Source organism: Micromonospora sp. DSM 43699, assembly GCF_055517075.1.
Genome location: NZ_JBTMMT010000001.1, coordinates 112,735 through 168,376, shown reverse-complemented (window position 1 = coordinate 168,376; position 55,642 = coordinate 112,735). Strand labels below are relative to the sequence as shown.

The following is a 55,642-nucleotide window of genomic DNA, read 5'->3' as shown; positions in this document are numbered from 1 at the left end:
CGACGGTTGGCAGCCGGAGAACGTGCCGGTCAAGTTGAACCGGGACGACTTCCTCTACGAGATCCGGCAGGGCTTCCCGTACGACGTCGAGGGCGGCCCGGAACGGGTGGCGCAGGTGGTGCTGGACACCCTGCGTCGGCACGTCACCCAGGGCGAGTGGCAGGACGTGAAGTCCGGCATGCCCCGGGACCTGCAACAACTGATTCCCTGACCCGGGCGGGCGGGACCTCCCGGCCTCAGACCCGACGATCCGTTCCCGCACCTCGGGCGGGCCGGATACGGTGTGGTTAGAGAAGATCGTATGGGGGGTACCACCCGCCTGACAGACCCCGCCCCGCGGCGGGGCGGCACACCCGAGGGAGCACCCATGGCACTGAACGACGACGACATCCAGACCACCAGCGGCGGCGGCCTCGAGGGACCGGCCGACGGTGGCGCGACCCCGGGGCAGCACGACGGTGGTGCCGACGGCGGTGCGGAGGGTCCGGCCGACGGCGGGGCCACGCCCGGTCAGCACGACGGTGGCGCTGACGGCGGTGCGGAGGGTCCGGCCGACGGCGGGGCCACGCCCGGTCAGCACGACGGTGGCGCCGACGGCGGTGCCGAGGGTCCGGCCGACGGCGGCGCGACCCCGGGTCAGCACGACGGTGGCGCCGACGGCAGCGCCCGCTGACCGACACCGTGACGACCATCGACCCGCCGGGCGGCCACCGCCGCCCGGCGGTCCCGTCGGCCCCGACCCGGGCGCTGGCCCGTTGCGTCAGCGTCGAGCCGGCCAAGTTCGCCGCCGCCCACTGGGGCCGCGCGCCGCTGCTGTCGCGGGCCGCCGAGCTGCCCAACGCCGACGGCTTCGTCGACCTACTGAGCCCCGACGACGCCGACGAACTGCTCAGCCGGCGTGGTCTGCGTACCCCGTTCCTGCGGGTGGCGAAGGACGGCCAGCTGGTGCCGACGGCCCGGTTCACCGGCGGCGGCGGGGCGGGCGCGGAGATCGGCGACCAGGTCCGCGACGAGCGCATCCTGGAGCTGTACGCCGGCGGCGCGACCCTGGTGCTCCAGGGGCTGCACCGGCTCTGGCCCGCCCTGATCGACTTCGCCCGTGACCTGGGCACCGCGCTGACGCAACCGTTGCAGGTCAACGCCTACCTCACCCCGCCTGGCAGTCAGGGCTTCGCCACCCACTACGACACCCACGACGTCTTCGTGCTCCAGGTCGACGGTCGCAAGCACTGGCGGATCCACCCGCCGGTGCTCGCCGACCCGCTGGAGAAGCAGCCCTGGGGTGGCCGGGCCGACGAGGTGTCCGCCACCGCCGACGGGCCGCCCGCACTCGACGTGGTCCTCGACCCCGGCGATGCTCTCTACCTGCCGCGTGGCTGGCTGCACAGCGCCCAGGCGCAGGAGTCCCGCTCGCTGCACCTGACCGTCGGCATCCGCGCGCTGACCCGGTACGCCCTGGTCGAGGAGCTGCTGGCGCTGGCCGCCGAGGATCCCCGGCTGCGGGCCGGGTTGCCCTTCGGCACCGACGTCGCCGACCCCGACGCCATCGAGCCGGAGCTGACCGAGACGGTGGAGGCGCTGCGCGACTGGCTGCTCCGGGCCGACCCGGTCGCGGTCGCCGCCCGGCTGCGTGACCGGGTCTGGTCGGCGGCCCGCCCGGCCCCGATCCGCCCGCTCGCCCAGGCCGCCGCGCTCGCCGACCTCACCGCCGACAGCCGGATCGCCTCCCGGGACGGGCTGCGCTGGCAGCTCACCGCCGCCGCCGACCGGGTGGCGCTGCGGTTGGCCGACCGCACCATCACCCTGCCCGCGCAGTGTGCCCCGGCGCTGCGCGCCCTGCTCGGCTCCACCGGCCTGCGGGTGGGCGACCTGCCCGGTCTCGACGACGACACCGACCGGCTGGTGCTGGCCCGCCGCCTGCTGCGCGAGGCGGTCGCCGTCCCGGCCTGAGCGCCCGCGCGCGCTCAGCGGGCCGACACCAGCAGCAGCACCGTGGTAAGAAGCCCGGCGACCAGGACGATCGCCAGCGGGCGGGGACCGAGCAGCGCGTGCCGCCGATCCGCCAGCCGCTTCGCCGGCGCCAGCCCGGCCACCGGGCCGAGCAGCGTCACCACCAGCGCCAGCACCGGCATTCCCACCGCCAGGTCGCCGCCGTGCCGCTGGCCGACCGCGCGGGCGGCGGCCCCGAGGGCGTACGCGACGACTGCCCCGGCCACCCCGCAGAGGGCGAGCAGCGGGTTCACCGACCCCGGCAGCTCACCGCGCTGACCGGTGCGGTCCAGCAGCTCGCGTACCCCGTGCAGCAGCGGCACCGGGTCGCCTGTGACGTCCCGGGCCGGTCCCGGCGGGTCACCGAGTCGGCGGGTGCCGAGCCGGGAACGCAGCTCGGCCCAGAGGTGACCCACCTCGGCGTCGACCCGTTCCAGCAGCGACCGGGCGTCGGTCACCTCCTGCTCGGCGTCGTGGAGCTGGGCGACGGCCTGGTGCACGGCCCGTTCGGCGGCGGTGCACTGCTGGTCGTGCCAGGCCTGCGCCTCGGCCCGCTGGGCGGCCACCCGACCGGTCAGCTCGGCGAGCCGGCGGACGTGGGCGGCGTAGGTGTCACTGGCGACCGGTTCGTTCATCGGGACGGACCATAGGGGATGATCACCTGTCCGGTGCGGTGCACCGCCCGGTCGAAGAAGAGCCCGCGCCACGGACGCGGGTACCAGTCCGGCCCGCCGGAGCCCGGGTAGAGCGCCGAGCCCAGCTCGCCGCCCTGCACGTCCAGGGCCACCCAGGCGCCGATCTGGTCGGTCCGGGCCGCCGGCCCACCAAGGTCCGCCCGCATCCGGGCCACCCCGCGCCACCAGGCCAACACGTGGGTACGCCGTTCCGGCCCGTCGTGCAGGATCCGGCGCAGCCGGTCCAGGCCGGTCGATCCGGGCGAGCCGGTCGCCAACGCCCCGGCCGCCGCGTCGACGGCGAACAACAGCAGGTAGTGCGGGGTGCTCGGGGTGCCCGGTCGGGTCAGCGTGGTCGCCGTCTCGGCCATCAGCTCGGCGACGGTCTCCTCGTCGTACCAGGCGGCGTCGTCGGCGAGGTCCTCGTAGAGGGCGCGGGCCGCCGGGTCGGCGTCCGGGTCGAGGCAGGCGATGGAGAACCGGGCGCTGCCGGGGCGGTGCTGCCGGGCCAGCGAGCGGGCGGCGGCGTCGAGCACCGCGCACGCCTCGTCGACCCGGGTGCCGAGGACCGCGAGGTTGCGGCCGGGCGCCCGGGGCAACCGCAGCGCCGCCGACCGGGACTGCACGTCGATGATCTCCCCGAGGACGGCGACCGGGCCGCGCGGCCCGAGGTCGTTCTGCGGTGGGGTGAGGGCCCGGAAGTCGGGGGCCTCGGCGAGGCGGGGGATGGCGTCACCGTCGAAGAGCCGGGCCGGGGCGGCGTCGGCCGGGCGCATCCGCCACAGCCGGTGCTGCAGATCGCTCCAGGTCTCCCAGTCGCTGGCCGACGGGATCCTGGCCACCTGGTTGCCCTCGGTCATGCCCGACTCGGCGTTGACCACCGCGTGGTGCCGGGGCAGCGCCTGCGCGGCGTCGTTGCGCTCGGCGAGGATGCGCAGCGCCTTGGGCAGCGCGATCCGCAGGGTGAACTGGGCGACCAGGGCGGGCCGTCCCCACAGCGCCTCGATGCCCCGGACGTCCTGCGAGGCGAGCACCAGGTGGATGCCCTGCGAGCGGCCCCGCCGGGCCAGGTCCTCCAGCAGGTCGGCGGCCTCCCGGGCCACCACGTCCCGGCCGGCGAGCAGCGCCTGGAACTCGTCGACCACCGCGACGATCCGGGGCCAGTGCCCGGTCGGGTCCACCGCCCGCAGCTCGGCCAGCTTGGTCACCTCGTGCTTCTTGGCCGCGTCGGCCCGGCGGCGCAGCTCCTCGGCGAGGAACCGCAGCAGGGCCAGGCCGAACTCCCGGTCGGTGTTCACGTTGATCCCGACCAACCGCATGTGCGGCAGCCAGCTCGGGTCGCGGCGGCCCTGCGCGAACCGGGCGAAGGACACGCCCTCCTTGAAGTCGAGCAGATAGAACTCCAGCTCGGCGGGGGAGTAGCGGGCGGCCAGCGCACCGATCCAGGCGAAGATGAGGTTGGTCTTGCCGGTGCCGGACGGTCCGCCGATCAGCGCGTGCGGAGGATAGTCGCCGAGGGTCAGCAGCACCGGACGGCCGTGCGGTCCCTCGCCGATGGGCGCGGTCAGCCCGTGCGCCGAGTCGTCCTTCCACATCTGCTCCGGCGGGGGGAGCAGGTCGGTGAAGGGCGTCGGCGGCGGGCCGGCGTTGACCCGGGCGGCGACCTCCCGGCAGGTCTCGGTGACCAGGGTGGCCGGTGGGGGCGGGTCGAGGCGTACGGGTGGGCCGGGTGGTGCGCCGATGCGGGCCTCGCCCGGCCCGGTGCGGATCCGGGTGAGGCTCGGGTCGTCGGGCAGGTCGATGCCGCGTACCACCAGGTGCACCCCGCAGGCCGCGCCGGTGCGGACCACCCGGTCGAGCTGGCCGCGCTCGTGTCGGGACAGCTCGTCCCCGCCGAGCAGCACCGCCACCCGCCACGGTTCGGGTCGCCGGCCGGTCGCCACGGCCAGGGCGCGCAGCGAGCCGTACTCGCCGGCCAGCACCGTCTCGTTGATCCGGCGGATCTGCTCCACCAGGTCGTCGAGGAGCCGGGCCAGGCCACCCGGCCCGACGAAGGTGAGCAGCCCGGCGGTGCCGAGCGGAGCGAAGCCGGCCAGCCCGCCGCCGAGATGTTCGGGGTCGTAGCCGTAGAGCCGTACCGCGCCCGGGTCGGCCCGGCCGACGCCGCGCAGCAGCAGCGCCGACACCACCGCGTCGGCGCCCTCCCGGTCGTCACCGTGCAGCTGCACGTGACCGGCGTCGAGCAGGGGCACCAGCGCCGGGACCGGTTCCGCGCCGGGGATCCGTAGGGCGCCGACGCGCAGCGGCCCGGGGCTCTCGCCCCGTCCGGCCGGGGTGACCTGCCACCCCGACCAGGGCGCGGAGGCCGCGCCGGGGGCCTCCCGACGGGCGGCCTCGGTCGCCCGGTGGGCCAGTTCGGCGAGCCGCGCGGCATGTCGCCTGTCGATGTCGGCCAGCCGTCGGTCGCGTTCGGCGCCCACCCGCTCGGGCACCGTCGCGGCGGCCCGCCGGACCCGGGTCAGCCGGTCCCGGGCGGCGGTCAGCTCCGACTCGGCCGTGGCGAGCCGGCCACGGGTGACGCCGAGCGCCTCGGAGAGCATCCCCCGCACCCGCGCCGCCAACTGGGTACGCAGGTCAGCCATGGGGCCTACCGTCCGACCACGGACCCGTCCGGCGGGCAGCGGTGGGCTCGGCCCGGGGCGGTGGGCTCGGCTCGGGGCGGCGGCGCGGGGCCGGTTCGGGCCGACGCGGTGGGCGTGAGTCGGTGTGATGCTCGGCGGGCGGCCGTGGCGGGGACCGGTCGGGTTCCGGTGCCGGCTCCGGCGTCGGCTGTCGCTGCGGGTCGCGTTCCTCGCGGGGCAGGTCCCGGCCCAGCCGGTCCAACAGCACGCCGGTCAGCACGCCCGCGGTGACGGCGGGATCGGCGGCGTGGGGCTGCTCGCCCCCGCCCTCGTCCCGGCGCGGCGGGGGCATCCGGCAGACCCGGGTGAGCAGGGTCTCCAGCACCGGCGGCGGCAGGCCGGGCAGCAGGTCGCGGACCCGGCCGTCCAGTTCCCGGCGCAGCCGGGGCAGGTCGTCGGCGCGGGGCGGATGCCCGAGCAGTTCCCCGGCGAGGTCCCGCAGCAGCGGCGGGGCGATCGCGGCCAGACCGAGGCCGACGTCGGCGTGCGCGGCCCGCAGCTCCCGGTGCAACCGGTCCCGGTCGCCGGAACGGATGCCGGTGACCACCCGACGCAGCAGTTCCCGGGAGTCGGCGACCCGTTCGTCCGGCTGCTCCGGTGAACCCTCCCGGCCGCCGGTCAACTCGGCCACCCGCACCGCCCACCAGCGCTTGACCGTGGGGTCCTCCTCGGTGGCCGGTGGCGGGGCGGCCGGTGGTGGGTCGGCGTCGCCGCGTGGCCCGTCGTGCCGGGGGGCGGGGCCGGTGGCCCGGGGCGGGGGCGGGCCGTCGGGGGCCAGCCCGATCGCGGCCAGATAGCCGGTGAGCTGTTCCTGGGCGACCCGCAGGGCATGCCCGGCCGATTCGGCGTGCTCGGTGGCGGCGGCGAGCTCCGGCACCCCCATCGGGTTTGCCGATTCCTGGCGTACCCAGCGCAGCCGCTCGGTGGCCTGGCCGAACTTCTCAAGCGCCAGGGCGAGCTGGGCGAGGGGAAACTCCTCGGCGGCGGCCCGTACCTGCGCTCCGACGTCCTCGACGATGGACACGACGACCCGCTACAGCGACGACACGTAGAGCTGCGCCTGTTCCACCGCGACGAGCGTCGCGGCGAGACATTCCTCCAGCTCCTGGCCGGCCTGGGTGAGCGACGCCTGGGCCGCCTCGACGGTCTCGTGCCCGCTGCCCTCCAACGCCCCGGCGAGGGTCTGCTGCGCCTCGGAGAGCTTCTCCCCGGCGGCCTGCACGGCTGTCTGCCCGTCACCGATCTGTTGAAGGGCGATGTCGATCGCGGCCTTCAGTTCGGCGACGCTCGCCACGGTGACCTCCTGGGGGCGGGGAGATCTCCATTACAACGTATACCGCCGGGGGAGAGAACATCCGCCCTGGCAGTGTTGCCGCCCGGTTGTCCGGTTACCGCCCTGACGTGCGCGAAGTCGCCGGACTGGTCTCGCCGGAAAGACGCCTGGTCCCGTCGACGGGACTTCCGGCGGGCCCGCCGGAGCCTGATCCCGGCCGGGCCGGGGAGCCGACCGCCCGCGGTCAGGAGGGCAGCCAGCGGGGGCCGTACACCTCGGCGCCCAGTTCGCCCACCCGCCCGCGCAGCTCCCGGTCGGCCGTCACCACCAGCCGACGCCGGTCCGGCGCGTCGCGTACCAGGTCGACGATGGTGTCGTCGCCCGAGCCGGGTGCGGCGACGGTGCGTACCCCGGCGACTCCCGGCACGTCCCGGGCCGCGCCCTCCACCACCAGCACCACCTCGACGGGCGCGGGCAACTCCGGGGGTACGCCGACGGCGGCCACCGGGACCAGCCGGTCCCGTAGCCGGGCCGCCGCGCCGGCCCGGTCGTGCCACCAGCCGTCCGGTCGGGAACCGACCACGTTGGCACCGTCGACGATCAGCAGCGGGTGGATGTCCATGCCCCCACCCTGCCACCTCAGGGCGTTTGTCGGGGCGACCGTCGGGTAGCCACCGGCGATCGTGTCGCGCCTGCGTGTCGCCCTCGGCGACCCTGCCGGGCCCAAGGAGCGGAGGACAGCCATGATGGGACCCGGTGACTTCGGCTCCGACCCGTGGGACGAGTTCCTGGCCCGGTACTTCGGCCGGGGCGAGGGCGGACGCCGCCCGGCGCACCGGGTCGACATCACCCGGCTGATGACCGCCGACGCCCGGGAGATGCTGGCCGACGCCGCCCGCCGGGCCGCCCAGAAGCACAGCACCGACCTGGACACCGACCACCTGCTCTGGGCGGCGTTGCAGCGTGACCCGCTGCGGGACCTGGTCCGCCGGGCCGGTGCCGACCCGGACGCCCTGGTCAACGCGCTCGGCGGACGCGGCGACGGCGCCCCGCGCGGCGAGGTGCCGCCGAACCTGTCGCTCACCCCGGCGGCCAAGCGGGCGTTACTCGACGCCCACCAGTTGTCCCGGGCGATGGGGGCGAACTACATCGGACCCGAGCACATCCTGATGGCCCTGCCGCTCAACCCCGAGTCGCCGGCCGGCCGGATGCTCGCCGCCGGCCGGATCCAGCCCGAGTCGCTCCAGGCGGCCGGGGCCGAACGTGGCCCGATGGCCGGCCCGAAACCCGACCGGGGCACCCCCACCCTCGACCAGTACGGCCAGGACCTCACCGATCTGGCGGCCAACGACCAGATCGACCCGGTGATCGGCCGCGCCGACCAGATCGAGCAGGCGGTCGAGATCCTGTCCCGGCGGACCAAGAACAACCCGGTGCTCATCGGTGAGGCCGGCGTCGGCAAGACCGCCATCGTGGAGGGTCTGGCCGAACGGATCTGCGACGGTGACGTGCCGCAGACCCTGCTCGGCAAGCGGGTCGTCCAGCTCGACCTGGCCGGCCTGGTCGCCGGCACCCGCTACCGGGGCGACTTCGAGGAACGCCTCAAGAAGGTGATCGACGAGATCCGGGCCCACCGGGACGAGCTGATCATCTTTCTGGACGAGATCCACACCCTGGTCGGCGCGGGCGGCGCGGGCAGTGAGGGTGGCATGGACGCGTCCAACATGCTCAAGCCGGCGCTGGCCCGTGGCGAACTGCGGGTGATCGGGGCGACCACGTTGGACGAGTACCGGCGCAGCATCGAGAAGGACGCCGCCCTGGCCCGCCGGTTCCAGCCGGTGCTGGTGCCCGAGCCCGACGTCGAGGACACCGTGGCCATCCTGCGCGGGCTGCGGGACCGGTACGAGGCACACCACCAGGTCCGGTTCACCGACGAGGCGCTCGTCGCCGCCGCCGAACTCTCCGACCGGTACGTCACCGACCGGTTCCTGCCGGACAAGGCGATCGACCTGATCGACCAGTCCGGTGCCCGGGTACGGCTGCGGACCCGGACCCCCGCCTCGGACGTCCGGGAGCTGGAACAGCAACTGGAGGACGTCCGCCGGGACAAGGAACAGGCGGTCGCCGACGAACAGTACGAGAAGGCGTCCGCGCTGCGTGACCGGCTCGCCGAAGTGGAGGCGCAGATCGGCCGGGCCCGGGGCGACGGCGGGGACAGCCAGGTCCCCTCGGTCGGCACGAAGGAGATCGCCGAGGTGGTCTCCCGGTCCACCGGCATCCCGATCAGCCAGCTCACCGAGGAGGAGCGGGACCGGCTGCTGCGGCTGGAGGGGCACCTGCACCAGAAGGTGATCGGCCAGGACGACGCGGTCGCCGCCATCGCCGAGGCGGTCCGCCGGTCCCGCACCGGGCTGGCCGACCCGAACCGGCCGATGGGCAGCTTCCTCTTCCTCGGCCCGACCGGTGTCGGCAAGACCGAGCTGGCCCGCGCGCTGGCCGAGGCGCTCTTCGGCGAGGTGGACCGGATGGTCCGGGTCGACATGAGCGAGTTCCAGGAGCGGCACACCGTGGCCCGGCTGGTCGGTGCGCCCCCCGGTTACGTCGGCTACGAGGAGGCCGGCCAGCTCACCGAGGCGGTCCGTCGCCGCCCGTACGCGGTGGTGCTGCTCGACGAGATCGAGAAGGCCCACCCGGACGTGTTCAACATCCTGCTCCAGGTGCTCGACGACGGCCGGCTCACCGACAGCCAGGGCCGGACTGTCAACTTCAGGAACACCGTACTGATCATGACGAGCAACCTGGGCTCGGAGCTGATCACCGGCGCTCAGCGTACCGTCGGGTTCGGCGTCGGCGCGCAGGGCGACCAGCAGGAGGCCGACGAGCTGCGGGAGCGGTTGATGCGCCGGCTCCAGGAGAACTTCCGCCCGGAGTTCCTCAACCGGATCGACGAGACGATCATCTTCCAGCGGCTGGAGGCCGAGCAGCTGCGCCAGATCACCGGCCTGCTGCTGGAGGAGACCCGCCGCCGGCTGCACGCCCAGGACATCCAGGTCGACTTCGCCCCGGCCGGCACCGACTGGCTGGCCGAGCACGGCTACCAACCGGAGTTCGGGGCCCGCCCGCTGCGCCGGGTGATCCAGCGGGAGGTCGACAACCGGCTCTCCCGGATGCTGCTGGAGAACCGGCTCTCACCGGGGCAGAAGGTCACCGTCGACGCGCGGGACGGACACCTCACCTTCGACGTGTCCGCCGGCGACCGCGACCACACCGCCGCCAGCACCTCGCATCCCCGATGACCGGAGGGCGGAGATGACCGAACCCGAGGAGACCGGGGACGACGCCGAGCGGACCGCACCGATCCCGGCGCCTCCGACGGCGAACCCGGGCCGGGTCCAGGTGCCACCGGAGGGCCTGGACCAGTGGACCGACGACGGGGACCCGGCACCGCCCGGGCCACCGGAAGAGGAGGCGTGATGGCACGCGAACAGCGACTCGACCCCGAGGTCGAGGTGCTCTGGGAGGACTTCCACGCCGAGGTGAACGTCCCCTCCGAGCAGCTGCGGCAGTGGCTGCTGACCCGGGGGTCGGGGGAGGAGGCGTTCGGCCCCGGCCCGGACCTCGACCTGCCCGAGCCCGGCCGGCAGATCCTGGCCGTCCTGCGCAAGCGCAAGGTCGACCTCACCCCGGCCGACGTCGAGGTGATGCGGGCCGCGGTCGACCGGATCCGGGCCCTGGTGGAGGAGAAACCCGGCGCCGGCAACGCCGACGACGAGTGGCGGCACGCCCTGCTCGACCTGGGCCACGACGTCCTCGTCGAACGCTGACCCGGACCGTCGCTCGCTGATCCGGTTCGGATGCTGGCCCGGTTCGGATGCTGGTCAGCCATGGCGGGGGCACCCGGGACGGTGTCCCGGGTGCCCGGTGTGCCCGGTCGTCGGTGGGGCTACCCGGACCCGAGGCTGGGCAGGTGCAGGCCGGCGGCATCGGCGGCGTCCTGCCGGTCGGCGCGGGTCTGCTCCTCCCGGGTGAGCAGCGTCGCGTACTCGGTGATGTCGGCCGGGTCGGGCACCTCGGGCAGGCGACGCAGGAACGTCTCGACGTCCCGGGCGGCGGCGGTGTGCGCGGCGGCCGCCCGGCGCAGCAGTTCCCGCTGGTCGGCGGCCGGATAGAGATCGGTCATGCAGGGCTGATACCCGTCGTCACGCCGTTCGCACCCGCCCGGCCGGTCGGGACGCACCGGTGTCCCGGGCCCCGAACTCGGGATGCCGCAGCAACCAGGCCAGGTATTCGGGGTGCGCGGCAAGCGAACCGGTGTACGCGGCCACCGCGTCCTCCAGCACCGCCTCGGCGACCCGGTCCGCCGGGGACTCGGGGTGCCAGCCGAGCAGCAGCCGCCACCGCAGCGGGGTGCCGGCCAGCCGGCGGGTCACCAGGCCGGCGACCGGGCGGAAGGTGGCCTGGCACAACGCCACCGCCTCGCCGGCGTCGACCAGATCCATGCAGCCGCGGACGTCGGTCTCGTACACCTTGCGGGGGGTGAACCCGGCGCGGGCGCACGCGGCGGCGAAGCAGTCGCCGAAGCAGCCGTCGCCGGGCGCGGCCACCCACTGCTCGTGCCGCAGCTCGGCCAGGCCGACCTCGTCGTGGTCGGCCATCGGGTGACCGGCAGGCAACAGCACCAGCACCGGGTCGACCGCCACCTCCCGCCAGGACAGGCCGAACTCCGCCGGCGGGGTGGCGTCGCCGCAGATGCCGGTCAGTGCGAAGTCGAGCCGGCCACCGGCGACCAGGGCGCCCAGCTCGTCGGCGGACCACGACGCGTAGGTGGTGATCTGCGCGTGTGGCTGCTCGGCGGCGAGCCGGTGCACCAGCCGGCCCAGGATCGGGCTGTTCACCCCGCCGAAGCGGTACCGGCCCAGGGCGTCCTCGGCCCCGGCCAGCCGGGCCGCCTCGTCCTGCAGACCCTTCATCGCCGGCAGCAGGACCCGGGCCCGGGACAGCACCAACTCACCCAGGGCGGTCGGCCGGGCTCCCCGACGATCCCGTTCGAACAGCGGACCGCCCAGCGTCCGCTCGATGCGCTGAAGCTGGGCGGTCAGGGCCGGCTGGGCCAGGCCGAGGGTGGACGCGGCCTTCGTCACGCTGCCCGTCTCGGCGATCGCGCAGACCACCCGCAGGTGACGCAGCTCCAGATTCATATGGTGACGGTATGGCCACACGTCGATAGACGGAAGGCCCTGGACGCAACCGGGCCGACAGACCTGACGGATCGGGGCCGATCGATCACCGTCCGGATCGGCGGGTGAGGTCGCTCAGTTGGGTACGGCGTCCGGTCACCGCGTCCCGCAGCTTGTCCACCACTCCGACGGCCGGTTCGACGATCCGGTTCCACGGCGGGGTGGCCGGGGTGCCCGGGTGCGGTCGGGTCGGGGCCGCCTCCTCGGCGATCTCCCACCGGTTGCCCAGTCGGATCAGCTCCGCGTCGGTGGCCACCTCGCGCAGCGGGGTGATCAGGTCGGCGACAGTGCTGACGTGCCGGCGGATCCGGGCCGCGACGTCGGCAAGCGTCGGATCGTCCGGGCCGCCGAGGGCCTTCAACGCGGTGAGCAGCGCCGCGTCCGCCTCCAACTCCCGGTCCACCCGGTCGGCGGCGGCGGGCAGCGCGGCGCGGGCGGCGGGCAGCAGGTACTGCTCCTCGGCCGACAGGTGCCGCGACACCATCGCGGTGAGCACGTGGAGCACCTCCCGCCGCCGCGCGACCGGCAGGCTCGGGTCGGTGACCTGGTCGACCAGGTCGAGCAGGTGCCGGTGTTCGGTGTCGGCGAGGTCGGCCATGCTCCGCCCGCCGGGACGGTAGGCGTCGTTGGCGGCCGGCGGCAGCGGGGGCAGGGGAACGGCGGACATGACGCCCTCCTCGACGGGGGCCGGCGCGGGTCGCCGGCCGGGTGCGACGGGCGGAACGGGGACGCCAGCGGCACTACCCGTACCCGATGGTCGGCAAACCCGGGACGGCCGTGGCGGGCGGTCCCGGCCGGGGTCGACGGCAGGTCGGCCGGGTGGTCAGCAGTGGGGACCGGCCGGGCCGTCGGCAGCGGGGCCGGTGACTGGTAGAAAGAGGCGATGACGAGCGACGCCGCCTCCGCCCCGCCCGACCCCACCGCCGAGGTCGTCGACCTCTGCCGTGACCTGCTGCGCATCGACACCACCAACACCGGTGACAACGCCACCAGCGCGGGTGAACGCCGGGCCGCCGAGTACGTCGCGGAGAAACTCGCCGAGGTCGGCGTGGCCGCCGAGATCCACGAGTCGGCGCCGGGCCGGGCCAACGTGGTCGCCCGTATCCCCGGTGTGGACCCGGGGCGCGACGCCCTGCTGGTGCACGGTCACCTGGACGTGGTGCCCGCCGACGCCGACGAGTGGTCGGTGCACCCGTTCTCCGGGGAGATCCGCGACGGCTACCTGTGGGGCCGGGGCGCGATCGACATGAAGGACTTCGACGCGATGGTGCTGGCGGTGGTGCGGCACTGGCAGCGCACCGGCGTCCGCCCACCCCGGGACATCGTGCTGGCCTACACCGCCGACGAGGAGGCGGGCAGCGACTACGGCGCGCACTTCCTCGTCCAACGCCACCGGGGCCTCTTCGACGGCTGCACCGAGGCGATCGGCGAGGTCGGCGGCTTCTCCTACTCGATCAGCGACGCCCAGCGGCTCTATCTGATCGAGACCGCCGAGAAGGGCCTGGACTGGCTGCGGCTGCACGCCAAGGGTCGCCCCGGGCACGGCTCGTTCATCCACGACGACAACGCGGTCACCGCGCTGGCCGAGGCGGTCGCCCGGATCGGCCGGCACCGCTTCCCGATCACCGTCACCCCGACCGTACGGGCCTTCCTGGCGGAGCTCTCCGACGTGCTCGGCGTCGAGCTGGACCCGGACGACCCGGAGACCGCGATCGCCAAGCTCGGCCCGATCGCCAACATCATCGGCGCGACCATCCGCAGCACCGCCAACCCGACCCGGCTGGCCGCCGGTTACAAGGACAACGTCATCCCCGGCCGCGCCACCGCCACCATCGACTGCCGCAGCCTGCCCGGCCAGTCGGAGATGCTGGAGCGGCAACTGCGCGAGCTGGTCGGCCCGGACATCGAGATCGAGTACATCCAGCGCCAGCCGGCCCTGGAGACCACCTTCGACGGCGACCTGGTCGAGGCGATGTCGGCGGCGCTGCGGGCCGAGGACCCGGGGGCCCGTCCGGTGCCCTACATGCTCTCCGGCGGCACCGACGCCAAGGCCTTCGCCCAGCTCGGCATCCGCTGCTTCGGCTTCGCCCCGCTGCGGCTGCCGGCGGACCTCAACTTCTCGGCGTTGTTCCACGGCATCGACGAGCGGGTACCGGTGGACGGACTACAGTTCGGCGTGCGGGTGCTCGACCGGTTCCTCCGCAACTGCTGAGCAGTACCGGTGCCGCACCCACCCCATTTGTCGAAGGGACCTCCTCATGACCGACCAGCACGGTGAGCTGGACGCCGCCCTGGAGCGCGTGATCGACGCGGCCCGCGCCCACCTGACGGCCGTCCGTGCCGCCCAGGGGCGGATCGACGACGACGACGTGTGGCAGGCGTACGTGGCGTTGAACAACGCCTCCTTCGCCTACGACGAGCAGCTGCTCGACGCGTTCGGCGAGGTCACCCCCTGGGACGTCGAGTCGATCGACCCGGACGAGGCGGACGAACGGTTCGGCGGTGCCGCCGAGGGCGCCGAGGCCACCGACCCGCACCCCCAGGTGATCTCGGTGCGGCAGCGCCGCGACTACCGGGTGCCCAGCGTCTCGGCGCTGCTGCGGGTCGCCGAGGTGGCCCGTCGGGAGGGTACGCCGGAGGGGGACGAGCCGGCGCCGGTCGAGGGGGTCGGCGAGGCGGTGCTGGAGCTGTTGCAGAGCGGCGACGGTTCGCTGAGCGCCCTGGACGTGCCGGAGCTGGAGCCGCTGGACGGCGTGGTGATGGTCAGCGAGGTCGGCACCCCTGTCGACCTGGAGTCGTTCGACGACGACGATCCGGTGGGCCCGTTCACCCCGGCCGCCGACGACCGGCTGGTGGGTCGGCTCGACGAGCACCCGTTCCTCGACGAGGACGAGCACGACCACGCCGGGCACCAGCACTAGCCGGGGCGCAGGCCCGCCCGGGGTCCGGCGTGTCCGGCCCCGGGCGCAGGCCGACGCCCGGCGACCGTTGCCCGCGCAGGTCGGGTGCGGATCGGCCGGTGACCGGCGCCGGGGCGGTCAGTAGGACAGGCCCGGTTGGGGTTGGTTGACCCGACGGCGACGCAGCATCACCTTGCGGGTGCCGTCCCGGAAGAGCTGCACCCGGGCCAACTCCCAGCCGGAGAACTCCGCCTGGATCGCCAGCTGCGCCGCGGCGGTCAACCGGTCGACGTTCGGCGGCAACCGCAACGGCGCGTATTCGTAGTCCATGACACCTATGCTGCCCAGCCCGGCGGCCCCGCGCCACCCTTTGCCCGGTGCGCCGCGCCACCGCCGGCGTCGTGCCGCGTGGTGGCCCGGGATCGGGCGGTCGCCCGGTCCCGTCGGTCAGCCCGACACACAGTCGGTCGCCCCGTGCTGCCAGGAATGGTCGTAACGGCCGGCGATCCGCTCGATGAACTCCTCGACCGCCCGCTCGTCGAGGGTGTCCAGGCGGCCCAGCCGCTGCCAGCCGGTCAACCCGATGCCGTGCCCCAGCGGTGGGTAGGGGGCCACCACCACGTCGCGGGGATGGCGGCGGCCGAGCCGTTCCAGCTTCTCGACGTCGCCGGGCGGGACGTCCGGGGCGTACTGCACCAGCACGTGGCCGTGTTCCAGGGCGTGCACCTGGAGTTCCTCCGGCACCGCGTCCCGGTAGATGCCCGGCACGACCACCCGGGGCGAGTGCGGCCCCGATGTCGGCGGCAGCGTCCGGTACGGCTCGTGCGGTGCCCCCTCGTACGCGATGTGCCGGTCGCCCTCGAACGGTTGGGCCGTGCCGGGCAGCCGGTCGCAGGGCAGCGCGGTGTCCCCGCCGACCAGGCCGACCAGCACCCCCACCCCGAGGCTGGACATGGTCGCCACACTGAGCACGGTGACCACCACGCTGACCACAGGGCCGAGCCATCTGCGGTTCACGTGGCCAACCTTCCCGCGCGGTAACGATTACGTACGACCACCCCGAGCGGAAGCAGGACGTTGAGCGACGCGAAAGCGGCCAACGCAATTCCTTCCCACCAGTAGGCGCTGCCGAACGGTGCGCCTATCAGCACCCCGGCGGCCCAGCCGAGTGTCACTTTCGCCCCCGGTAGCAGAAAATGGATGGCGAACCAGACCATCCAGATGACTCCGGCCACATACAACAATCGGTACCAGCGGGACACCCGCAGATCCCGGGCGTGCGCGTCCCGCAGGACGTTCCGTTCGGCGGGGGTCAGCCGGCGAACCCATTTCTTGAGGCTGAGCCGGGTCACCTCGTGCAGGTTGCGGCAGCCGGTCGCCGTCGCCATCACCAGGTACATGTCGGTACGCAGGTAGGCCAGGGTCTGGAAGGCCAACTTGACGGCCTGGCTGAAGACCACCATGGCGAGGAACCGGACCATTCCCGGCGGCAGCTCCAGCCAGCCCCGCGACCAGGCGAAGCGCGGGGCGACCGCGGCGAACAGCAGTATCCCGTCGATGGCCATGCCGGCGAGGAACGGGCCGTAGCGGCGTTCCGGCGGCAACGCCCACAGCCCGGTCAGGTCCGTCTCCAGGACCGGGAAGATCCCCCGGCGTTCCAGCCGCAGCTGCGACCGGACGCCGACGGCCGCGCCGGCGAAGGCGTGCCACGCCTCGTGCACCACAGTGAGCAGGGCCACCGTGACGTTGGTGATCAGGAGGCTGAGCACCACGTCGGGAAAGATGAAGGTGTCCTCGTAGGTGGGCAGCAGCGACGGCTCGGCGGCGAACATCGCCAGGGTGGCCAGCAGCGCGCCGACGTAGATCGTCCAGGCCACCCGGCCGAACAGCGGCCGGACCAGCCGGGCCGGGATGCGGGACACCGACCAGGGGCGGGCCTGCGCAGGCGGCGGGCCGTCGTCGGCCTGCGCCCTGATGATGCCCGCCTCGACCAGCACCTCGACGAAGTCCAGCGCGTCCACCGGCTCACCGGTCTCGCGCTCCACCTCGTCGGCGGCCTCGGCGACGGTCCGACCGGCCGCGAACAGTGCCACCAGCCGCGCCCCCACCTCGGGCACCACCACGAAGTTTCCGCTGGCCAGGTCACCGACGACGTACTCGTCGTCCTCCTCCTGGCGGACCACCAGGTGCGCCACCGGCGGTCGGCTGTCCAACCCGAGCGCGGTCACCGTTCCTCCTGCAACCAGCCGCAGGTGTCGCACTTCGTGCCGGGCCGGGGATTGACCACGTAGTGGTAGGTCAGGTCGGTCAGGCTCAGGTGGAACATCCGGCCCCGGGTGGTGGTCGGGATGCCGGCGAGGTGGTGGACGGCGTCGAGGGCGGCCAGGTGCCCGGTGAGGTTGGCGGTGGGGGCGATCACCGCGTGCCCGGTGAAGGCGAACAGCTCCTCCGGCTCGGCACCGTGCTCCTCGCGCAGCCGGTCGGTGACGCTCGGCAGGCACGCCTCGCAGCAGGTCTGACCGGGCACGAAGAGACCGATCACCGCCATCGGGCCGGCGTACTGGGCGAGCATCCAGGGCGTTCCGGTGGCCAGGGCGGCCCGGTTGGTCCACTCCCGGATGGCGTGCCGGGGCTGGTCGGCACAGAGCACCAGCAGGTCCCGGTCGCGCATCAACGCCGCCACGTCCTGCGTCGAGTCGACCCGCGCCTCCTCGCCGGTCACCGTGACGTGGGAGTTCATCCGGCGCAGCCGGGCCACCGCGGTCGCCACCTTGGCGGTGCCGATGTCGTCCTCGGTATAGAGCAGTTGCCGGGTCAGGTTGCCCGGCTCGACCACGTCGAAGTCGACGCAGTGCACCGTGCCCACCCCGGCGGCCACCAGGGAGGCGGCCACCGCCGTACCGGAGCCGCCGAGCCCCAGCACCACCACCCGGCCCGCCTTCAGCCGGGCCTGCACCTCGTAGCGGGAGGTGCGCGGGGTGAGATCCACCCAGGCGTGGTACGTGAACGCCCGGTCGTACCGGTCGATCTCCTCGGGGCTCAGCTCGGGCGGGGGCGGCGCGGCGGCGTCCTCCACGTACCCGGCGTCGATGATCGTCTCCAGCGCGTCGGTCGCCTCGTCGGCAGTCATCCCCGGGTGCCCGGCGCGCAGCGCCGCCACGATCTCGGCCCGGGTCCGGGTGCCGTCCATCAGCCCGAGCAGCGTCCAGAGGCTGCCGTCCTCGTCGTCGATCTCCGCGCCGATCCCCACCTGTCGGCCACCGATGTTGATCAGTGTCGGGTGCAGGCGTACCGGCTTGTGGATGCCCTTGATCCGGGGCCGCAGCATCGGGCGATGACCTCCTGGAGGATGGCCGGCCGGGGCGCGGCACGCCGCGCCCCGGCCGAAACGGGGTGGGTCAGCCGCAGACGTCGTTGCGGCAGCCCGGGTCGGTGATGATGGCGACGGTGGTCTCGAGCCGCTCGAGCTTGCGCACGACGACCTTGGCGGGCTTGCGCTTGACGTCGGTCTTACGGTCCACGGGTCCTCCAGCGAAATGGGAGAAACGACGCGGCGGGGGTCGCTCACGCCGCAATCATTAGAGCATCGTCATTGGTTCGCCACAATGTTTGCCGGGATCCGATCGGATTACCCGCGACGGCGGGAATCCCTTTTCGGACAGGACCACCGGAAACTGGACGGAGAAAGCTGGGCCAAAAGCGCGCCAGGGGAGTCGAAGCCGCCTATTCGGACGGAACATCCAAGGGCGGGTGGATCGAATTATGGGGGTGTGACAGTTGGTAAAGGATGATCGGCGAAATTGACGCGCTCCGGTGCGCTTTTGGGGCGTTCCGCCACCTTGTGTGAAGGGCAGTCGCGGGCACCGCCACCCGGCAACCGGGCGTGGGCGGGCGGCGCGGATCGACGCACCTGCCAGCGCCTGCGTCACGACGGCGTCCGTGCGGGCGGGGGGAGGAGCGGGTCAGCCTTCGCGTTCGGGGTAGCCGGCCGGGACCGCGGACACGTCGTCCAGCGCGGTGGTGATCTCCTCCGGTAGGACCATCCGTTCCACCTGCAACGCGCCGAGCAGTTGGCCGACCGTGCGGGCGCCCAGGATCGGCGCCGTCACCCCCGGCCGGTCCCGGATCCAGGCCAGCGCCACCTCCAGCGGCGACACGCCCAACCCGCCGGCGGCGATGCTCACCGCCTCCACGATGCTGGAGCAGCGCGGCTCCAGGTAGGTGGCGACGAACGGCTCGAAGTGCGCCGACGCGGCCCGGGAGTCGGCCGGGCGGCCGTTGCGGTACTTGCCGGTCAGCACCCCCCGCCCCAGGGGCGACCAGGGCAGCACGCCCAGGCCCAGCGCGGCGCAGGCCGGCAGCACCTCCCGTTCGACCCCCCGCTCCAGCAGCGAGTACTCCATCTGGGTGGCGACCACCGGGGCCCGCCCCGGCCAGGCCGCCTGCCAGGCGGCGGCGCGGGCGGTCTGCCAGCCGGAGAAGTTCGACACCCCGACGTACCGGACCCGACCCGACGCGACCGCGTGGTCCAGCGCGGCGAGGGTCTCGTCCAGTGGGGTCTCCGGGTCGTAGCCGTGCACCTGCCACAGGTCCACGTGGTCGGTGCCGAGCCGGCGCAGCGAGCCGTCCAGGGTACGCAGCAGATGCCCCCGCGAACCGTCCCGTCGCCGGCCGCTGCCCGGACGCAGGCCCGCCTTGGTGGCGATCAGCACGTCCTCGCGGGGGACCAGGGTGCCCAGCAACGACCCGAGCACCGACTCGGCGTCCCCGTCGGCGAACACGTCGGCGGTGTCGACCAGGTTTCCGCCCGCGTCGAGGAAACTCTTCAACTGGGCCGCCGCGTCGTCGGCGTCGGTGTCCCGGCCCCAGGTCATGGTGCCGAGCGCGAGCCGGGAAACCGCCAGCCCGCTTCGGCCGAGCGGTCGTTGCTGCATGGGTGAACCTTATTTCGAACCCGCCGCAACCGATATCCTCGCTCCCGGCATCTCTGCCTGTCGGGTCGCCGATCCGACCGTCACCACCGCCCCGGGTCGCTCGTTGGGCACTCCACGCGCCGATCCGGTCGCTCGTCGTCCACCCGCGCAGCCCGCCCAGTGTCCGGGGCCCGGTGGCCGGTGGGCGGCGGGGCCGACGGCATTGCGTAACCTGATGCGACCTGTGGTGCGGGATGGGGAGGATCAGTGCGACTCGGGCTCAGCCTCGGATATCAGACGGCGTGGAGTACGCCGGCGGACCACCTGGCGCTTGCCCAGGAAGCGGACCGCCTCGGTTACTCGGTGGTGTGGGCGGCGGAGGCGTACGGCTCGGACTCCCCGAGCATGCTCGCCTGGATGGCGGGCCAGACGCAGCGGATCGACCTGGGTAGCGCGGTGATGCAGATCCCCGCCCGTACCCCGGCGATGACCGCGATGACCGCGGCGACCATCGACGCGCTCTCCGGTGGCCGGTTCCGGCTCGGCCTCGGCGTCTCCGGCCCGCAGGTCTCCGAGGGCTGGCACGGCGTCCGGTTCGCCAAACCGCTCGCCCGCACCCGCGAGTACGTCGACATCGTGCGGTTGGCGGTGGCCCGCAAGGAGGTCGCCTACGACGGCGAGCACTACACCCTGCCGTTGCCCGACGGCCCCGGCAAGGCGCTGCGGTTGGGCTTCCATCCGCCGCGCGCGCACATCCCGCTCTACCTGGCCGCGGTCGGCCCGAAGAACCTGGAGCTGGCCGGCGAGATCGCCGACGGCTGGCTGGCCGTCTTCTACGCCCCGGAGTTCGCCGAGGAGCAGCTCGCCTCGGTGCGGGCCGGTCGGGCCAGGGCGGGCAAAGAACTGGCCGGTTTCGACGTGGTGCCGTCGGTGCCGGTGGTGGTCGGCGACGACGTGGCCTCCTGCGCCGAGCTGGTCCGCTGGTACGCCGCCCTGTACGTCGGCGGCATGGGCAGCCGGCAGCAGAACTTCTACAACCAGTTGGCCACCCGGATGGGCTACGGCGACGCCGCCCGCCAGGTGCAGGACCTCTACCTGGCCCGCCAGCAGCGCGACGCGGCGGCGGCGGTGCCGATGGAGTTCATCGACCGGACCTCGCTGCTCGGCCCGAAGGAACGCATCGCCGAGCGGATGCGGGAGTACGCGGCAGCCGGGGTGACCACCCTGTCGGTCACCCTGTTCGTGGCCGACCGGGACAGCGGCGTGCAGACCCTGCGCACCGTCGCCGAGGCCCTCGACCTCTCGGGAGTCGGCGAGTGACCTGGGTCGAGGCCATCGTCCTGGGCATCGTCCAGGGGCTCACCGAGTTTCTTCCGGTCAGTTCGTCGGGGCATCTGCGGATCACCTCGGCGATCTTCTTCGACCGGGACGCGGGCGCGTCGTTCACCGCGGTCACCCAGTTGGGCACCGAGGCGGCCGTCCTCATCTACTTCGCCAAGGACATCTGGCGGATCACCCGTACCTGGCTGGTCGGCATCAGGGACTCCTCGGTGCGCTCCAGCCTCGACTACCGGATGGGCTGGTACGTGATCGTCGGCTCGATCCCGATCGGGCTGCTCGGTTTCCTGTTCAAGGACCAGATCCGCACCGCCGGACGCAACCTGTGGGTGGTCTCCACCACGCTCATCGTCTTCGCCTTCGTGCTGGCCTTCGCCGAGTACTGGGGTCGGCAGACCCGTACCCTGGCGAACTTCCGGATGCGTGACGGTGTGGTGATGGGCTTCGCCCAGGCGATGGCGCTGGTCCCCGGGGTGTCCCGCTCCGGCGGCACGCTCACCGCGGGGCTGCTGCTCAACCTCACCCGGGAGGCCGCCGCCCGGTACTCGTTCCTGCTGGCCATCCCGGCGGTGGTGATGTCCGGCATCTTCAGCGTCGGGGACGTCTTCGAGCCGGCCGCGCCGGGCACCTCGGTGCCCTCGGTGGCGCAGATGGTGGTGGCCACCATCATCGCCTTCGGGGTCGGCTACGCGGCCATCGCCTGGCTGCTGCGGTACGTGGCACACCACACCCTGTACGTCTTCGTGCTCTACCGGGTGGCGCTCGGCACCTTGGTGCTGGCGTTGCTGCTCACCGGCACGATCAGCGCCACCTGACCCGACGCCGACCGATGGCCCCCGACGCCACCACAGGTGTCGGGGGCCGTCGCCGCCCCGGCTGCGCCTAGGGTGGGGGCGTGGCGACCCTTCTGCTTCTGCGACACGGCCGGACGACCGCGAACGCCGACGGCGGACTGGCCGGCCGGCAACCGGTCGAGCTGGACGACACCGGCCGGGCCCAGGCGGGCGCGGTCGGCCAGCGGCTGCGCGGCCTGCCGCTGGCGGCGGTGGTGACCAGCCCGCTGATCCGCTGCCGGCAGACCCTAGAGCTGGCGCTGCCGCAGGCCGAGCCGGTGGTCGAGGAGGGGCTGATCGAGTGCGGCTACGGCTCCTGGGAGGGGCAGTCGCTGAAGAAGCTGGCCAAGGAGCCGCTCTGGCCGGTGGTGCAGCAGCATCCCAGCGCCGCGGTCTTCCCCGACGGCGAGTCGATGGCGCAGATGTCGGCCCGCGCGGTCGCCGCGGTGCGTGCCTGGGACGCCCGGATCACCGCCACGCACGGGCCGGAGGCGGTCTGGCTGGCGTGCAGCCACGGCGATGTGATCAAAGCCATCGTGGCCGATGCCCTGGGGGTGCATCTCGACCTGTTCCAACGCATCGTGGCCGATCCGGCCTCGGTCACCGCGATCCGCTACACCCCGCTGCGGCCGTTCCTGGTCCGGCTCAACGACACCGGTGGTGACCTGGCCGCTCTGGTGCCCCCGCCGGCCAAGCGGCGGCGTCGTGCCACCCGGCCGGTCGACTCCGACGCGGCCGTCGGCGGGGGTGGGGGAAGCGCCGGGTGAGCCGGGCCGCCCGCCGCCGCGCGGGCCGGGCGGTTTCGCCCTCGGCTGATTCGGCGTCGGTGCCTTGCGCGACGGTTCCACGCTCCGGATAGGGTCGTGGGTATGACCCACCAGGTGCACGCCTTCGAGCCGCCGGAGCGGTTCGTCGCCGGGACGGTCGGGGCGCCCGGGGAGCGCGCGTTCTTCCTCCAGGCCCGCGGCGGCGGCCGGCTGGTCAGCGTCGCGCTGGAGAAGGTGCAGGTGTCCCTGCTCGCCGAGAAGCTGGAAGAGCTGCTCTCCGAGGCGCAGCGCAGGTTCGGTGTCGAGCTGCCCGAGGCGCCCGCAGCCGTCGGCGACAACGACCCGTTGGACAACCCGGTCGACGAGGAGTTCCGGGTCGGCACCCTCGGGCTCGCCTTCGACGTGGACTCCGTCACCGTGGTGATCGAGGCGATCGCCGCCGGCGAGGCGGAGGCCGAGGTCGAGCTGGACGACGACGACGACGAGGACGACGACGACGAGGAGCCGGACGAGGATCTCGACCGGTTGCGGGTGCGGTTGACGCCGGAGGCGACCCGCGAGTTCATCGAGCGGGCCCGTCGGGTGGTCAACGCCGGCCGCCCGCCCTGCCCCCTCTGCGGTCAGCCGCTCGACCCGGCCGGGCACCTCTGCCCCCGGCACAACGGCTACCACCGGTGACCTCGTCGGAGGTGCAGCGCCAGGACGCCAGCGCCGCGCTCCGGCTGCTGTGCGACGGTGAACTGGTGTTGGAGGGTCGGCTGGTCGACGCCTCCAACACCACTGTCCGCGCGATGCTGACCCTGGACGGCCGGACGGCCCGGTGCGTCTACAAGCCGGTGCGCGGTGAGCGCCCGCTCTGGGACTTCCCCGACGGCACCCTCGCCGGCCGGGAGGTCTCCGCCTACCTGGTCTCCCGGGCCACCGGCTGGGACCTGGTCCCGCCGACGGTGCTGCGGGACGGGCCGCTCGGGCCGGGGTCGTGCCAGCTCTGGATCGACGAGCCGGACGACGCCGAACCGCTCGTCGGGTTCGTGCCGGCAGAGGCGGTGCCGCCACGGTGGTTCCCGGTCGCCGCCGCCCGGGACGACGACGGTGCCGCGTACGCCCTGGCACACGCGGACGATCCCCGGTTGGCCCGGCTGGCGGTGCTGGACGCGGTGCTCAACAACGCCGACCGCAAGGGCGGTCACGTGCTTGTCGGCGCGGACGACCGGGTCTACGGGGTGGATCACGGGGTCTGCTTCCACGTCGAGGAGAAGCTGCGGACCGTGCTCTGGGGCTGGGCCGGTCGGGAGCTCCCCGCGGACGCGGTGCAGGTGCTCGACGCCCTCGCCGGGCAGCTCGCCGGTGAGCTGGGCGAGGAGCTGGGCGCGCACCTGACCCTCGGCGAGATCGCCGAACTGTGCGCCCGGGTGGAGCGGCTCAGGACAGCAGGCCGTTATCCGTTGCCGCCGCAGGAGTGGCCGGCGATGCCGTGGCCGCCCATCTGAGTCGCTGTCACGTTGATCACTCGGGCGCTCCCTCCGGGTGGCCGGACGGCTCGTTAGGCTGACGGTCATGGAGTCTTGGGCGGGACACGAGGTGCCACGGCTGCCGGGTGACGGCGGGCCACTGAGCTTGTACGACTCGGCGCGGCGCGGTGTCCACCCGAGCCGGCCCACCGGCCCCGCCACCATGTACGTCTGCGGCATCACCCCGTACGACGCCACCCACCTGGGGCACGCCGCCACCATGATCACGTTCGACCTGGTGCAGCGGATGTGGCGCGACGCCGGGCTGACCGTCCGGTACGTGCAGAACGTCACCGACATCGACGACCCGCTGCTGGAACGGGCCGAGCGTGACGGGGAGGACTGGAAGGTCCTGGCGATGCGGGAGACGGCGCTGTTCCGGGAGGACATGGAGGCGCTGCGGATCATCCCGCCCGCGCACTACGTCGGGGCGGTGGAGTCCATCCCGGACATCGCCGACCGGGTCCAGGAGCTACTCAAGGACGGTGCCGCGTACCGCCTGGACGACGGCACCGGCGACGTCTACTTCGACGTCGCCGCCGCCCCGGCGTTCGGCTACGAGTCGAATCTGACCCGGGAACAGATGCTGGAGATCTTCCCGGAGCGCGGCGGCGACCCGGACCGGGCCGGCAAGCGCGACCCGCTCGACCCGCTGCTGTGGCGCGGCGCCCGCGACGGCGAGCCGTCCTGGCCGGGCGGTGAGTTGGGGGCCGGTCGACCCGGCTGGCACATCGAGTGCACGGTGATCGCGCTGAACCTGCTCGGCGACCGGCTCGACGTGCAGGGCGGCGGCAACGACCTGATCTTCCCGCACCACGAGTGCTCCGCCGCGCACGCCGAGCGGCTCACCGGCGAGGCGCCCTTCGCCGACCACTACGTGCACGCCGGCATGATCGGCCTGGACGGCGAGAAGATGTCGAAGTCCAAGGGCAACCTGGTCTTCGTCTCCCGGCTGCGCGCCGACCGGGTCGATCCGATGGCCGTCCGGCTCGGCCTGATCTCCGGCCACTACCGCGCCGACCGCGCCTGGACCGACGACGTGCTGGACGCCGCCCACCAGCGGCTGGACCGGTGGCGGCGGGCCGCCACCGCCCCGTCCGGGCCGTCCGGCGCGGCCTTCCTCGCCGGGGTACGCGAGCGCCTCGGCGACGACCTCGACACCCCGGGCACCCTGGCCCTGGCCGACGACTGGGCGGACGCGGCCCTCGCCGGTACCGGTGACGACCCGCAGGCCCCCGCCCTCTTCGCCACCACCCTCGACGCCCTGCTCGGCATCAGCCTCTGACGGTGCCTGCCGCCCCGACCGGTCCGACCGGAGGCTGGCCTGTCCCCTGCGCAGGTGATGAGCTGTCGTCGGCGGCAGTGGTGGTGACTGCTGATCCGACCCTCCGCCGTTGACGGTGCGGACCGACGGGCGATCGGGGCGGTGGGCGTGCTTCACCGATCGGTCTGCGCGGGTGCCGGCGGGCCGGTCTGCCGCACCCCGAGGGGTGTTCACCGTTCCTTCCACCGTGGAGCGGGCTGGCGCAGCGCGACACGGGTCTGGGTCTGCACCACGCCACAGCTCTTCTTGAGCCGACGCAGGAGCGAATCCAGGGCGGCGGTGTCCCGGAGCCGGGCTCGCAGCAGGTAGTCGTACGGTCCGGTCATGTGCACCGCGTCGATGATCTGCTCGATCGGGGCGATGGCGGCGACGAACGTCTCGTAGTCGGTGCCGCCGTCGAGACGTACGTCGATGAAGACCTCCAGTCCACCCCGAAGCTCCGGCGCGTCCTGGCCGGTGACCACGGTGTAGCCGAGAATGATGCCGTCGTCTTCCAACCGACGGACCCGGGCGGCGGCGGCATTCGTGCTCAGGCCGATCTGTCGGCCGATCTCACTGAACGAACACCGCGCATTGTCCGTCAAGATGCCGAGAATCTGCTCGTCCAGCCGGTCCACACCGAGAATCCTAGCCTGACACCGCATTTTCCTCGGTCACCCTCGTTGTGGTCACCCAGACTCGGCTCATGCGTGATGACCTCGTGGTTCTTGCCGTTGCGGGATGCGCCGCCGGGCTGGGGGTGGCGATGCCCCTGGGAGCGATCGGGGTGCTGATCCTGCGGGAGGGAATGCTGCGTGGTTACCGCAGCGGGCTGGCCGCCGCCACCGGGGTCGCCACCGTCGACACCCTCTACTGCCTCGGCGCGCTCCTGGCCGGGGCCGCGCTCTCGCCGGTGATCGCCTCGTGGGGGGACACTCCCCGCTATCTGTCCGGGGCGGTGGTCATCGTGCTGGGCTGCTATCAACTGGTCGCTCTGCGGCGCTCGCCTGCCGCGGCGCGCCCGACGAAGGCCGGCTCCGCCCCGCCCGCCCCGCCTGCTGCTGGCCCTGCTGCGGCTGCTCCTGCTTCGACTGGTCCTGCTTCGGTGGAGCCTGCTTGGGTGGAGTTGGCCCCTGCCGGTTCTGGTTCAGGTGGTCCTGGGGTAGGTGGACCTGTCACCGCTGGTCCGGTTGCGGCCGATGCTGCGGCGGCTGGGCCCGGCGCGGTGAGCACCGACGTGGGTCGTCCGGGGGTGGGCAGTCCCCGATCGATGCCCCGGTATCGATCGGTCTACGCCCGGTTCGTGGTTCTCACCGCGATCAACCCGTTGACCCTGGTCTACTTCTTCGCGCTGGCCGGGGTGGTGACCACGTCGGCGGGCAGCTGGATCGGGCCCACCGTGTTCGTCGTCGCCACCGGCCTCGCCTCACTGCTCTGGCAGACCGCGCTCGCGGCGATCGGCGCGGCCCTGGGCGCCACCGTCCCCGTACGGGTCGCCGACGCGCTGGGGGTGGTCGCCTCGCTGGTCGTCGTCGCGCTCGGCGCGACCGTCATAGTGGCCACCGCGAGCACCTGACGTATGCGCTTCCACCCCGGTTGCTCCCGCTGGAGCACCCCGTTCGGTAGGTGCTCCCGTCCTCCCGCCGCCATGAACCATGATCCAATAGCCGTTCTAACGACGACACGCCGTCCACACTGCGCGAAACGGCAATTGGATCATGAGGGCATCCGGTTGCTGGGGTGGGCAGTCAGCCGAGGACCAGGCCGGGGTCGGGGTCGGGGTCCGGCGTGGGGGCGGGCACCTGGTACTCCTCGGTGAGCGTGGTCATCGGGCCGGGCCAGGTGGCCTGGGCGACCTCGATCGGCTTGCGGTGGGCGTCGTAGGCGACGTGCAGCAGGTGCAGCACCGGCGTGTCCGGGCGGATCTGGAGGGTCTCCGCCTCCTCCCGGCTGGGTTGGCGGGCGCTGATGGTGTCGGCGGCGGTGGCGTACCGCCGGCCGGTGGCCTCCTCGGCCTCCTGGTAGAGCGGTCGGCCGAACGCCTCGGCCCGTTCCAGCGAGGTGCCGGCGGTGTCCCTGGGCAGGAACCAGGAGGCACCCACCTCCACCGGTGACTCGTCGGTGCGCACCAGGTGCCGACGGCAGAGCAGCTCGGTGCCGTCGGCGACGCCGAACGCGTCGGCCACCTCGGGTGGGGCGGGCGCCCTACCGACCGATACGAGCTGCTGACGGTACCGGGCGGCGAGGTCGGCGTGGTAGCCCCGGAAGCCGCCGTACCGGCCCCTGGAGAGCCGGTTGAGTCGCCGCCGGGTGCCCCGGACGTACGTACCGGAGCCGGGTTTGGTGATCAGGACGCCCTCGACCCGCAGCTGGTCGACGGCGCGCTGCACGGTCTGTTTCGCCACGCCGAACATCTCGGCGATGGCCGGGATGGACGGCAGCCGCTCGCCCGGCCCCCAGTCGCCCCGACGCACCTGGGCCTTGAGCTGCGCAGCGATCTGCCGGTGCGGGAACTCGGCGGCTCCCGGGTTGATCTGCACGCCCGCCTCCTCCTGACAGCTAGGTTCCTAGGATGCCCTAGAGGCCGTGACCGCGCCACCCCGGACACGCGAACGGCCCGCACGAATCACTGGCGGTCGCCGGCCGGACGCGACCGTCGAGCCGACAGAGCATCGCTGTCGGCTCGACGGTGACGGGTCGGGTGTGCGGGGCTGCTACCAGGAGCCGGCGGTGGGGCCGGCCGAGCCACCCCGACGGCGCAGGTACTTCTCGAACTCCTGGGCGATCTCGTCACCGGTCAGCGGGGTGATGCCCGCGTCGCCGACCCGTTCCTCCAGCTCGCGGACGTACTCACCCAGCTCGGCATCCTGCTCGGCGGCGCTGCGGACCCGCTGCTCCCACTCGGCGGCCTCCTCGGCCAGGTCGGCCATCGGCACCGGCAGGTCGAGCACGTCCTCGACCCGGTGCAGCAGGGCGAGGGTGGCCTTCGGGCAGGGCGGGTTGTTGGCGTAGTGCGGCACGTGCACCCAGAACGACACCGCGTCGACCTCGGCCCGGGTGCAGGCGTCCTGGAGCACCCCGACGATGCCGGTGGGGCCGTCGTAACGGGTGGGGGTGAGCTGGTAACGCTGGGCGGCCTGGGCGTCGGAGGCACTGCCGCTGATCGGCAACGGCCGGGTGTACGGCACGTCGGCCAGCAACGCGCCGAGCAGCACCACCCGCTCCACCTCCAGGCTGTGGCAGATCTCCAGCACCTGCTGGCAGAAGGTGCGCCAGCGCATGCTCGGCTCGATGCCCCGGATGAGCACCACGTCGCGCTCGGTGCCCTCGGGGCTGGCCACCATGAACTTCGTGGTGGGCCACTCCACCCGGCGGGTCTCGCCGTCGGACATGGTGATGGTCGGGCGGCTCACCTGGAAGTCGTAGAACTCCTCCGGGTCGATCTCGGTGATCTCCCGGGCCTGCCAGACCTGTTCCAGGTGTTCCACGGCGGCGGTGGAGGCGTCCGCGGCGTCGTTCCAGCCCTCGAAGGCGGCGATCGCCACCGGGGAACGCAGCACCGGCAGCCCGTCGAACTCGGTCACGCCGTCACCTCGCCCCGCTCGTCGCCGACGGCGCCGGGGGTCGGCCCGGTCACCCGCCCGCCGTGCACGGTGGCGTCCCTGATGTCCTTCACGTCCGCCAGCCTACGTCCCGGCGCGACGCACGGCCCGTCGGCCGCGCCGGTCCGTCCGCCCACCGCGCCCGCGAAGCGGGACGAACGGCACGGTGAGGGGATCGGCGCATAGGGGGACGGGCGCGGGCGCGGCCGACGGAAGGCTCCTCGCACCACCCTGGAACCCTGGTGGGCGGCGAGGTCGGGGCTGGGCTGGCGGCCATCGAGCCGCTGAGGGTGGACCTGATCGGGCTGAACCGCTCCACCGGCCCGGCCGAGATCCGCCGCGACGGCATCGAGACGGTCGAGGCGGTGGGGCAACCTCGTCCACGGGCCGCCCCACCGCGCGTCACTCGGGGATGACGAACTGGGCGGTGCTGGTGGTGTCGTAGCTGACGCCGTTCTTCTCGGCGTGGTGGATGCAGTGGACCGTGGCGGTGCGGGACTGGACGGGGACGCCGGTGACCGGGACGGTCGGAGACCAGAAGGTCACGTCGACGAGCGCCCCGTTGTTCTCGGAGTCGTAGTCGTTGGTGGCATAGGCGAGCACGGTGGCCGAGCAGCGGACGTTTATGTAGTTGGCGTCCACCCGGTCGTTGCCCCAGGTGGCGAGCCGCGAGTATCCGCGGACCTTGATCCCGCCGACGCGTAGCGGCCAGGTTCCCTCGTGGCCGACGCTCTCCAGTTGGATGACGCCCTGCAGGTTGTACGCGGGTGCCGGTGGAGACGTGGGCGGGGGCGGGACGGGGTCGCCACCGCTGCCGCCACCGTCGCAATTGAGGGAACACTCAGGTTCCGAGGCGTACGTCGGCATGGCCATCGCGCCGGTGCCCACAAGGCAGGCCAGCAGGGTGATTCCGACGGTTGCAACGCGTCTGAGCACGTCATCTCCTATCAGTGGGCCCGAGGAATGGGCCCGGGGTGTGCGATCGGACCCGTAGGTTATCGCTGCCATTTTCGGAAACGCAATGGATACCGGCCGGTACGGCCGGGCCCGGAGCTGCTCCGCTGGGTCGGCCATGAAGCATGGGTGGGAGTAGTTGCTGTTCAGTGGGGGTGTGGCGGGTCCCGGCGCGCCGGGACAACGACGAAATTCAAGCTGTTCCGGCAGATGGTGGCCGGGTGCGTGGTGTGCTGTTGAATCGGGCGTGTGGCGAACTGGTGGTAATTGTCTGGGGCGGAGGGGTATGCGGGTGGCCCGACTGGTTCTTCCGTGCCGCCGGGCCTCGCGTGAGTAGACCTGACTCAATTCGTTAATCGTTTGCCGTGTAAATGCCACCGAAAGGGGTGTGGTGCGGGCGCAAGGCGCGATATCGGTGACATCGGTCGGTCGCGAAGCGTGTCGACGCCCGACGGCGGTCGAGTTGGCGCTCAGTTGCCCGCGCGGTTCGGCTGGCGGGGAGCGGCTGGGTGACCTGCGCGCCGCGGCCGCTGCCGCCGGCGTCGACCACCTGTTCGGGCCCGCCGTCCTCGTCGAGGTCGAGGCGACGGCGATCCTGGACTGAGCGGCCAGCTCAGGGGCGTCGCGCCGGCTATGATCGCCCATTGCGCGATCGCCCATTGCGCCGCAGTGGCCCGTCCGATGGTTTGGAGAGACGCGATGAGCACGGACGACCGCTCAGCCGGGCCGTACGCTGCCGACAGCCACGATCTGATCAGGGTGCAGGGCGCGCGGGTGAACAACCTGCGTGACATCAGCATCGAGCTGCCGAAGCGCCGGTTGACCGTGTTCACCGGGGTCTCCGGCTCGGGCAAGAGTTCGCTGGTGTTCGGCACGATCGCCGCCGAGTCGCAGCGGTTGATCAACGAGACCTACAGCGCCTTCGTGCAGGGCTTCATGCCGACGTCGGCCCGGCCCGAGGTGGACGTGCTCGACGGGTTGACCACGGCGATCATCGTGGACCAGGAGCGGATGGGGGCGAACGCCCGCTCCACGGTGGGCACCGCCACCGACGCCACCGCCATGCTGCGCATCCTGTTCAGCCGGTTGGGGCAGCCGCACATCGGCCCGCCCAACGCGTACTCGTTCAACGTTCCCTCGGTGCGGGCCAGTGGGGCGATCACCGTCGAGCGGGGCGCCGGGCGGACGAAGACCGAGAAGGCGACCTTCCACCGGCTCGGTGGGATGTGTCCGGGCTGCGAGGGGATGGGCGCGGTCACCGACATCGACCTGTCGGCGCTCTACGACGACACCCGGTCGCTCAACGAGGACGCGCTGACCATCCCCGGCTACAGCATGGAGGGCTGGTACGGGCGGATCTTCCGGGGCTGCGGCTACTTCGATCCGGACAAGCCGATCCGCCGGTACACGAAGACCGAGTTGCACGATCTGCTGTACCGGGAACCCACCAAGATCAAGGTCGACGGCATCAACCTGACGTACGCCGGGTTGATCCCGCAGATCCGGAAGTCGTTCCTGGCCAAGGACGTCGACACCCTGCAACCGCACATCCGGGCGTTCGTGGAGCGCGCGGTGACCTTCACGACCTGCCCCGAGTGCGCCGGCACCCGGCTGGGCCCGGAGGCCCGGTCGTCGAAGATCGACGGGCGGAACATCGCCGACGTCTGCGCGATGCAGATAAGCGACCTCGCCGACTGGGTACGGGGCCTCGCCGAGCCCTCGGTGGCCCCGCTGCTCACCGGCCTGCAACGGCTCCTCGACTCGTTCGAGGAGATCGGGTTGGGCTACCTGTCGCTGGACCGGCCGACGGGCACCCTGTCCGGTGGGGAGGCGCAACGGACCAAGATGATCCGTCACCTCGGATCCTCGCTGACCGACGTCACCTACGTCTTCGACGAGCCCACCGTCGGGCTGCACCCGCACGACATCCAGCGGATGAACAGCCTGCTGCTGCGGTTGCGGGACAAGGGCAACACGGTGCTGGTGGTGGAGCACAAGCCGGAGGTGGTGGCCGTCGCCGACCACGTCGTCGACCTCGGCCCGGGTGCCGGCTCGGCAGGTGGCGAGGTGGTCTTCACCGGCACCGTCGCCGGGCTGCGCGCCAGCGGCACCCTGACCGGGCGGCACCTGGACGACCGGACCGCGCTGAAGCCGACGGTGCGCACCCCGTCGGGCGTGCTCCAGGTGCGCGGCGCGGACACGCACAACCTGCGCGACGTCGACGTCGACATTCCGCTGGGAGTGCTGGTGGTGGTCACCGGAGTGGCCGGGTCGGGCAAGAGTTCCCTGGTCCACGGCTCGGTGTCGGGGCGCGACGGGGTGGTCGCGATCGACCAGGGGGCGATCCGGGGGTCGCGGCGGAGCAACCCGGCGACGTACACCGGGCTGCTCGACCCGATCCGCAAGGCGTTCGCGAAGGCCAACGGGGTGAAGCCGGCGCTGTTCAGCGCCAACTCCGAGGGGGCCTGCCCCGGCTGCAACGGTGCCGGTGTCGTCTACACCGACCTGGCGATGATGGCCGGGGTCGCCACCGTCTGCGAGGAGTGCGAGGGAAGGCGGTTCCAGGCCGCCGTGCTGGCGTACCACCTCGGCGGTCGGGACATCAGCGAGGTGCTCGCGATGTCGGTGACCGAGGCGGCGGAGTTCTTCGGCGCGGGTCCGGCGCGTACCCCGGCGGCGAGCGCCGTCCTCGGCCGGCTGGCCGACGTCGGGCTCGGCTACCTGCGTCTCGGTCAGCCGCTGACCACGCTCTCCGGCGGCGAGCGGCAGCGGTTGAAGCTGGCCACCCGGATGGCCGACCGGGGCGGTGTCTACGTCCTCGACGAGCCGACCACCGGGCTGCACCTCGCCGACGTGGCACAACTGCTCGGCCTGCTCGACCGGCTGGTCGACGCCGGCACCTCGGTCATCGTCGTCGAACACCACCAGGCGGTGATGGCGCACGCCGACTGGATCGTCGACCTCGGCCCCGGCGCGGGCCACGACGGCGGACGGATCGTCTTCGAGGGCACCCCCGCCGACCTGGTCGCCGCCCGCTCCACGCTCACCGGCGAACACCTCGCGGCCTACGTCGGCCGCTGACGCCGGCCCATGCCGGGCCGGGCCGTCGCGCGAGGTCCGGACTCCGCCGTCGGGCGCAACACCTACGAAAAGCCCCGGCAACAGTGCAGAATGACGTTCATCGATTTAATGGGAAGGGTGTGTCGATGGGACGTCTCCGTCAAACCGCGCTGGCGGTGGTGCTCTGCGTGCTCGGGGGCCTGCTGGTCGCCGCGCCCGCGCGGGCCAACGCCGCCGGGCCGGTCCCGCACTACCTGATGACCGCGTTCACCAACAGCAGCGAATCCAACATGTACGTCTACGACTCGGCCGACGCCACCCGGTTCACCCTCCAGCGGGCCAACGCCTACACCCCGCCGTCCGGGCTGGTCCGCGACCCCAGCGTCATCCGGCACACCGACGGCTACTACTACCTCGTCTACACCACCGGCTGGACCGGCAACACCATCGGCATCGCCCGCAGCGCCGACTACCTGAGCTGGACGTTCCAGCGCAACGTCACCATCTCCGTCGCCCCGGCCAACGGCAGCACCTGGGCGCCCGAGTGGTTCGTCGACAGCGACGGCAGCGTGCACATCGTGGTGTCGGTGTCCCAGACCGGCACGGCAGGGCAGTTCCAGCCGTACCGGATCACCGCGACGAACGCGGCGCTGACGGCGTGGAGCGCGCCGGCCCCGCTGACCGGCATCGGCACGAACCACATCGACAGCTTCATCGTCAAGGTCGGCGGCACCTACCACAACTTCACCAAGAACGAGACCACCAAGTACATCGAGCACGCCACCGCCAGCGCGCTGACCGGCCCGTGGAGCTGGGTCGGCACCGGCAACTGGGCCGGTTGGGGCGCCGGCCTCGAAGGCCCCGCCCTGGTCCGGCTGCCCGACAACCGGTGGCGCATCTACTTCGACCAGTACGGTGCCGGCCGCTACTACTCCGCCGACAGCAGCGACCTGTACGGCTTCACCGGCAAGACCGAGCTGGCCGGCCTGTCCGGCACGGTGCGGCACTTCACGGTGCTGCGGGAGAGCGTCGGCGACACCTCCGCGCCGCCCACCGGGAACCGTTCGCTGCGCTCGGCGAACTTCCCCGACCGGTACGTCCGCCACCGCGACAACCTCGCCCGCATCGACGTGCTCAACAGCGGCAGCGCGCTCGCCGACCGGCAGGACGCCACCTTCCAGATCGTCGCCGGGCTCGCCAACGCCTCCTGCTACTCGTTCCGCGCGGTCAACGGCTCCTACCTGCGGCACTGGGACTTTTCGATCCGGCTGGCCGGCAACGACGGCAGCGCCGTCTTCGCCGGGGACGCCACCTTCTGCAGCCGTGCCGGGCTGGCCGGGGGCGGCAGCTACTCCTTCGAGTCGTGGAACCATCCGGGGCGCTACCTGCGGCACTACGACTACGTGCTGCGGGTCGACCCGTACGCCGCCGGCAGCACCTTCGCCGGCGACGCCTCGTACACCCTGACCACGCCGTTGGCCTGAACACCGGCGCGTCTCGGCCGGTGGGCGTGCGCGACGCCCACCGGCCGGGCCACCGTCAGCGGGTGGTCGGCAGGCCGAACGCCGGGAACAGCGTGCCGTCGAGGAACGAGGTGAGCTGGGCGATCCGGCCGTCACGCACCGTCAGCACGGTGAGCGACCAGGGCAGGTACGGGCCGGTGCCGTCGCGGCGCAGGTAGTGGGCCACCGCCGGCTGGCCGTTGGCCGTCACCGGCTCGTGCCGCCAACTGCCGCAGGTGGTCAACGGCACCGCCTGCGCGAAGTCGAGCACCGCGTCGCGGCCGGCGTACCAGTGCGGCAGCGGTGGCATCGACCAGGTGACGTCCTCGGTGAGCAGGGCGACCAGGGCGTCGGCGTCGCCGTTCTCCAGGGCGGTGGCGTAGCCGGCGACGATCTCCCGCAGTCGGGTGTCACCGAGCGTGCGCAGGGTCCGCTGCTGGCTGCGGGTCGGCGTCCGTTCGGCGACGACCCGGCGGGCGCGCGCCAGGGCGGAGTTGACCGAGCCGGTGGAGGTGCCCATCATGGCGGCGATCTCGGCGGCGGTGAAGCCGAGCACGTCGAACAGCAGCAGGGCGGCGCGCTGGTTGCCGGGCAGGTGTTGCAGCGCGGCCACGAAGGCCAGCTCGACGGCCTCCCGTAGCTCGTACCGGGCGTCGGGGGCGGCCGGACCGGCGGCCAGGGCGGCATCGGGATACGGGCCGAGCCACCGGACGTGCCCGGCGGCGGCGCTGTCCGGCACGGCGTGTGCGCTGGCCGGCCCCAGGTCGACGGGCAATGCCCGCCGGCCCCGCCCGGCGGCAACGTCGAGGCAGGTGCGGGTGGCGACGGCGTAGAGCCAGGTGCGCAGCGAACTGCGCCCCTCGAAGCGGGGCAGTGCCCGCCAGGCCCGCAGCAGCGCCTCCTGGACCGCGTCGTCGGCGTCGTGCGGGGAGCCGAGCATCCGGTAGCAGTGTGCGTGCAGCCCCGGTCGCAGCGGTGCGACCAACGTGGTGAACGCGAGGTCGTCCCCGCCCCGGGCCCGGGTCAGGGTCACGTCGTGGTCGTCGGCCGCCATGCCGGCGAGAATAATGCTCACGACCGACGATTCTGCAGCTCGCGGGGAGTCTGTACCGGGTAGGCCTCGCACCTGAACCTCCGGAGGACCCGAGATGAGCACTCCCACCACCGTGCCGGTGACCACCGCCACCCTGGCCGTCCCCGACGGCACCCTGTACTTCGAGGTACGCGGCCGGGGCCCCCTGGTGGCGCTGGTCGCCGCGCCGATGGACGCGCGCACCTTCGCGCCCCTGGCCGACCTGCTCGCCACCGACCACACCGTGCTCACCACCGACCCGCGTGGCATCCGCCACAGCCGGCTGCACGACCCCGAGCAGGACTCCACCCCCGAGCTGCGCGCCGACGACCTGGCCCGGCTGCTGGCCCACCTGGACGCCGGCCCGGCGACGGTGCTCGGCTCCAGCGGCGGCGCGGTCACCGTGCTGGCGCTCGCCCAGACCCACCCGCAGGCGGCGCACACCGTGATCGCCCACGAACCGCCGCTGCTGCTCCTGCTCGACGACCGCGCCGAACTCCTCGCCCGGGAGGACGACATGGTCGAGACCTACCGGCGCGGCGACCGGCTGGGCGCCTGGCGGAAGTTCCTCGCCAACGCGAACATCACCATGCCGGAGGAGATGATCCAGGGCATGTTCGGCCACGAACCGGACCCGCAGGACGCCGCCGACGAGAGCTACCAGTACCTGCACACCCTGCGGGGCACGACCCGCTTCGCACCGGACGTCGCCGCGCTGCGCGACGGCCCGACCCGGGTGCTGGTCGGCCTGGGCGAGGAGTCGGGCGGGGAGCTGTGCGACCGCAGCTCCCGGGCGCTGGCCGCCGCCCTGGGGGCGCCGCCCACCATGTTCCCCGGCGGGCACCTCGGCTTCGCCGACGACCCGGCCGGCTTCGCCGCCCGGCTGCGTGAGGTCGTCACCGGGTAACCGTCGGTCACAGGGGGGTGGCCGGCGGAAGTCGGCGACGGCCGCCCCCCGTACCGGGAGGCCGTGGCGGCGGCGACCGATGGACGACAGTCGCGGGAATACCGGGAATCCCGGTCCTAGAGTGCCGGCCATGAAGATGATCGTGCGACTCGTCGGTGGGCTCGCGGTCCTCGTGGCGGCGATGGCGGCGGGGCCGGTGCCGGCCTACGCCGCGCCGGCCGGTGGGGGCCTCGGGCTGGACCTGCGGACCGCCGCTGCGCGGTACGCGCCGGGCGAGGCCATCCGGTTGACGCTCACGGTCGACAACGCCACCGGCGCGGCCTGCGGGCTGGCCACGGCGGCCGAGGGCACGGTGCAGGTGACCTCGGTCCGCCGGGACGGGCAGGAACTGGTCCCGGCCCTGGGCCGCAGCTTCTACGGCGACGGCATCGGCGCGGCCGCCACCGCCGGCACGTCGACCGTGGAGCCCGGGGCGAGCGTGACGGTGTCGCTGGTGAGCATCCGGGTGCACGAGGGGACCGATGCCGGAGCCGTGGTGCTGAGGTCGGTGGCGGCGACCCCGGACGGCGGTGGGCTGGACACCCGGTGGCCGGTCGGGGCAGCCGGCCGCTACGAGGTGACGGCGGGTTACACCGTGCTGCCGGTGACCGGGCTCGACAACCCGTGCCCGGGTGCGACGGCGCTGCGGACCACCAGCTTCACCGTCGGCGACGGCACCCCGACCGTCCCTGGACGGTGGCGTTGGCTGCTCGGCGGCGGGGTGGTGCTGCTACTGGTCGTCGTCGGTGCGCTGGCGGTCCTGCTCCTGCGGCGTGGTCGCCGTCGCCCGGCCGCTGCCGTGATGGCGCTGCTGCTCGTCGGCGTCGGGGCCGGCGTCGGCGGGACCGGACGGCCGGCGCGGGCCGACTACCAGGTCGACCCGAGTTCCGGGGTTCCGGTCAGCGGTGTCGACTTCCAGGCGGCGGTCGACGGCTGCCTACAGGGGTTCGCGGCGGCCGGCGGTGACCCGGCGGGCATCCTGCCCCGGCTCAAGGACCCGAAGTCACCCCGGGTGCGGATCATCCCCACCCCCGGCGGGTCGGGCTCCTTCGAGACCCCGGACAGCAAGGACGGCAAGGGCTCGTCCACGGTGACCTGGAACCCGACCTCGGTCGACCCGTACGGCGACGGGATCGCCCGGGACCCGTGCGCGGCGCTGTACCACGAGCTGAACCACTCCGACGACATCTCCCGCGACGCCGTGCCCAAGGGCGACTGCGGCGCCACCGGGATCAAGAGCGCCGAGGTCAAGGCGACCCTGGCCGAGAACAGGTACCGGGCGGCCAAGGGCCTGCCACCGCGCACCGAGTACGACGGCAAGCCGCTGCCGAAGAGCTTCGACGAGTGCCGGAAACCCGCGAAGAAGACCCCGCCGCCGAAGGGGCCGGTGAAGCTCTGCGAGGACGGGGCCGACTGCGGTGGCAGCAACGGCGACCCGCACCTGGTCACCTTCGACAGGCACTACTACGACTTCCAGGCCGTCGGCGAGTTCGTGCTCGTCGAGTCGACCTCGGGCGACCCGCTGGCGGTGCAGGCCCGGCAGGCCCCGATGGGCGACTCGCGGACGGTGTCGGTCAACACCGCCGTCGCCTTCCGGATCGGCGCGCACCGGGTCGCCCTCACCCTGGTCGACGGCGACACCGAGGTACGCGTCGACGGCACCGCCCGCGTGCTGCCGCCGGGGGAGACGGACCTGCCCGGCGGCGGCACGCTCACCCGCCGCGACTCCGACACCGGTCCCGCCGACGGCTACGACCTGCGCTGGCCCGACCGCTCCGCCGCCGCCGTCGACCAGATCGGCCCCTACGGCTACCGGGTACTGACCAGGCTGGCCCCGGGCCGGGCCGGGAAGGTACGGGGACTGCTCGGCGACTTCGACGGTGACCCGAGCGACGACATCGCCGCGCCGTCCGGTGCCACGCTGAGCCAGCCCGTGCCGTTCGGGAAGCTCTACCCGTCGTACGCGGACGGTTGGCGGGTCACCCGGGACAGTTCCCTGTTCAGCTATGCCGACGGCCGGGACACCGGGTCGTTCACCGACCGTGGTTTCCCGGACCGCGCGGTGACTGTGGACGACCTCGACCCGACCCGGCGGGCCCGCGCCGAGCAGGTGTGCCGGTGGGCCGGGGTCACCGACCCCTGGCAGCTCGCCGAGTGCGTCTTCGACGTCGGGGTGACCGGCCGTCCCGAGTTCGCGGTCAGCGGCGTCGGCACCGAGCGGATCGCCCCGCCGGCCGCCGCGCCGATCGCCGCGACCCCGGTCGCCACCGGGGCGCTGACCCCGGGCGGCGATCCGCTGATCTTCCCCGCCCGGGCCGGCGACGCCGTGTTCGTCGACGTCAGCGCGCCCGGCCTGGCCGACCGCTGCTCCCCGTACCGGCTGCTCGACCCGACCGGGGCGGAGGTGGCCAGCGGCTGCAACATCAACGGGCGTGGTCACATCGACCGCACCGACCTCACCCGCGACGGCAGGTACACGGTGGTGGTCGACGCCGCCGCCGGTGACACCGGTCGGGCCACCGTGCGGGTCTACGCGGCCCGGGACACCACCGGCGCCCTGCGACCGGATGCTCCGGCGGTCTCGGTGACGATCGCCGAGCCGGGCGGCCGGGCCCGGTACCGGTTCACCGGTGTCGCCGGCCAGCGGGTCTTCGTCGAGGTACCGGAGAGCACCCTGCCGGACCAGTGCTCCCCGCTGGAACTGCTCGACCCGGCCGGAAAGCAGCTGAGCAGCGGCTGCGTCGTCAACGGCAGCGGCGACATCGACGGCACGGTGCTGCCCGCCGACGGGACGTACACCGTGCTGGTGGACCCGGTGGACCGCACCGTCGGCACGGTCGCGCTGCGGCTGTTCGCCACCCGCGACCAGATCGGCACGATCACCGTCGACGGCCCGCCGGTCGTGGTGACCGTCGACCAGCCCGGCACCGTGCGGGGTTACCGGTTCACCGGCACGGCCGGCACGTCGGTGACCGTGACGGCCACCGACGCCACGCTGCCCGACCAGTGCTCACCGCTGGAGCTGCGCGACCCCGACGGCGAGCCGGTGGGCACCGGCTGTGTGGTCAACGGAGTCGGTGGGATCGACGCGACAGTCCTGCCGGCCACCGGTGTCTACACCGTCGTCGTGGACCCGTCCGGGGCGGCCACCGGCACGGTCACCCTCACCCTGCGGCACTGACCCGATGCCGGCGGTGGGCCGTTTACGCAGGTGAGAGTGGTACGGATCATCCGGACGGTGGACGTCGCCCGCCGCCGGCTGTGGCAGGGTGGATCCGTGCACCCCACTGCGGCCCGCCTGCTGGCGCTGGTCGGCGTGCTCGTGCTCGCCGCCCTGTTCGGCTGGTGGTGGCGGCGACGCGACGGCCGGCTCCACCCGGCCACGCCCGGGTCGGCGTCCGACGACGCCCGGTCGCCGGTCCTGGCCACGCTCGGGGTCCCCGCCGGGACGGTCACGCTCGTGCAGTTCTCATCGGCGGTCTGCGCCCCCTGCCGGGTCACCCGCCGGCTGCTGGCCGAGGTGCAGCAACAGGTCGACGGGCTCCACCTGGTGGAGGTCGACGCCGAACGGCACCTCGACGCGGCCCGGGAACTGGGCGTCTGGCGTACCCCGACGGTGCTGGTGGTGGACGCCGCCGGCCGGGTCGTGCGGCGGGCGAGCGGGGTGCCGGACCGGCAGGAGCTGATCGCCGCACTCCGCCCCCTGCGCGTCGGGGCCGGCCGGTGAGCGCGGGCCGGCGGTCGGGTACGGGCAGGCCGGTGGGGCGCCGTGGGCGGGTGGGCGCGGGCCGGCGGACGGCCGGCGCGGCGTTGACCCGTCGGCGGGCGGTGGATCACGGTCGGCTGGCGGCGAGCCTCTGTCCGCCGGCCGTCCTCGGCTGACCCCACCCCGCCCCCACAGCGCCGGCCCCGGTCCTGCGAACCCCGGCGTCACCCCTGGCTGAACGGACCCCTCATGCTGCTCGACCCCCGCGCGCCGCGGTTCGCCGCCGCCGTGACCACCGTCGTCCTCGCCGTCGCCCTCGTCACCGGGTCGACGGTGCCGCTGATCGCCCAGGCGGTGGTCTTCGCGGTGACCGCGGCCAGTCCCCGCCTCGGCCCGTACGGGCTGCTCTACCGGGTCTTCGTCGCGCCCCGGCTCGCCCCGCCCCGCGGGCTGGAGCCCGCCGCGCCGGTGCGCTTCGCCCAACTCGTCGGCCTGCTCTTCGTGCTGGTCGCCGGGATCGGCCAGTTCGTCGGCGTACCGGCGCTGGGCTTCGCCGCGACCGGCGCGGCGCTGGTGGCGGCGTTCCTCAACGCGGCCTTCGACCTCTGCCTCGGCTGCGTCGGTTACCTCGCCCTGCGCCGGCTGGTCGGCCGGCCGATGACGGCCCGGGTGCCCACCGGCCTGTCCTGAACCGGTCGGACGGTCGGGCTGCCCGATCGTTCCGGGCAGGGGCTTGAAGTCCTATCGCATTGATAGGAAAATCGATTCATGCTGCTCGCCATGCTGTTCGCCTCTCGCCGGGTCGTAGACCTGATGCGGGTCGCCGCCCAGCGCTGTCCCGGACTGTCCGCCACCGTCTGACCGTCCGTGCCGCCGCCTGCTGGTCGCCGGCCTGCGCCGGCCGGTGGCGGTCCGCGACGTCGGGCCCGGTGCCGCGCCCGGCCCCGACGCCGGTCCCGATCCGCCGCCACGACCACCTCACCCGACCCGGGGAGCTCACATGACCGACGCAGCGCACGACATCGGGCCCTTCGTCAGCGACTGGCGGGACTGGCACCGGCGGCACGAGGAGACGCTGGCCGCACCGTACGGCTTCCTCGCCGTCACCGGTCTGCACTGGCTCACCGCCCGGCCGCAGCGCTTCCCCGACCTGCCCGGGCAGTGGCACACCGGCGACGAGGGGGTGGTCGTCACCCTGGCCGGGGGCGAGCAGCTCACCGTCGACGGTCGGCCGGTGCGGGGCCGGCACGGGTTCGGGCCGATAGCCGAGCGTGGTGGGCTCACCGTCGGGATCGAGGGCGGGGTGTTGGAGGTGGCCCGTCGCGGCGGGCGGGACATCCTGCGCCCCCGCCGCCCCGACCATCCACTGCGCACCGCCTTCCGGGGCACCCCGGCATACCCGCCGACACCGCGCTGGGTCCTCGCCGGGCGGTACGTGCCGTTCGACACGCCCCGGCCGACCACCGTCGGTGCGGCGGTGGAGGGGCTCGAGCACGTCTACGACGCCCCCGGTCGGATCGAGTTCAGCGTCGACGGGGTGCCGTTGCGGCTGACCGCGTTCGACGGCTTCACGCCGGGCAGCCTGTCGGTGCTGTTCACCGACGCCACCTCCGGCGTCACCACCTATCCGGCGAACCGGGCGCTGGCCGTCGACGCCCCGGACGCCCAGGGCCGGGTGACGCTGGACTTCAACCGGGCCGCCAACCTGCCCTGCGCGTACACCGACTTCGCGACCTGTCCGCTGCCGCCGGTGGAGAACCGCCTGCCGGTCGCCGTCGAGGCCGGCGAGAAGATCCCGTACGAGCGGCACGCGCCCGCCGCCCGGCCGTGACCGTCCGATCCGTCCGCAGGAGGCCCGTCAGATGACCGTGCCCGACCATCTCCCGCCGCCGGTCGAGGCCGACGCGGACGCGCTGCGTACGCTGCTGCGCCACCAGGCCAGCACCGTCACGGTGGTCACCGCGCCCGGTGCCCCGGCGGTCGGCTTCACCGCCACCTCGTTCACCTCGGTGTCGCTGGCCCCGCCGATCGTCTCGTTCTGCCTGAACGTCGGCTCGTCGAGCTGGTCGACGGTGGCCCGGACCCGGCATCTGGCCGTGCACCTGCTGGCCCACCACCAGCAGGAGTTGGCCCGCACCTTCGCCACCAGCGGTATCGACCGGTTCGCCGCACCGACCCGGTGGCGGGTCGGGCCGGAGGGTGTGCCGATCCTCGACGACACCCTGGCGTGGCTGCTCTGCCGGGTGGTCGAGCGGGTGACCGTCGGCGACCACGCGATCGTGCTCGCCGAGCCGGAGCTGATCCGGCACAGCGACGTCGGATCGCCGCTGCTGTACCACCGGGGCCGGTACGCCGGTCTGGCCGGCGGCCCGGACGGGGCGTCCCGCCGTCCCGCCGCCTGACCGTCCTGCCGCTCGATCGACGCGCCGATCCCGCCGGGCGCAATACCTGTAAATCCTATAGCCTTAGTATGCAATGCGTCAACGGATCGATCGCTCCACGTGCGATAGCCGACATCCGACGCGTGTTTCGTTGACATCACCGGCGCCACGGAGGTGGACTCGGCCCATGTCCAGCGAGCTGCGGCTGACGATCCGCGGCCACATCGACTTCGGTCGGGTGTGGTCGAGTTCCTGTCTGGCCTGACCCGGCACCCACACCCGTACCCGACGCGCCGTACCGGCCCGTCGAGGTGGGGCTCACCGCCGAGCTGACCGCCGCACTGTTTCCGACACCCTCCACCGGCCCGCGCCCTGTGCCCGGCCGGTTGTCGGCGTACCCACTCCCGCCTGTCTGGACAGGAGACCCCGTCATGTCCGTCCGCCCCCTGCGGACCCTCGCCGTCGCCGCCGTGCTCGCGCTCGCCGCCGGCTGCGCCACCGCCACCACCCCGGCCGTCGAGGCCGCCGGGCAACCCCGCTCCGGCGGTGCCCTCACCTGGGCCGTGGAAACCGAACCGATCACCCTCAACCCGCACCAGTACGCCCAGGCCAAGGCCCGCCTGCTGGTCTGGAACAGCTTCGAGTCGCTGCTCACCTACGACAGCCAGGGCAAGCTGGTGCCCTGGCTGGCGACCGGCTGGCAGGCCACGCCGGACGGCCTGAGCTACACCCTGCCGCTGCGCGCCGGGGTGACCTTCACCGACGGCACCCCGTTCGACGCCGCCGCCGTCAAGGTCAACCTCGACAAGCTCCGCGAGCCCGGGTACGCGCCGGCGGTCGCCGCCGTGCAACTGCGCAACCTCCGGGCCGTCGAGGTCGTCGACCCGCGCACCGTACGGCTCACCCTGACCGCCCCCGACGTGCTCATCCTCGACTTCCTCGCCTCCCCGCAGGGTGCCCAGGTGTCGCCGAGGTCGCTGCGGGAGGCGAAGAACCTCAAGGCCGGCGGCGTCGACGTCGTCGGCACCGGGCCGTTCGTGCTGGACCGCTACGTCCCCGGCCAGGAACTGCACTACCGGCGCAACCCCGGCTACGACTGGGCCCCGCCCACCGCCACCCACACCGGCCCGGCCCACCTCGACGAGATCACCTACCGGTTCCTCAAGGAGTCCGCGGTGCGGGTCGGCGCTCTCACCTCGAACCAGGTACAGCTCATCGAGGGCGTGCCCGCCACCGACCAGCCACTGATCACCGGCAACCCCCGACTGCGGCTGACCCGCGAGCTGAACTCCGGCTCGGCCTACTCGTACTACTTCAACGTCTCCCGCGCCCCCTTCGACGACCTGCGGGTCCGGCAGGCGTTCCGGGAGGCCCTCGACGTCGACACCGTGCTGGCCTCGGTCTACCGGGACACCGCCACCCGGGCGTGGAGCGTGGTCAGCCCGTCCAGCCCGCTCTACGACAGGCGGCTGGAAGGCGGCTACGGCGGTGACACCGCCAAGGCCAACAGCCTGCTCGACCAGGCCGGCTGGAAGACCCGCGACGCCGACGGGTACCGCACCCGGGACGGCCGGCGGCTCACCGTACGGCTGGTGCAGGCCGCCCCGTACGTCCGGGACCGCCGCGACGTGCTCGCCCAGGCCGTACAGGCGGCGGTGAAGCAGAGCGCCGGCATCGACCTCAGGGTCTCCCTGGTCGACCAGGGCACCGCCCAGCAGGCGTTCGAGCGCAACGAGTACGAGGTCTTCGACAACTCCCGCGCCGACACCGACGCCGGAGCGGCGCTGAACCTGCTGCTGCACTCCGGGGGCGGCATCAACCGCGCCCGGATCAACGACCCGCAGCTCGACAGGCTCCTGGAGGCCGGGCAGGCCACCGCCGACCCGTCCCGTCGGGCCGCCGGCTACGCCGAGCTGCAACAGCGGGTCGTCGCGGAGCAGGCGCTCGCCCTGCCGCTCTACGCCCCGGCCGACCAGATCGCCGCCAGCACCACCGTGGGCGGGGCACGGTTCGAACCCACCGCCGGGGTGCCGGCCAGCGCGTACGACCTGTGGATCGCGCGATGAGCCTGCTCCGGGCGGTGCTCCGCCGGGTCGCCACCGGCCTCGTCGTGCTCTGGGTCGCCGCCACCGCCGCCTATCTGGCGCTGCTGGCCGCGCCCGGGGACACCGTGGACAGCATCGTCGCCGACGGCGCGGACACCCCGCAGATCCGCGCCCAGATCATCGCCGAGTGGGGCCTGGACCGGCCGGCGGTCGTCCAGTACCTCGACTACCTGTGGCGGCTGGCCGGGGGCGACCTGGGCCGCTCCTACCTGCTGCAACGTCCGGTCGCCGAGGTCATCGGCGAGCAACTCGCCCCCACCGCGACCCTCGCCGTCGCCGCCGCCGGACTCGGGGCGCTGCTGGCCGTCGCGATGGCGGTCGGCACCGCCGGCCGTCGCCGGCGCTGGCCGCGCCGGGCCAGCTCCGGCGTCGAACTCCTGCTGGTCTCCACCCCGCCGTTCCTGATCGGCATCGTGCTGCTCAGTGTGCTGTCCTTCCGGTACGGGCTGTTCCCGGTCTCCGGCGACCAGGGGACCGCCGCCGTGGTGCTGCCGGCGGTCACCCTGGCCCTGCCCATCGCCGGCCTGCTCGCCCAGGTGCTGCGCGACGGCCTGGACCGGGCGCTGGACGAGCCGTTCGTGTTGACCGTCCGGTCCCGGGGGGTGCGGGAACGGGCGGTGCTGCTGCGCCACGCCCTGCGGCACGCCCTGTTGCCGGCGGTCACCCTCGCCGGCTGGCTCTTCGGCATCCTGCTCGGCGGTGCCGTCATCGTCGAGCAGGTGTTCGGCCGACCCGGTCTCGGCCAGGTCACCCTGAGCGCGGTGACCAGCAAGGACATGCCGGTGGTGCTGGCCGTGGTGACGCTCTCCGCCGCCGTCTACGTGCTGGTCAACACCGCCGCCGACCTGACCCACCTGCTCGTCGACCCGCGCCTGCGAAGGAGCTGACGATGACCGTCACCCTGGGTCCCACGCCCACCGCCGTCGCGGCGGTCCCCCTCGGCGTCGATCCGCCCGCCCCGGCCCGCCGACGGTGGGGCCGGCCACGACCGGGACTGCTCGCCGCCGGGGCGTACCTCGTCCTGCTGGTCGTCGCGGCGGTCCTCCCGGCGCTGCTGGCACCCGGCGATCCGCTCGCCGCCGACCCGCGCGCCGTGCTCACCGCCCCCGACGCGGCGCACTGGTTCGGCACCGACCACCTCGGCCGTGACGTCTGGACCCGGGTGGTGCACGGTGCCGGGCACTCGCTGACCATCGGTCTCGCCGCGACCGCGATCGCGGTCACCGGCGGGGTGCTGCTCGGACTGCTCGCCGGGCTGGCCCACCGGTTCGCCGACGAGGCGCTCAGCCGGTCCTTCGACGCGTTGTCGGCGTTCCCGCTGCTGCTGCTGGCGCTGCTGCTGATCACGGTCGCCGGCCCCGGCACGGCCAGCCTGATCGTCGCCATCGGCATCGCCACCCTCCCGCACCACGCCCGGGTGGTACGCGGACAGACCCTGCTGGTGCGCCGGGCCGGGTACGTCGAACAGGCGGTCAGCTTCGGCCTGTCCCGGCCCCGGCTGGTGCTGCGGCACGTGCTGCCCAACGTGATCGGCCCGGTCCCGGTGCTCGCCGTGATCGGGCTCGGTGAGGCGATCCTGGCCGCCGCCGGGCTCAGCTTCCTCGGCCTCGGCCCGCAGCCACCGTCACCGGAGTGGGGCGCGATGCTCTCTGAGGGCCGCAACTACCTGCAGGTGGCCTGGTGGATGACGGTGCTGCCGGGCGCGGCGGTCACCGCCACGGTGGTGGCGCTGACCGTGGTCGGACGACACTGGCAGGTCCGCTTCGACGGGCGGCAGCCGTGATGGCCCCGCTGCTCACCGTGGAGGACCTGCACGTCACCTTCGACACCCCGACCGGCCCGGTGGAGGCGGTACGCGGCATCGACCTCACCGTCGGGGCCGGCGAGTGCGTCGCGGTCGTGGGGGAGTCCGGCTCGGGCAAGAGCGTCACCGCCCGTACCCTGGTCGGTCTGGCCGGTGACGGTGCCCGGGTCCGGGCCGCCCGGCTCGACCTCGCCGGCCGGGACGTGCGGGCCTACCGACCACGGGACTGGCGGCGGGTGCGGGGCCGGCTCGCCGGGCTGGTGGTGCAGGACGCGCTGGCCTCCCTCGACCCGCTGCGCACCGTCGGCGCGGAGATCGGCGAGGTGCTCGCCGCGCACGACATCGTCGGTCGGTGGGAACGCGCCGGCCGGGTCACCCACCTGCTCGACCAGGTGCACGTGCCGGAACCCGGCCGCCGGGCCCGGCAGTACCCGCACCAACTCTCCGGCGGGCTGCGGCAGCGGGCGCTGATCGCCTCGGCGATCGCCGGCGAACCCGCCCTGCTCATCGCCGACGAGCCGACCACCGCGCTGGACGTCACAGTGCAGGCGCAGATCCTGCGGCTGCTCGCCGAACGGCGGGCCACCGGGGTCGGGCTGCTGCTGATCAGTCACGACCTGGCGGTGGTCGCCCAGGTGGCCGACCGGGTCCTGGTGATGCGAGACGGCCGGATCGTCGAACACGGTCCGACCGGGCGGGTGCTGCGGGCCCCGCAACACCCGTACACCCGGCAGTTGCTTGCCGCGGTGCCGTCGGCCACGTCACGGGGGCGTCGGCTCGGCGAACCGGCCCGGGTCCGCGACGGCTGCGCGGTGCCGGCGCTGGGGCGTACCCCGCTGCCGGCGCGGCCCGCCGTCCGTCCGGACGACACCGTGCTGGCCGCGGTCGGCCTGACCAGGCGGTACGGCCCGCACACCGTCGTGCGGGACGTCTCGTTCAGCGTCGCCCGGGGCGAGACGCTGGGGCTGGTGGGCGAGTCCGGCTCCGGCAAGAGCACGATCGCCCGCCTCGTCGCCGGCCTGCTCGCCGCCGACGCCGGCACCGTCACCTTCGAGTCCACCAGGTGGTCCGGGGTGCCGGAGCGGACCCGCCGTCCGCTGCGCCGACGGATGCAGCTGATCTCCCAGGACCCGTTGGGCTCCTTCGACCCCCGGTACACCGTCGGCCGGCTCGTCGCCGAGAACCTCGACCCCGGGCCGGACCGGAGCGACCGGGTGGTCGCCCTGCTGCACCGGGTCGGCCTCGGCCCGGAGCTTGTCGACCGGCACCCCCGGTCGCTGTCCGGCGGGCAACGGCAACGCGTCGCCATCGCCCGCGCCATCGCCCCCCGGCCCAGCCTGATCATCTGTGACGAACCGGTCTCCGCCCTGGACGTCTCCGTCCAGGCCCAGGTCCTCGACCTGCTGGCCGAGCTGCGGGCCGCCGACGGCACCGCCCTGCTGTTCATCTCCCACGACCTGGGCGTGGTGCACCACCTCGCCGACCGGGTGCTGGTCCTGCACGACGGCGCGGTGGTCGAGCAGGGTCCGGTCGGCGACGTCTTCAGCTATCCCCGGCACCACCACACCCGGTCCCTGCTCGACGCGCTGCCCACGCTCGTCACCGCCGGCTGACCGTAGGAGGAGAACCATGCCCGATCCCACCCTGCACCTGGCCGTCGCCCTCGACGGCCTCGGTTGGCACCCCGCCGCCTGGCGGCTGTCCCACGCCGACCCGGCGGCGCCGCTGTTCCCCCGCTGGTGGGCGTCCCTGGTCGGACAGGCCGAACGGGGTGCCCTGGACCTGGTCACCATCGAGGACTCGCTTGACCTCCAGTCGTCCCTGCCCGACGGGCCGGACGGCCGGGTCGAACAGGTCCGGGGCCGACTCGACGCGCTGCTTGTCGCCGCCCGCATCGCCCCGCTGACCCGGCACATCGGGCTCATCCCGACCACAAGCGTCACGCACACCGAACCGTTCCACGTCTCCACCGCGGTGGCCACCCTCGACCACGTGACCGGCGGCCGGGCCGGCTGGCTGCCCCGGGTCTCCGCCCGCCGCTCCGAGGCCGGACACTTCGGCCGGCGGAACCTGCCCCCGCTGGATCCGACCCGGCTGGCCGAACCGCAGCACGCACGGCTCGTCGGTGACCTGTTCGCCGAGGCCGCCGACGCCGTCGAGGTGGTCCGCCGGCTCTGGGACAGTTGGCAGGACGACGCGGAGATCCGCGACGTCCCGACCGGCCGGTTCGTCGACCGGGACCGGCTGCACTACACCGACTTCACCGGTCGGTGGTTCTCGGTCAAGGGGCCGTCGATCGTGCCCCGGCCGCCGCAGGGGCAACCGGTGGTCGCCGCGCTGGCCCACTCGACGGTGCCGTACGCGTTCGCCGCCCGGCACGCCGACGTCGTCTTCGTCACCCCCACCGACGCCGGGCACGCCGAGGCCGTCGTCGCCGAGGTCCGGGCGGTGGAGGAGACCGTCGGCCGGTCCGGCCCGCCACTGCGGATCCTGGCCGACCTGGAGGTGCTGATCGACGACACCCCGGCCCTGGCCCGGCGGCGTCGGACCCGGTTGGACGAGCTGCACGGCGCGGAGTTCCACGCCGACGCCGCCGCCTTCACCGGCAGCCCCGGGCAGCTCGCCGACCTGCTCGCCGAGTGGCGTCGGGCCGGGGCGGACGGCTTCCGGCTGCGTCCCGCCGTGCTGCCCGACGACCTCGTCACGATCACCAGGGCGGTGGTGCCAGCGCTGCGCGACCGGGGCCTGTTCCGCGCCGGTTACCCCGGTGGGACGCTACGCGACCTGCTCGGCCTGCCCCGGCCGGACAACCGGTACGCCGTCGCGGGCACCGACTGATCCCAGGAGACACCCATGCCCAAGCAGATCATCCTCGCCGCGCACTTCCCCGGGGTGAACAACACCACCGTGTGGAGCGACCCGGCCTCCGGCAGCCACATCGACTTCGCCTCCTTCGTCCACCTGGCCCGCACCGCCGAACGCGGCAGGTTCGACTTCTTCTTCCTGGCCGAGGGGCTGCGGCTGCGCGAACAGCGGGGCCGGATCCACGACCTGGACGTGGTGGGTCGACCGGACACCCTCACCGTGCTGGCCGCGCTCGCCGCCGTCACCACCCACCTGGGTCTGGCCGGCACCCTGAACACCACCTTCCGGGAGCCGTACGAGCTGGCCCGGCAACTGGCCAGCCTGGACCACCTCTCCGGTGGCCGGGCCGCCTGGAACGTGGTCACCACCTCCGACGCGTTCACCGGGGAGAACTTCCGCCGGGGCGGCTACCTCGACCGGTCGCTGCGCTACGAACGGGCCGCCGAGTTCGTCCGTACCGCCCGGCAGTTGTGGGAGTCGTGGCCGGCGGACGCGGTCGTCGGCGACCGCGACGGCGGCCGCTACGTCGACGAGGCCGATCCGGGGGTCTTCGCCCACCGCGGCGACCAGTTCGACATCGCCGGGCACTTCACCGTGCCGCGCAGCCCGCAACTGCACCCGGTGATCCTCCAGGCCGGTGACTCGGGTGACGGCCGGGAGTTCGCCGCGTCCAGCGCCGACGCGATCTTCTCCCGGCACGGCACCCTGGCCGACGGTCAGGAGTTCTACCGGGACGTGAAGGCCCGGCTGGCCCGCTACGGCCGCAACCCCGACGATCTGAAGATCATTCCGGGGGTGACCTTCGTTCTCGGCGACACCGACGCCGAGGCCCAGGAACGCGCCCACCACATCCGCCGCCAGCAGGTCAGCCCGCAGACCGCCATCCTACTGCTGGAACAGCTCTGGAACCGGGACCTGTCCGGGTACGACCCGGACGGCCCGCTGCCGGCCGAGGACCCCGACGTCTCCGCCGACGCGATCAGCCGGGGCCGGGCGGGGATGTACCCGGACCCGGTCGGCACCGCCCGGCAGTGGCGGGCGCTGGCGCAGGAGAAGGGCCTCGGCATCCGCGACCTGATCATCGAGGTCACCGGCCGGCAGTCCTTCGTCGGCACCCCGCAGCGGGTCGCCGAGCGGATGAACCACTTCGTGCAGTCCGACGCCGCCGACGGGTTCATCCTGGTGCCGCACCTGACCCCGGGCGGACTCGACGAGTTCGTCGACCGGGTCGTCCCGCTGCTCCAGGAACGCGGCGTGTTCCGCACCGAGTACACCGGCACCACCCTGCGCGACCACCTCGGCCTGCGGCCCGCCCGCCCGCTCACCCGGGTCGGTGCGGCATGACCGGCCCGCAGACGTCCACCCCGGTCACCGTCTGCCGGCTGCGCTGGGACGACCCGGACGCGGTGGCCCTGCGGGCGGCGATGACCGGGGAACTGCGCCAGCGCTACGCCGACCGTCCGCACGACCCGATCCACCTGCCCCCGGCGCGGGTGCTCGCCCCCGGCTCGGTGGCCTGGACCGGGGTGGCCTACACCGCCGACGCCCTCCCGGTCGGCCACGCCGCGCTGCGCTGGCACGGCGTCGACCTGGAACTCAAACGGATGTACGTGGTGCCCGCCCACCGGGGGCGGGGCGTCGCCGACCAGCTCCTGGACGCCGCCCGCGAAGCGGCCGGGCAGTTCGGCGCGGGCCGGATCGTGCTCCAGACCGGCGACCGGCAACCCGACGCGGTCCGCCGCTACGAACGCGCCGGCTACCGGCCGGTCCCGGTCTTCCCGCCGTACGACGCGTTGCCCTACTCCCGCTGCTACGCCCTGGTGGTACGCCCCGCCTCCGCACGGAAGGCCCCGGTCCCGGCATGAAGTTCCTGCTGATCACCCTGATCACCCACCTGCCCGACCCGGTCACCGGACGACGCCGGAGCACCACCGAACGGTTCCGGGAGGTGGTCGACACGGCAGTGCTCGCCGAGGAACTCGGTTTCGACGGCTACGGCGTCGGCGAACGACACGAACGCCCCTTCATCTCCTCCTCCCCGCCGGTGGTGCTGAGCCACATCGCGGCGCGGACCCGCACCATCCGGCTCTTCACCGCCGTCACCACGCTGAGCCTGCTCGACCCGGTCCGCGCCTACGAGGACTACGCCACCCTCGACCACCTCTGCGACGGTCGGCTGGAACTGATCATCGGCAAGGGCAACGGCACCGCCCAGGCCCAGCTCTTCCACGTCACCGCCGAGGATCAGTGGGACCGCAACCGGGAGGGCTACGAGCTGTTCCGTCGGCTCTGGCGGGAGGACCGGGTCACCTGGTCGGGCCGGTACCGACCGGCGCTGACCGAGGCCGAGACCTGGCCCCGTCCGCTGCAACAGCCCATCCGGGTCTGGCACGGCAGCGCCACCAGCCGGGAGTCGGTCGACCTGGCCGCCCGCCACGGCGACCCGATCTTCTCCGCCAACGTCACCAACCCGGTCGAGCCGTACGCCGAGCTGGTGCGCTACTACCGGCAGCGGTGGGTGCACCACGGCCACGACCCGGCGGACGCCCTCGTCGGGGCCGGCACCGCCGGCTTCTACACCGCCCGGACCTCGCAGGAGGCGGTCGAGACGTACCGGCCGATCTTCGAGGCCCGGCTCGCCGCGTTCCGCCGGCTCGGCGTCGAACCGGTCTTCCCCACCATCGAGGACGCCGTGGCCCGCAGCTCCCTGCTGGTCGGCAGCCCGCAGCAGATCGTCGACAAGGTGCTGCGCTACCACGGGCAGCTCGGCCACGAGGTGATGCACCTCCAAGCCGACCACGACGGGCTGACCGAAAAGGCCCACCGGCTGAGCCTGGAGCTGTTCCAGGCCGAGGTGGCGCCGGTGCTGCGCCGGGAGATCCCCAGCCGTCCCTTCCGTCCGCCGGCGACCGCCGCCGCACCACGCTGACCAGAAACGGGGAATCCGATGTCATCGACCGCACTGTCCGTGCTCGACCTGTCCCCGGTGCCCGCCGGTGGCACCGTCACCGACGCCCTGCGGCACACCGTGGACCTGGCCCGCCGGGTCGAACAGTTCGGTTACCGCCGCTACTGGCTGGCCGAGCACCACCTGGCCGCCGGGGTGGCCAGTGCCGCCCCGGCCGTGCTCATCGGGCAGGTCGCCGCGGCCACCAGCGTGCTGCGGGTCGGCTCCGGCGCGGTGCAGGTGGGTCACCGCACCGCCCTGTCGGTGGTGGAGGAGTTCGGCACCCTCGCCGCCCTCCACCCGGGTCGCATCGACCTCGGCATCGGCCGGTCCGGCCAGCGTCGGGCCGAGGCCGCCCAGGAACCCGCCGCGCCCCTGCCACCACCGGCCGAGGCCCGGGTGGTCGACGGGCTGCTGATCCCCGCACCTTTCTCCTTCGCCCACCTCGTCGGCGCACCCCGGTACGCGCTCGCCGCCGCGCTGCTGCACCAGGCCGGTGCTCAGCCGCCCGCGTTCGCCGGGCAGCTCGACGACATCCTCGCGTTGCTGCGCGGCGACTACCGGGACGCCGACGGCCTGGACGCGCACGCCGTCCCGGGGGAGGGGGCGGACCTCCAGGTGTGGCTGCTGGGCAGCAGCGGTGGGGAGAGCGCCCGACTCGCCGGGGCGCTGGGCCTGCCCTTCGCCGCCAACTACCACGTCAGCCCCGCCTCGGTGCTGGACGCGGTCGGCGCCTACCGGGCCGCGTTCCGACCTTCGGCGGCGCTGGCCGAGCCGTACCTGGTGGTCTCCGCCGACGTGGTGGTCGCCGACACCGATGCCGAGGCGCGTCGGCTGGCCGTGCCGTACGCGCCATGGGTGCGCGGCATCCGCAGCGGCGGGGGCGCGATCCCGTACCCGAGTCCCGAGCAGGCCGCCGTCCTGCCGTGGACGGACGCCGACCGGCAGCTCGTCGCCGACCGGGTGGACACCCAGTTCGTCGGCGCGCCGGAGACGGTCGCCGCCCGGTTGCGCACCCTGCGGGACGTCACCGGCGCCGACGAGCTGCTGGTCACCACGATCACCCACGATCACGCCGACCGGGTGCGGTCCTACCAGCTGCTGGCGAAGGAATGGGCCCAGTCCGGCGACGCCGGCCGGGCCTGAGGTGCGGTCGGCTCGCTCACCCCGGCCCGGACGGGACCACGTATCGGGGGTGTCCGGGTCGGGGTGTCGCGTCAGCTCATCGCACTGAGCAGGCCGGTCTCCGGCTGGGTTCGTCCGTGGCCGCGGCTTTCGCCGGGGCCGGGCTATATTGACGTCAGTCGCTTGCTGCTCTGGAGGTGTCTGACGTGAGAGCCCGTTCGATGGTGGTGGCGGCGGTCGTGGCGGGGCTCGCGGCGACCGGCGCAGGCACCGCCACGCTCGCCGGTGCCGCCCCGGCCGCCCAGGCACCGGCCGCGGTGGCCCTGGCCACCGGTGACTTCGACTTCACCCGCCCCCAGGTGGTGGCCACCGGCCTGACGGTCCCCTGGGGGATGGACTTCCTGCCCGACGGCAGCGCCCTGACGGCGCTGCGCAACTCCGGCCAGGTGGTGCGGGTCCGCCCCGGGCAGGCCCCCGAGCAGGTGGCCCAGGTCTCCGGCGTCAACGCCACGGGCGAGGGCGGGCTGCTCGGCCTCGCGGTCTCCCCGGGGTACGTCCAGGACGGTTACGTCTACGTCTACCTCACCACCGCCACGGACAACCGGATCGTCCGCTTCCGGCTCACCGCGCCCCAGAACCAGGAGCCGGTCCTGACCGGGCTGGCCCGGTCCAGCATCCACAACGGCGGGCGGATCGCCTTCGGCCCGGACGGGATGCTCTACGCCGGCGTCGGCGACGCGGGGCAGACGGCCAACGCGCAGAACCCGCAGAGCCGCAACGGCAAGATCCTCCGGATGCGGCCGGACGGTTCGGTGCCATCGGACAACCCGACGGCCGGCTCCCTGGTCTACAGCCTCGGGCACCGCAACGTGCAGGGCCTGACCTGGGACGCCCAGGGCCGGCTCTATGCCGCCGAGTTCGGGCAGAACACCTGGGACGAGGTCAACCTCATCGTGGCCGGCGGCAACTACGGCTGGCCGACGGTCGAGGGTCGGGCCAACGATCCCCGGTTCCGGGATCCGCTCGTGGTCTGGTCGACCGCCGAGGCGTCCCCGAGCGGCGCGGCGATCGCCGGCAACCGGCTCTTCGTCGCCGCGCTGCGGGGTACCCGGCTGTGGAACGTGCCGCTCACCGGGACCGGTGGGGTCGGCACCCCGACGGCCGAGTTGACGGGCGCCTACGGCCGTCTGCGCACCGTCGAGTACGGGCCGGACGGCTGGCTCTGGGTCACCACCAGCAACCGGGACGGGCGCGGCACCCCGGCGGCCACCGACGACCGCATCCTGCGCTTCCCGCCGAGGGACACCGCCACCCCGCAACCGACCACTGCCCCGCCGACGACCGCCCCGCCGACCAGCTCGCCCACGACGCCCCCGCCCACCACCACCCCGCCCGGCACGCCCCCGCCCGTCTCGTGCCGGGTCAGTTGGCAGCCCAACCAGTGGAACGGCGGGTTCACCGCCGAGGTGTCGATCACCAACCTCGGGTTCTCGGTGACCGGTTGGACGTTGACCTGGACCTTCGGTGCCGACCAGCGGGTCACCAACGCCTGGAACGCGCAGGTGACCCAGTCCGGGGCCGCCGTCACCGCCCGTAACGTCGCCTGGAACGGCGACCTGCCGCAGAGCGGCACGGTCACCTTCGGCATCCAGGGCACCTTCGGCACGAGCAACCCGCGCCCCACCGCGTTCCAGTTCAACGGGGGTGTCTGCCTGGTCCAGTAACCCGATCTCACGGTCAGCGTCGACGGCGGCCGGGGTCGGTCGAACCGGGGCAATGTGCCGGATTCGCCGACGCCGGGCCCCGTTCCGGTGGAGCCTGCGAGATGTGCCATCGCGTACGGCTGCCGCGGAACGGGGTGATCGTGAACCGGAGGTTCGTCGGGCTGTTGGTGCTGACCAGCGTGTCGCCGATGATCGAGGCCGCCGTGGTCGTCCTGCTGGGCTTCCGGGCAGCCGAGGCGCTCCCGCCGCAGGTCACCGCCGTCTGGCCGTACGACACCTACCACGATCTGCGCTGGCTCTACGTCTACCACCGGTCGTGGTGGGAGTTCGTGCTCTGGCTGTGTTACGTGTTGGTCGCCCGGGGCCTGTTCACCACCGGGCTGGTGGTGCTGGCCTGGCCGGCCGGGATGCGCAGGCCGTCGGTGTGGTG

The 55,642-nt window shown here is 73.4% G+C and carries 55 protein-coding genes (2 of these 55 running past the window's edge); 36 read left to right on the top strand and 19 right to left on the bottom strand.

Features of this window, described 5'->3' with window-relative positions; translation table 11 throughout:
• From AC0AIB_RS00800 to AC0AIB_RS00790, 3 genes are all read left to right on the top strand, one after another.
• A protein-coding gene (locus AC0AIB_RS00800; RefSeq protein WP_328346260.1) for a DUF2267 domain-containing protein crosses the window boundary here: on the top strand, positions 1-211 show its 3' portion. 218 nt of this gene lie to the left of the window's left edge; the window shows 211 of its 429 coding nt (coding positions 219-429); its start codon lies off the left edge, out of view; the stop codon is at positions 209-211.
• Between the two features lie 156 nt (positions 212-367).
• Positions 368-673 carry a hypothetical protein gene (locus tag AC0AIB_RS00795; protein ID WP_091239370.1) on the top strand — a complete coding sequence of 102 codons (306 nt, stop codon included), beginning with the start codon at positions 368-370 and terminating at the stop codon, positions 671-673.
• An 8-nt stretch (positions 674-681) separates the two neighbouring features.
• Positions 682-1,950: a cupin domain-containing protein gene (locus AC0AIB_RS00790; RefSeq protein WP_328346265.1), complete on the top strand. Its 1,269-nt coding sequence runs from the start codon at positions 682-684 to the stop codon at positions 1,948-1,950.
• A gap of 14 nt (positions 1,951-1,964) precedes the next feature.
• Here AC0AIB_RS00790 and AC0AIB_RS00785 read toward each other — a convergent pair whose 3' ends face one another.
• The 5 genes from AC0AIB_RS00785 to AC0AIB_RS00765 form a co-directional block, all read right to left on the bottom strand.
• The gene (locus AC0AIB_RS00785; RefSeq protein WP_328346267.1) at positions 1,965-2,624 is read right to left on the bottom strand and encodes a hypothetical protein; all 660 of its coding nucleotides are present in this window, start codon (positions 2,622-2,624) and stop codon (positions 1,965-1,967) included.
• A complete protein-coding gene (locus AC0AIB_RS00780) occupies positions 2,621-5,305 on the bottom strand; it encodes an FtsK/SpoIIIE domain-containing protein (protein WP_465095803.1) in 2,685 nt (894 codons plus the stop codon). Before AC0AIB_RS00780 ends, AC0AIB_RS00785 begins: the two co-directional genes overlap by 4 nt.
• Positions 5,298-6,368, bottom strand: coding sequence for a hypothetical protein (locus AC0AIB_RS00775; RefSeq protein ID WP_465095802.1), 1,071 nt, complete (start codon positions 6,366-6,368; stop codon positions 5,298-5,300). Before AC0AIB_RS00775 ends, AC0AIB_RS00780 begins: the two co-directional genes overlap by 8 nt.
• 9 nt (positions 6,369-6,377) lie before the next feature.
• Entirely contained in the window at positions 6,378-6,638 is a 261-nt protein-coding gene (locus AC0AIB_RS00770) for a hypothetical protein (RefSeq protein WP_067305468.1), read from the bottom strand.
• Positions 6,639-6,861: 223 nt separating this feature from the next.
• The gene (locus AC0AIB_RS00765; protein ID WP_465095801.1) at positions 6,862-7,239 is read right to left on the bottom strand and encodes a hypothetical protein; all 378 of its coding nucleotides are present in this window, start codon (positions 7,237-7,239) and stop codon (positions 6,862-6,864) included.
• 121 nt (positions 7,240-7,360) lie between these two features.
• Here AC0AIB_RS00765 and AC0AIB_RS00760 point away from each other — a divergent pair, with 121 nt between their 5' ends.
• Genes AC0AIB_RS00760 through AC0AIB_RS00750 form a run of 3 tightly spaced genes read left to right on the top strand, consistent with a single transcriptional unit; the run spans position 7,361 to position 10,441 of the window.
• Positions 7,361-9,913 carry an ATP-dependent Clp protease ATP-binding subunit gene (locus AC0AIB_RS00760; protein ID WP_328346278.1) on the top strand — a complete coding sequence of 851 codons (2,553 nt, stop codon included), beginning with the start codon at positions 7,361-7,363 and terminating at the stop codon, positions 9,911-9,913.
• Between the two features lie 13 nt (positions 9,914-9,926).
• Entirely contained in the window at positions 9,927-10,091 is a 165-nt protein-coding gene (locus AC0AIB_RS00755; RefSeq protein WP_328346280.1) for a hypothetical protein, read from the top strand.
• The gene (locus AC0AIB_RS00750) at positions 10,091-10,441 is read left to right on the top strand and encodes a DUF3140 domain-containing protein (RefSeq protein WP_328346282.1); all 351 of its coding nucleotides are present in this window, start codon (positions 10,091-10,093) and stop codon (positions 10,439-10,441) included. Before AC0AIB_RS00755 ends, AC0AIB_RS00750 begins: the two co-directional genes overlap by 1 nt.
• 119 nt (positions 10,442-10,560) lie before the next feature.
• Here the strand turns inward: AC0AIB_RS00750 and AC0AIB_RS00745 are convergent, their stop codons facing one another.
• From AC0AIB_RS00745 to AC0AIB_RS00735, 3 genes are all read right to left on the bottom strand, one after another.
• Positions 10,561-10,797, bottom strand: a complete 237-nt coding sequence (locus tag AC0AIB_RS00745; RefSeq protein ID WP_465095800.1) for a hypothetical protein — start codon at positions 10,795-10,797, stop codon at positions 10,561-10,563.
• Between the two features lie 19 nt (positions 10,798-10,816).
• Positions 10,817-11,815, bottom strand: coding sequence for a LysR family transcriptional regulator (locus tag AC0AIB_RS00740; RefSeq protein ID WP_328346286.1), 999 nt, complete (start codon positions 11,813-11,815; stop codon positions 10,817-10,819).
• 85 nt (positions 11,816-11,900) lie between these two features.
• On the bottom strand, positions 11,901-12,521 hold the full coding sequence (locus AC0AIB_RS00735) for a hemerythrin domain-containing protein (RefSeq protein ID WP_465095799.1): 621 nt from the start codon (positions 12,519-12,521) through the stop codon (positions 11,901-11,903).
• Positions 12,522-12,737: 216 nt separating this feature from the next.
• Here AC0AIB_RS00735 and AC0AIB_RS00730 point away from each other — a divergent pair, with 216 nt between their 5' ends.
• Entirely contained in the window at positions 12,738-14,066 is a 1,329-nt protein-coding gene (locus AC0AIB_RS00730; RefSeq protein ID WP_465095798.1) for a M20/M25/M40 family metallo-hydrolase, read from the top strand.
• 46 nt (positions 14,067-14,112) lie between these two features.
• Positions 14,113-14,775 carry a hypothetical protein gene (locus tag AC0AIB_RS00725; protein ID WP_328346292.1) on the top strand — a complete coding sequence of 221 codons (663 nt, stop codon included), beginning with the start codon at positions 14,113-14,115 and terminating at the stop codon, positions 14,773-14,775.
• A 117-nt stretch (positions 14,776-14,892) separates the two neighbouring features.
• Here AC0AIB_RS00725 and AC0AIB_RS00720 read toward each other — a convergent pair whose 3' ends face one another.
• The 6 genes from AC0AIB_RS00720 to AC0AIB_RS00695 form a co-directional block, all read right to left on the bottom strand.
• Entirely contained in the window at positions 14,893-15,084 is a 192-nt protein-coding gene (locus tag AC0AIB_RS00720; RefSeq protein WP_282341856.1) for a DUF5703 family protein, read from the bottom strand.
• 117 nt (positions 15,085-15,201) lie between these two features.
• A complete protein-coding gene (locus tag AC0AIB_RS00715; RefSeq protein WP_328346299.1) occupies positions 15,202-15,771 on the bottom strand; it encodes a DUF3105 domain-containing protein in 570 nt (189 codons plus the stop codon).
• Positions 15,768-16,982: a hypothetical protein gene (locus AC0AIB_RS00710; protein ID WP_328346301.1), complete on the bottom strand. Its 1,215-nt coding sequence runs from the start codon at positions 16,980-16,982 to the stop codon at positions 15,768-15,770. Before AC0AIB_RS00710 ends, AC0AIB_RS00715 begins: the two co-directional genes overlap by 4 nt.
• Positions 16,979-18,082 carry a HesA/MoeB/ThiF family protein gene (locus AC0AIB_RS00705; protein ID WP_465095797.1) on the bottom strand — a complete coding sequence of 368 codons (1,104 nt, stop codon included), beginning with the start codon at positions 18,080-18,082 and terminating at the stop codon, positions 16,979-16,981. The genes AC0AIB_RS00710 and AC0AIB_RS00705 overlap by 4 nt, the downstream gene beginning before the upstream one ends.
• Before the next feature lie 70 nt (positions 18,083-18,152).
• Complete coding sequence (locus AC0AIB_RS00700; protein WP_281190395.1) at positions 18,153-18,275, bottom strand: hypothetical protein; 123 nt, start codon at positions 18,273-18,275, stop codon at positions 18,153-18,155.
• A gap of 441 nt (positions 18,276-18,716) precedes the next feature.
• Positions 18,717-19,688 (bottom strand): aldo/keto reductase, encoded by a 972-nt coding sequence (locus AC0AIB_RS00695; protein ID WP_328346309.1) that lies wholly within the window; start codon positions 19,686-19,688, stop codon positions 18,717-18,719.
• A 246-nt stretch (positions 19,689-19,934) separates the two neighbouring features.
• Between AC0AIB_RS00695 and AC0AIB_RS00690 the strand changes: the two genes are divergently transcribed.
• From AC0AIB_RS00690 to mshC, 6 genes are all read left to right on the top strand, one after another.
• The gene (locus AC0AIB_RS00690) at positions 19,935-20,987 is read left to right on the top strand and encodes an LLM class F420-dependent oxidoreductase (RefSeq protein WP_328346311.1); all 1,053 of its coding nucleotides are present in this window, start codon (positions 19,935-19,937) and stop codon (positions 20,985-20,987) included.
• Positions 20,984-21,820, top strand: a complete 837-nt coding sequence (locus AC0AIB_RS00685; RefSeq protein ID WP_328346313.1) for an undecaprenyl-diphosphate phosphatase — start codon at positions 20,984-20,986, stop codon at positions 21,818-21,820. The genes AC0AIB_RS00690 and AC0AIB_RS00685 overlap by 4 nt, the downstream gene beginning before the upstream one ends.
• A gap of 80 nt (positions 21,821-21,900) precedes the next feature.
• On the top strand, positions 21,901-22,605 hold the full coding sequence (locus AC0AIB_RS00680) for a histidine phosphatase family protein (protein WP_328346315.1): 705 nt from the start codon (positions 21,901-21,903) through the stop codon (positions 22,603-22,605).
• Positions 22,606-22,707: 102 nt separating this feature from the next.
• On the top strand, positions 22,708-23,283 hold the full coding sequence (locus AC0AIB_RS00675; RefSeq protein WP_328346317.1) for a DUF3090 domain-containing protein: 576 nt from the start codon (positions 22,708-22,710) through the stop codon (positions 23,281-23,283).
• Positions 23,280-24,095, top strand: a complete 816-nt coding sequence (locus AC0AIB_RS00670) for an SCO1664 family protein (protein ID WP_328346319.1) — start codon at positions 23,280-23,282, stop codon at positions 24,093-24,095. The genes AC0AIB_RS00675 and AC0AIB_RS00670 overlap by 4 nt, the downstream gene beginning before the upstream one ends.
• 67 nt (positions 24,096-24,162) lie before the next feature.
• Positions 24,163-25,401, top strand: coding sequence for a cysteine--1-D-myo-inosityl 2-amino-2-deoxy-alpha-D-glucopyranoside ligase (gene mshC, locus AC0AIB_RS00665; RefSeq protein WP_328346321.1), 1,239 nt, complete (start codon positions 24,163-24,165; stop codon positions 25,399-25,401).
• A gap of 209 nt (positions 25,402-25,610) precedes the next feature.
• On the opposite strand, the gene AC0AIB_RS00660 is transcribed toward mshC, so the two are convergent.
• Positions 25,611-26,057, bottom strand: coding sequence for an Lrp/AsnC family transcriptional regulator (locus AC0AIB_RS00660; protein ID WP_328346323.1), 447 nt, complete (start codon positions 26,055-26,057; stop codon positions 25,611-25,613).
• 68 nt (positions 26,058-26,125) lie between these two features.
• On the opposite strand from AC0AIB_RS00660, the gene AC0AIB_RS00655 reads away from it, so the two are divergent.
• On the top strand, positions 26,126-26,995 hold the full coding sequence (locus AC0AIB_RS00655; RefSeq protein WP_465095796.1) for a LysE family transporter: 870 nt from the start codon (positions 26,126-26,128) through the stop codon (positions 26,993-26,995).
• 172 nt (positions 26,996-27,167) lie between these two features.
• Here AC0AIB_RS00655 and AC0AIB_RS00650 read toward each other — a convergent pair whose 3' ends face one another.
• Together AC0AIB_RS00650 and AC0AIB_RS00645 are read right to left on the bottom strand one after the other, a co-directional pair.
• A complete protein-coding gene (locus AC0AIB_RS00650; protein ID WP_328346327.1) occupies positions 27,168-27,959 on the bottom strand; it encodes a GntR family transcriptional regulator in 792 nt (263 codons plus the stop codon).
• Between the two features lie 174 nt (positions 27,960-28,133).
• On the bottom strand, positions 28,134-29,003 hold the full coding sequence (locus tag AC0AIB_RS00645) for a PAC2 family protein (RefSeq protein ID WP_067305527.1): 870 nt from the start codon (positions 29,001-29,003) through the stop codon (positions 28,134-28,136).
• Between the two features lie 260 nt (positions 29,004-29,263).
• On the opposite strand from AC0AIB_RS00645, the gene AC0AIB_RS00640 reads away from it, so the two are divergent.
• Positions 29,264-29,437: a hypothetical protein gene (locus AC0AIB_RS00640; protein WP_465095795.1), complete on the top strand. Its 174-nt coding sequence runs from the start codon at positions 29,264-29,266 to the stop codon at positions 29,435-29,437.
• On the opposite strand, the gene AC0AIB_RS00635 is transcribed toward AC0AIB_RS00640, so the two are convergent.
• Positions 29,424-29,957 carry a hypothetical protein gene (locus AC0AIB_RS00635; RefSeq protein ID WP_328346332.1) on the bottom strand — a complete coding sequence of 178 codons (534 nt, stop codon included), beginning with the start codon at positions 29,955-29,957 and terminating at the stop codon, positions 29,424-29,426. The two genes, AC0AIB_RS00640 and AC0AIB_RS00635, sit on opposite strands and share 14 nt — an antisense overlap.
• A 433-nt stretch (positions 29,958-30,390) precedes the next feature.
• Here AC0AIB_RS00635 and AC0AIB_RS00630 point away from each other — a divergent pair, with 433 nt between their 5' ends.
• The 3 genes from AC0AIB_RS00630 (at position 30,391) to AC0AIB_RS00620 (ending at position 34,519) form a co-directional block, all read left to right on the top strand.
• Positions 30,391-30,579 (top strand): hypothetical protein, encoded by a 189-nt coding sequence (locus AC0AIB_RS00630; RefSeq protein WP_328346334.1) that lies wholly within the window; start codon positions 30,391-30,393, stop codon positions 30,577-30,579.
• Between the two features lie 77 nt (positions 30,580-30,656).
• Entirely contained in the window at positions 30,657-33,056 is a 2,400-nt protein-coding gene (locus AC0AIB_RS00625) for an ATP-binding cassette domain-containing protein (RefSeq protein ID WP_442930711.1), read from the top strand.
• Between the two features lie 125 nt (positions 33,057-33,181).
• Positions 33,182-34,519, top strand: a complete 1,338-nt coding sequence (locus AC0AIB_RS00620; protein WP_465095794.1) for a glycoside hydrolase family 43 protein — start codon at positions 33,182-33,184, stop codon at positions 34,517-34,519.
• Between the two features lie 55 nt (positions 34,520-34,574).
• On the opposite strand, the gene AC0AIB_RS00615 is transcribed toward AC0AIB_RS00620, so the two are convergent.
• Positions 34,575-35,612, bottom strand: a complete 1,038-nt coding sequence (locus tag AC0AIB_RS00615) for a sigma-70 family RNA polymerase sigma factor (protein ID WP_328346340.1) — start codon at positions 35,610-35,612, stop codon at positions 34,575-34,577.
• Positions 35,613-35,685: 73 nt separating this feature from the next.
• Between AC0AIB_RS00615 and AC0AIB_RS00610 the strand changes: the two genes are divergently transcribed.
• The 17 genes from AC0AIB_RS00610 to AC0AIB_RS00530 all read left to right on the top strand — a co-directional run.
• Positions 35,686-36,516 carry an alpha/beta fold hydrolase gene (locus AC0AIB_RS00610; RefSeq protein ID WP_328346342.1) on the top strand — a complete coding sequence of 277 codons (831 nt, stop codon included), beginning with the start codon at positions 35,686-35,688 and terminating at the stop codon, positions 36,514-36,516.
• A gap of 130 nt (positions 36,517-36,646) precedes the next feature.
• Positions 36,647-39,736 (top strand): VWD domain-containing protein, encoded by a 3,090-nt coding sequence (locus AC0AIB_RS00605; RefSeq protein ID WP_328346344.1) that lies wholly within the window; start codon positions 36,647-36,649, stop codon positions 39,734-39,736.
• 57 nt (positions 39,737-39,793) lie between these two features.
• Positions 39,794-40,282, top strand: a complete 489-nt coding sequence (locus AC0AIB_RS00600) for a TlpA family protein disulfide reductase (protein WP_465095793.1) — start codon at positions 39,794-39,796, stop codon at positions 40,280-40,282.
• Positions 40,283-40,510: 228 nt separating this feature from the next.
• A complete protein-coding gene (locus AC0AIB_RS00595; RefSeq protein WP_465095792.1) occupies positions 40,511-40,951 on the top strand; it encodes a DUF4395 domain-containing protein in 441 nt (146 codons plus the stop codon).
• 310 nt (positions 40,952-41,261) lie between these two features.
• On the top strand, positions 41,262-42,092 hold the full coding sequence (locus tag AC0AIB_RS00590; RefSeq protein WP_465095791.1) for a DUF1684 domain-containing protein: 831 nt from the start codon (positions 41,262-41,264) through the stop codon (positions 42,090-42,092).
• 31 nt (positions 42,093-42,123) lie between these two features.
• A complete protein-coding gene (locus tag AC0AIB_RS00585; RefSeq protein WP_328346352.1) occupies positions 42,124-42,663 on the top strand; it encodes a flavin reductase family protein in 540 nt (179 codons plus the stop codon).
• A gap of 410 nt (positions 42,664-43,073) precedes the next feature.
• On the top strand, positions 43,074-44,708 hold the full coding sequence (locus tag AC0AIB_RS00580; RefSeq protein WP_328346354.1) for an ABC transporter substrate-binding protein: 1,635 nt from the start codon (positions 43,074-43,076) through the stop codon (positions 44,706-44,708).
• The gene (locus AC0AIB_RS00575) at positions 44,705-45,634 is read left to right on the top strand and encodes an ABC transporter permease (RefSeq protein ID WP_328346356.1); all 930 of its coding nucleotides are present in this window, start codon (positions 44,705-44,707) and stop codon (positions 45,632-45,634) included. The genes AC0AIB_RS00580 and AC0AIB_RS00575 overlap by 4 nt, the downstream gene beginning before the upstream one ends.
• 2 nt (positions 45,635-45,636) lie before the next feature.
• A complete protein-coding gene (locus AC0AIB_RS00570) occupies positions 45,637-46,530 on the top strand; it encodes an ABC transporter permease (RefSeq protein WP_328346358.1) in 894 nt (297 codons plus the stop codon).
• Positions 46,530-48,164: an ABC transporter ATP-binding protein gene (locus AC0AIB_RS00565; protein ID WP_328346360.1), complete on the top strand. Its 1,635-nt coding sequence runs from the start codon at positions 46,530-46,532 to the stop codon at positions 48,162-48,164. The genes AC0AIB_RS00570 and AC0AIB_RS00565 overlap by 1 nt, the downstream gene beginning before the upstream one ends.
• A gap of 16 nt (positions 48,165-48,180) precedes the next feature.
• Entirely contained in the window at positions 48,181-49,389 is a 1,209-nt protein-coding gene (locus AC0AIB_RS00560) for an LLM class flavin-dependent oxidoreductase (protein ID WP_465095790.1), read from the top strand.
• Between the two features lie 15 nt (positions 49,390-49,404).
• Complete coding sequence (locus AC0AIB_RS00555; RefSeq protein WP_465095789.1) at positions 49,405-50,760, top strand: NtaA/DmoA family FMN-dependent monooxygenase; 1,356 nt, start codon at positions 49,405-49,407, stop codon at positions 50,758-50,760.
• Entirely contained in the window at positions 50,757-51,281 is a 525-nt protein-coding gene (locus tag AC0AIB_RS00550) for a GNAT family N-acetyltransferase (protein ID WP_328346366.1), read from the top strand. Before AC0AIB_RS00555 ends, AC0AIB_RS00550 begins: the two co-directional genes overlap by 4 nt.
• Complete coding sequence (locus AC0AIB_RS00545) at positions 51,278-52,345, top strand: LLM class flavin-dependent oxidoreductase (protein ID WP_328346367.1); 1,068 nt, start codon at positions 51,278-51,280, stop codon at positions 52,343-52,345. The genes AC0AIB_RS00550 and AC0AIB_RS00545 overlap by 4 nt, the downstream gene beginning before the upstream one ends.
• Before the next feature lie 18 nt (positions 52,346-52,363).
• Positions 52,364-53,509, top strand: coding sequence for an LLM class flavin-dependent oxidoreductase (locus AC0AIB_RS00540; RefSeq protein WP_328346369.1), 1,146 nt, complete (start codon positions 52,364-52,366; stop codon positions 53,507-53,509).
• Positions 53,510-53,694: 185 nt separating this feature from the next.
• Positions 53,695-55,212 carry a PQQ-dependent sugar dehydrogenase gene (locus AC0AIB_RS00535; protein ID WP_328346371.1) on the top strand — a complete coding sequence of 506 codons (1,518 nt, stop codon included), beginning with the start codon at positions 53,695-53,697 and terminating at the stop codon, positions 55,210-55,212.
• A gap of 140 nt (positions 55,213-55,352) precedes the next feature.
• On the top strand, positions 55,353-55,642 hold the 5' end (the start) of the coding sequence (locus AC0AIB_RS00530) for a hypothetical protein (RefSeq protein WP_442930712.1). The gene runs 1,327 nt beyond the window's last position; 290 of the gene's 1,617 nt are visible here — the first part of the coding sequence; its start codon is at positions 55,353-55,355; the stop codon falls past the right edge of the window.

What these genes read in the sequence shown, in the direction of transcription:
- AC0AIB_RS00610 (WP_328346342.1), top strand. Translation starts at nt 35,686, where the DNA reads ATGAGCACTCCCACCACCGTGCCGGTGACCACCGCCACCCTGGCCGTC.
- AC0AIB_RS00760 (WP_328346278.1), top strand. Translation starts at nt 7,361, where the DNA reads ATGATGGGACCCGGTGACTTCGGCTCCGACCCGTGGGACGAGTTCCTG.
- AC0AIB_RS00550 (WP_328346366.1), top strand. Translation starts at nt 50,757, where the DNA reads ATGACCGGCCCGCAGACGTCCACCCCGGTCACCGTCTGCCGGCTGCGC.
- AC0AIB_RS00655 (WP_465095796.1), top strand. Translation starts at nt 26,126, where the DNA reads ATGCGTGATGACCTCGTGGTTCTTGCCGTTGCGGGATGCGCCGCCGGG.
- AC0AIB_RS00590 (WP_465095791.1), top strand. Translation starts at nt 41,262, where the DNA reads ATGACCGACGCAGCGCACGACATCGGGCCCTTCGTCAGCGACTGGCGG.
- AC0AIB_RS00625 (WP_442930711.1), top strand. Translation starts at nt 30,657, where the DNA reads ATGGTTTGGAGAGACGCGATGAGCACGGACGACCGCTCAGCCGGGCCG.
- AC0AIB_RS00575 (WP_328346356.1), top strand. Translation starts at nt 44,705, where the DNA reads ATGAGCCTGCTCCGGGCGGTGCTCCGCCGGGTCGCCACCGGCCTCGTC.
- AC0AIB_RS00730 (WP_465095798.1), top strand. Translation starts at nt 12,738, where the DNA reads ATGACGAGCGACGCCGCCTCCGCCCCGCCCGACCCCACCGCCGAGGTC.
- AC0AIB_RS00595 (WP_465095792.1), top strand. Translation starts at nt 40,511, where the DNA reads ATGCTGCTCGACCCCCGCGCGCCGCGGTTCGCCGCCGCCGTGACCACC.
- AC0AIB_RS00735 (WP_465095799.1), bottom strand. Translation starts at nt 12,521, where the DNA reads ATGTCCGCCGTTCCCCTGCCCCCGCTGCCGCCGGCCGCCAACGACGCC.
- AC0AIB_RS00540 (WP_328346369.1), top strand. Translation starts at nt 52,364, where the DNA reads ATGTCATCGACCGCACTGTCCGTGCTCGACCTGTCCCCGGTGCCCGCC.
- AC0AIB_RS00570 (WP_328346358.1), top strand. Translation starts at nt 45,637, where the DNA reads ATGACCGTCACCCTGGGTCCCACGCCCACCGCCGTCGCGGCGGTCCCC.
- AC0AIB_RS00705 (WP_465095797.1), bottom strand. Translation starts at nt 18,082, where the DNA reads ATGCTGCGGCCCCGGATCAAGGGCATCCACAAGCCGGTACGCCTGCAC.
- AC0AIB_RS00745 (WP_465095800.1), bottom strand. Translation starts at nt 10,797, where the DNA reads ATGACCGATCTCTATCCGGCCGCCGACCAGCGGGAACTGCTGCGCCGG.
- AC0AIB_RS00750 (WP_328346282.1), top strand. Translation starts at nt 10,091, where the DNA reads ATGGCACGCGAACAGCGACTCGACCCCGAGGTCGAGGTGCTCTGGGAG.
- AC0AIB_RS00755 (WP_328346280.1), top strand. Translation starts at nt 9,927, where the DNA reads ATGACCGAACCCGAGGAGACCGGGGACGACGCCGAGCGGACCGCACCG.
- AC0AIB_RS00740 (WP_328346286.1), bottom strand. Translation starts at nt 11,815, where the DNA reads ATGAATCTGGAGCTGCGTCACCTGCGGGTGGTCTGCGCGATCGCCGAG.
- AC0AIB_RS00545 (WP_328346367.1), top strand. Translation starts at nt 51,278, where the DNA reads ATGAAGTTCCTGCTGATCACCCTGATCACCCACCTGCCCGACCCGGTC.
- AC0AIB_RS00580 (WP_328346354.1), top strand. Translation starts at nt 43,074, where the DNA reads ATGTCCGTCCGCCCCCTGCGGACCCTCGCCGTCGCCGCCGTGCTCGCG.
- AC0AIB_RS00780 (WP_465095803.1), bottom strand. Translation starts at nt 5,305, where the DNA reads ATGGCTGACCTGCGTACCCAGTTGGCGGCGCGGGTGCGGGGGATGCTC.
- AC0AIB_RS00785 (WP_328346267.1), bottom strand. Translation starts at nt 2,624, where the DNA reads ATGAACGAACCGGTCGCCAGTGACACCTACGCCGCCCACGTCCGCCGG.
- AC0AIB_RS00695 (WP_328346309.1), bottom strand. Translation starts at nt 19,688, where the DNA reads ATGCAGCAACGACCGCTCGGCCGAAGCGGGCTGGCGGTTTCCCGGCTC.
- mshC (WP_328346321.1), top strand. Translation starts at nt 24,163, where the DNA reads ATGGAGTCTTGGGCGGGACACGAGGTGCCACGGCTGCCGGGTGACGGC.
- AC0AIB_RS00765 (WP_465095801.1), bottom strand. Translation starts at nt 7,239, where the DNA reads ATGGACATCCACCCGCTGCTGATCGTCGACGGTGCCAACGTGGTCGGT.
- AC0AIB_RS00720 (WP_282341856.1), bottom strand. Translation starts at nt 15,084, where the DNA reads ATGGACTACGAATACGCGCCGTTGCGGTTGCCGCCGAACGTCGACCGG.
- AC0AIB_RS00585 (WP_328346352.1), top strand. Translation starts at nt 42,124, where the DNA reads ATGACCGTGCCCGACCATCTCCCGCCGCCGGTCGAGGCCGACGCGGAC.
- AC0AIB_RS00555 (WP_465095789.1), top strand. Translation starts at nt 49,405, where the DNA reads ATGCCCAAGCAGATCATCCTCGCCGCGCACTTCCCCGGGGTGAACAAC.
- AC0AIB_RS00605 (WP_328346344.1), top strand. Translation starts at nt 36,647, where the DNA reads ATGAAGATGATCGTGCGACTCGTCGGTGGGCTCGCGGTCCTCGTGGCG.
- AC0AIB_RS00565 (WP_328346360.1), top strand. Translation starts at nt 46,530, where the DNA reads ATGGCCCCGCTGCTCACCGTGGAGGACCTGCACGTCACCTTCGACACC.
- AC0AIB_RS00620 (WP_465095794.1), top strand. Translation starts at nt 33,182, where the DNA reads ATGGGACGTCTCCGTCAAACCGCGCTGGCGGTGGTGCTCTGCGTGCTC.
- AC0AIB_RS00560 (WP_465095790.1), top strand. Translation starts at nt 48,181, where the DNA reads ATGCCCGATCCCACCCTGCACCTGGCCGTCGCCCTCGACGGCCTCGGT.
- AC0AIB_RS00725 (WP_328346292.1), top strand. Translation starts at nt 14,113, where the DNA reads ATGACCGACCAGCACGGTGAGCTGGACGCCGCCCTGGAGCGCGTGATC.
- AC0AIB_RS00795 (WP_091239370.1), top strand. Translation starts at nt 368, where the DNA reads ATGGCACTGAACGACGACGACATCCAGACCACCAGCGGCGGCGGCCTC.
- AC0AIB_RS00675 (WP_328346317.1), top strand. Translation starts at nt 22,708, where the DNA reads ATGACCCACCAGGTGCACGCCTTCGAGCCGCCGGAGCGGTTCGTCGCC.